Origin of the sequence: Mycobacterium sp. 852013-50091_SCH5140682 (assembly GCF_001665685.1) — a bacterium.
GTDB lineage: Bacteria > Actinomycetota > Actinomycetes > Mycobacteriales > Mycobacteriaceae > Mycobacterium.
Window position 1 is genome coordinate 1 of the sequence record NZ_LZTB01000062.1, and the last position, 55,630, is coordinate 55,630.

Below are 55,630 nucleotides of genomic sequence, written 5' to 3' on the forward strand. Positions count from 1 at the left end.
ATGCGATCGTCGGCAGCGTCAGATGTGTATAAGAGACAGCGGCACCGGTCGTGCCCGTGCCGCCGGCAAGCGATCCGCACCGGTTCGGTCGCGTGGATGACGACGGCACGGTCTGGCTGATCACCGGGTCCGGCGAACGCGTCATCGGGTCCTGGCAGGCAGGCGACAACGAGTCGGCCTTCGCGCATTTCGGCCGCCGCTTCGACGATCTGCACACCGAGGTGGCGCTGCTCGAACACCGGCTGTCCTCCGGCACGGGCGACGCCCGCAAGATCAAAACCGCAGCGGCCTCCCTGGCCGAAACCCTGCCCACCGCAGCGGTTCTCGGCGATATCGATGCGTTGAGCGCCCGGCTGACAGCCATCCTCGACCAAGCTGACTCGGCCGCCGCGACCGAACGCGCGCAGCGGGACGAGCATCGCGCCACGCAGACCGCCCGCAAGGAGGCGCTGGCCGCCGAGGCTGAGGACCTGGCCGCCAACGCCACCCAGTGGAAGGCCGCAGGCGACCGGCTTCGCGAGATTCTCGATGAGTGGCGCTCGATCACCGGGCTGGACCGCAAGGTCGACGACGCGCTGTGGAAGCGCTATTCGGCGGCACGCGAGACGTTCAACCGCAGGCGCGGCTCGCATTTCGCCGAGCTCGACCGCGGCCGGGCCAGCGCCCGGCAAGCCAAGGAAGAACTGTGTGAGAAGGCCGAGCAGTTGGCCGACTCCACCGACTGGGGCGCCACCGGCGCGGCGTTCCGCGACCTGCTCAACCAGTGGAAGGCCGTCGGCCGCGCGGCCAAGGACGTCGACGACGCGTTGTGGCAGCGGTTCAAGGCTGCTCAGGACGTGTTCTTCTCCGCGCGCAACGCCGCCCACGCTGAGCGTGACGCCGAGTTGGAGGCCAACGCCGTGGCCAAGGAAGCGTTGCTGGCCGAGGCCGAGAAGCTCGACACGGCCGACCTGGACGCCGCCCGGGCAGCGCTGCGCACGATCGGCGACAAGTGGGACGCGATCGGCAAGGTGCCCCGCGAACGCAGCGCCGAGCTGGAACGTCGGTTGCGGGTGATCGAGAAGAAGATCCGCGATGCCCCGACCGGTGGCGTCGACCCGGAAGCCCAGGCCCGCGCCGACCAGTTCCGCAGCCGCGTCGAGCAGTTCGAGAAGCAGGCGCAGAAGGCCGAGGCCGCGGGTCGGACCAAGGAAGCCGAGGCGGCCCGTGCCAGTGCCGAGCAGTGGCGCCAGTGGGCCGACGCCGCCGCGGAGTCGCTGGGCAAACGCCGGTAGGCCAGGACGGTCCCCTACCCGGTTACGCCGTCAGGCGTCCGGGTTGTCGGGGTCGGTGGGCTTGGCGTCCTTGATGTCGTCGAGCAGGCCGCGCTGGTGTCGCTTGGCGGCCGCACGGCGACGCTCTTCCTCGGCGGCCAACTGGACCGCTGTCCGCGACCACACCACGCGCGCCCAGTGGAACGTCAGCACGATCACCGCGATCCACGCGATGATCAGCCCGATGCCGGGGCCGGGATGGTGCACGGCGGTCTGCCGTGACCACACCGCCAGCATGCCGGTGGCGCTTGCCACCGCCGAGCCGGCGAGTGCCACCCACGCCAGGGCCCACCGCCGCGTCAGCAGCGCCAGCGTCGAGAAACCCACCGCGAAGACCAGCGCCATCCAGGTGAACACCCGCGACGGCAGGGAGATGCCGTCGGCGACCGCCGTGGCGTCACCGACCAGCACGTCGAAACCCTTGCTCGCCCCGGTGTGGGGCAGCACGAAGGACAGCAGCACGACGAACACGAGGATCGCCACCACCACCGCCCGGCTGCCGGGATCGAATTCCCGGGCCATCTTGCGTTCGACGGCGTCGAGGTCACCCTTGAACTCGTCGAAGTGCTCGTCGGTCAACAGCTGCATCCTCCCGATGGGGGTTGGACAGGCGGAGCGCCGACGCGGGGCAACCCCAGGCCGACGCCGGTGCGCGGCCGCTGCCCGGCCGCGTGGGCATCTCCCGCGCGGGTGCGCCGGTGCTGCGTCACAGGCGCGTCGGCAATCAGATGATGTGGGGCGGCCGCGGTGACCGTCGTGGTCACGATGTCGCCGGGCCGGATCACGTCGCGCGCGATGCCGCCTGGTGTGAAGTGCACCAGCCGGCCGTCCCTGGCCCGGCCCGACATCCGCGCGGTCGCGGCGTCTTTGCGGCCCTCACCGGTGGCGACCAACAGCTCGACGGTGCGCCCCACCTGAGCTTGGTTGTCCTGCAGCGAGATTCGCTCCTGCAGGTCGATCAGGCGCTGATAACGCTCGGTCACAACATCTTTGGGGAGTTGGTCGGCCATGGTGGCGGCCGGGGTGCCGGGGCGGATCGAGTACTGGAACGTGAAAGCGCTTGCGAACCGGGCCCGCTCGACGACGTTGAGGGTGGCCTGGAAGTCTTCCTCGGTTTCGCCTGGGAACCCGACGATGATGTCGGTGGTGATGGCTGCGTGCGGGATCGCGGCGCGCACCTTGTCGATGATGCCGAGATAGCGCTCGGCCCGGTAGGAGCGGCGCATCGCCTTGAGGATGCGGTCCGAACCCGACTGCAACGGCATGTGCAGCGTCGGGCACACGTTCGGTGTCTGGGCCATCGCCTCGATGACGTCGTCGGTGAACTCGGCCGGATGCGGCGAGGTGAACCGCACCCGCTCAAGGCCGTCGATCTTTCCGCAGGCCCGCAGCAGTTTCGAGAACGCGGTGCGATCGCGCGGGACATCGGCCCAGTTGGCCGGGTCCTCGCGCAAGCGCTCGTCCGAAAACGACACGCCGTAGGCGTTGACGTTCTGGCCCAGTAGCGTGATTTCGAGCACACCCTGGTCGACGAGAGACTGCACCTCGGCAAGGATGTCGCCGGGCCTGCGGTCCACCTCTTTGCCCCGCAACGCGGGCACGATGCAGAACGTGCAGGTGTTGTTACACCCCACCGAGATGGAAACCCATGCCGCATAAGCGGATTCGCGGGCTGCAGGCAGGGTCGAAGGGAATTCCTGCAGCGCTTCGACGATCTCGACCTGAGCTTCGCGGTTGTGCCGGGCACGTTCCAGCAGCGTCGGCAGCGAACCGATGTTGTGGGTGCCGAAGACCACATCGACCCACGGCGCCTTCTTCAGGACCGCGTCGCGGTCCTTCTGCGCCAGGCAGCCACCGACCGCGATCTGCATGTTCGGGTCGGACTGCTTGCGCGGTGCCAGGTGGCTCAGGTTTCCGTACAGCTTGTTGTCGGCGTTCTCGCGCACCGCGCACGTGTTGAACACGACGATGTCGGCCTCGGCCTCGTCGGCGGCACGCCGGTAACCCGCCGATTCGAGCAGACCCGACAGTCGCTCCGAATCGTGCACATTCATCTGGCAGCCGTACGTACGGACCTGGTAGGTACGCACGTCCGACTCCCCCTCGTGGGGTGTCTGAGCGCCGCGCGCCACCGTGGAAGTCACGACGAACATGTTACGGGGACGCGGATACGCCCCAAGCTGAGCGTTCCCTGGGTAGGGTCTGCACCCATGGCCACCGCGACCTCGGTCCCGATGATCTCGATCCAGGGCGTCAACAAGCATTTCGGCGCCCTCCACGTCCTCAAGGACATCAACCTCGAAGTGCAGCGCGGACAAGTCGTCGTCGTGCTGGGTCCCTCGGGCTCCGGCAAGTCGACGCTGTGCCGCACGATCAACCGGCTCGAACCCATCGACACCGGAACCATCACCATCGACGGCGACCCGCTGCCCGCCGAGGGCCGCAAGCTGGCCCAACTGCGCGCCGATGTCGGCATGGTGTTCCAGTCGTTCAACTTGTTCGCGCACAAGACGATCCTCGAGAACGTCACGCTCGCACCCATCAAGGTGCGTAAGGCCGACAAGGAGAAGACGCGCAAGGAGGCGATGACGCTGCTGGAACGCGTCGGTGTCGCCAGTCAGGCCGACAAGTATCCGGCCCAGCTCTCCGGCGGCCAGCAGCAGCGCGTGGCGATCGCGCGCTCGCTGGCCATGAACCCGAAGGTGATGTTGTTCGACGAGCCGACGAGCGCGCTCGATCCGGAGATGATCAACGAAGTGCTCGCCGTGATGACGGACCTCGCCGGCGAAGGCATGACCATGGTGGTGGTCACCCACGAGATGGGCTTCGCCCGCCGCGCGTCACACCGGGTGGTGTTCATGGCCGACGGCGCCGTCGTCGAGGACGCCGCACCCGAGGAGTTCTTCACCAATCCGAAGTCCGACCGGGCCAAGGACTTCCTCGGCAAGATCCTCGAACACTGAGGGGCGGCGACCAGATGCCCACTCGCACTCGCCGCGCCCGGCCGCTACGCCTGATCGTCCTCGCGCTGTTGGCCGCCGCGTTGCCGTTCATCGCCTCCGGCTGCGGAAGCGACAGCAACAAGCTCGTCATCGGCACCAAGTTCGACCAGCCCGGCCTGGCGGTCAAGAAACCCGACGGCTCGATGGCCGGGTTCGACGTCGACGTCGCCACCTATGTCGCCGGGGAGCTGGGTTACAAACCCGACCAGATCGAATGGAAAGAGGCGCCGTCCGGTCAGCGGGAGACGCTGATCGAGAACGGCCAGGTCGACTACATCGTCGCCACCTACTCGATCACCGACGCCCGCAAGAAGAAGGTCAGCTTCGCCGGGCCGTATCTGATCACCGGGCAAGGCTTGCTGGTGCGGGCCGACGACACCGACATCACCGGCGTCGAGTCGCTGCAGAACGGCAAAAAGCTGTGCTCGGTGACCGGCTCGACACCCGCTCAGCGCATCAAGGACAAGTATCCCGGCGTGCAGCTGCAGCAGTACGACACCTATTCGGCCTGTGTCGAGGCGCTGCGCACCGGCGCCATCGACGCGCTGAGCACCGACGAAGTGATCCTGGCCGGCTTCGCCACCCAGTTCCCCGGCGCTTTCAAAGTCGTCGGCAAGCCGTTCTCGGTCGAGAAGTACGGCATCGGTCTGCGTAAGGGTGACACCACGCTGCAGACCAAGATCAACAAAGCCATCGTCAAGATGCAGCAGGAAGGGGCCTGGCAGGCCGCGTTCGAGCGCAACCTCGGGCCTGCGGGTATCGCCACCCCCGCCCCGCCGCCACTGGACACCTCAACCGGCACTGAAGCAGGCGAGACCGGTGGCCTGAACCTCGGCAAGTACAGCGGGCAGATGGTGTCGGCGTTCTGGACCACGATCAAGCTGACCGTGTACTCGGCGATCGGGGCGCTGCTGCTGGGCACCCTGCTGGCCGCGATGCGACTGTCGCCCGTGCCGGTGATGCGGTGGCTGGGTGCGGCCTACGTCAACGTGGTGCGCAATACGCCGCTGACGCTGATCCTCATCTTCTGCTCGCTGGGTATCGGGACGACGTTGCACATCACGCTGACCAATCCGAACTCCCCGACGTCCATCGCCGACAGTGGATTCCGGCTGGCCGTGCTCGGCCTGACCGTCTACACCGCGTCGTTCGTGTGCGAGACGCTGCGGTCCGGGGTGAACACCGTGCCCATCGGCCAGGCCGAGGCAGCCCGCTCGCTCGGGCTGAGTTTCGGTCAGAATCTGCGAATCATCTTGTTACCGCAGGCTTTCCGCGCGGTCATCATCCCGCTGGGCTCGGTGCTGATCGCCCTGGTCAAGAACACCACCATCGCCTCGGCGATCGGTGTGGCCGAGGCGGCGTTGCTGATGAAGGAGATGATCGAGAACACTGCGGCCCTGATGGCGGTGGGCAGCATCTTCGCCGCCGGATTCCTGGTGCTCACCCTGCCACTGGGATTGTTGTTCGGCTGGCTCGGGAAACGCTGGGCGGTGGTTCGGTGATGAGCGCTCGCGCGAAGAACGGAGAACACTGATGGCTGAGTCATCGGTTCTCTACGACGCTCCAGGTCCGCGGGCCCGGGCGCGCAATCGCGTGACCGCCGTCTTGACGGTCGCCGTGGTGCTGATCGCCGCGGTCGCGGTGGTGTGGCGGTTCGGGGACGCCGGGCAGCTCACCGCGGAGAAATGGAAGCCGTTCCTGACCGGCGGCCTGTGGACGACGTACGTATTGCCCGGTGTGCAGGGCACGCTGACCGCGGCGGTGTTGTCGATCGTGCTGGCGCTCGTGCTCGGCTGTGTGCTGGGGGTCGGTCGACTGTCGCCGATCGGCCCGCTGCGGTGGCTGTGCGCGGTGGTCGTCGAGTTCTTCCGCGCAGTACCGGTGCTGATCATGATGCTGTTCAGCTACGCCCTGTACGCGATGTACGACGTGTTCCCGTCCAAGCAGCTGGCGCTGGCGGGCGTCGTGACGGGCCTGACGCTCTACAACGGCGCGGTGATCGCCGAGATCGTCCGGGCCGGCGTGCACGCGTTGCCGCGCGGCCAGGCCGAGGCCGCCTCGGCCCTGGGGCTGACGTGGGGCCAGACCATGCGGTCGATCCTGCTCCCCCAGGCCATCACCTCGATGCTGCCGGTGCTGGTGTCACAGATGGTCGTGGTACTGAAGGACACGGCGATCGGCTACCAGATCACGTTCGTGGAAATGGTGCGTCAGGGCACGGTCGTCGGTTCGGCGTACGGCAACTACATTCCCGCCCTGATCGTCATCGCCGTGCTGATGATCACCGTGAACTTCGCGCTCTCGGCATTGGCGACCCGGCTGGAACGCCGGATGCGCCGGTCCACGCGCGGCCCGGCGCCCATGCGTGCCGAGGCCGTCGAGCAGGAAGGCGCACCCGGCGCGGTGGTGTTGCAGGACCAGCGGGATTAGCTCGGGCCCCGCTACACCCGGCGGCGCTCCCGCTCGCTGGCCAACTCGACGCTGACCACATCGAAGGCCATCGACTGGCTGTAGCCGCGACGGGCCAGCATGCCGACCAGGCGACGTGTCACCTTCGCGTCGTCGTCATCGCTCAGCCGTTCACGGCGAAGCTTGTCGCGTACCAGCTGCTCGGCGCGTTGGCGTTCGGCGGCCGGGTCGAGGTCGGCCAGCGCAGCGGAGATGACCTCGCCGTCGACGCCCTTCTTGCGAAGCTCGACGGCCAAGGCGCGCTTACCTTTTCCGGAGTTGGCATGCCGTGTCCGGACCCACTGCTCGGCGAAGTCCTCGTCGTCGACCAACCCGACATCGGCAAGCCGGTCGAGGACTTTGGCGCTCACCTCGTCGGGATAGCCCCGTTTGGCGAGCTGGCCCTCCAGCTCCGCGCGGGTGCGTGCTCGCACGGTGAGCAGACGCAGACACACGTCACGCGCCTGCTCCTCGCGCTTGCCGGGATCCTGCGTCTGCTCTTCGCGGGTGTCGTCAGCCGACTCAGAAGTCGACCGGGGCGGGAAGTGCGTCATCGTTCACGGTCACATCGGCGCCGATACCGAGCTTCTCCTTGATCTTCTTCTCGATCTCGTTGGCGACGTTGACGTTCTCCAGCAAGAACTTTCGAGCATTCTCCTTGCCCTGCCCCAGCTGTTCACCGTCGTAGGTGAACCAGGACCCGGACTTGCGGATGAAACCGTGCTCGACACCCATGTCGATGAGCGAGCCTTCGCGGCTGATGCCGTGACCGTAAAGGATGTCGAACTCGGCCTGCTTGAACGGCGGCGAGACCTTGTTCTTGACGACCTTGACACGGGTGCGGTTACCGACCGCGTCCGTACCGTCCTTGAGGGTCTCGATGCGGCGGACGTCCAGCCGAACCGAGGCGTAGAACTTCAATGCCTTACCGCCCGTGGTGGTTTCGGGTGAACCGAACATCACGCCGATCTTCTCGCGGAGCTGGTTGATGAAGATCGCGGTGGTGCCCGAGTTGTTCAGCGCGCCGGTCATCTTCCGCAACGCCTGGCTCATCAGGCGGGCCTGCAGGCCGACGTGGCTGTCACCCATCTCGCCCTCGATCTCGGCGCGAGGCACCAGGGCAGCGACCGAGTCGATCACCAGGATGTCCAGCGCGCCGGAGCGGACCAGCATGTCGGCGATCTCCAGCGCCTGCTCACCGGTGTCGGGCTGGCTCACCAGCAGCGAGTCGGTGTCCACCCCGAGCTTCTTGGCGTACTCGGGATCCAGTGCGTGCTCGGCGTCGATGAACGCCGCGATACCGCCTGCGGCCTGGGCGTTGGCCACCGCGTGCAGCGCCACCGTGGTCTTACCCGAGGATTCCGGGCCGTAGATCTCGACGACCCTGCCGCGCGGCAGGCCGCCGATGCCCAGCGCCACGTCCAGCGAGATCGATCCGGTGGGGATCACCGAGATCGGCTGGCGCACCTCCTCGCCGAGGCGCATCACCGAACCTTTGCCGAAATTCTTGTCGATCTGCGCCATCGCCAGCTCGAGGGCTTTTTCGCGATCAGGGGCTTGCTGCGCCATGGTGGTGCCTCTCCAAGTAGTCGTGTTGACCGGTGTTCCGATCGGTTGGCCGTGACGCTAGAGCAGGCCACCGACAAGTCAGCTCAGTCGAACTGCAACCCACAGTAGACGAACACCTGTTCGATTCAAGTGGACACGCCGTGGTTACGGCGATTCAGGCATATCGTGAGGAGATCCGGCCCGAACGGGGCAGCGATGCACGAGTTGGCGATAACCCAGAGCGTTGTCGACGCGGTGTGTGAACACGCCGCCGGTCGTCGGGTATGCAGTGTGCGACTCGAAGTCGGAGCGCTGTGCGCAGTCGTCCCGGACTCCATGCTGTTCTGCTTCGATCTGGTGACCAAGGGCACGGTCGCCGACGGCGCCCGACTGGACCTCGACATCCAACCGGGCACGGCACACTGCCGCGGCTGCGGGACCGATTTCGAACTTCCCGACCTGATCCTGCTCTGCCGGTGCGGCAGCGCCGACGTCGAGGTGACCGCCGGGCGGGATCTACGCATCCTCTCGATGGAAGTGAGTTGACATGTGCGCCACCTGCGGTTGCGGCGACGACGGCCACGACGGCCCGACGATCACCATCCCCGGCAACGATCACCACCATCCTCATGAGCACCACCACCCTCACGGCGAGCACACCGAGACCGTCACGCTCGAACAGAAAGTGCTCGCCAAGAACGACCTCGTCGCCGAAGAGAATCGCCGGTGGCTCGCCCGCCGCGGCATCCTGGCCCTCAACGTGACGAGTTCGCCGGGGGCGGGCAAGACCACTCTCCTCGAGCGCACCGTCCGCGAGTACGGGGCCCGTCGACCCATCGCGGTCATCGAAGGAGATCAGGAGACCCTGCTCGACGCCGACCGGATCAGGTCCGCGGGCGCCCGCTCGGTTCAGGTCAACACCGGGGCCGGCTGTCATCTGGACGCGAACATGGTCGGCGGGGCCCTCGACGCGCTCGATCCCGAGCCCGATTCGGTGTTGTTCATCGAGAACGTCGGAAACCTGGTCTGCCCGGCCCTGTTCGACCTTGGCGAACGCAACAAAGTCGTCGTTGTCTCGGTAACCGAGGGGGCCGACAAACCATTGAAATACCCTTACATGTTCGCGGTCGCGGACCTGGTCCTCATCAACAAGATCGACCTCATGCCCTACGTGGATTTCGACATCGACACCTGTTGTAGCAGAGCTCGATCCGTCAATTCCGGGGTTGAAATCCTGCCGGTGTCAGCGACGCGCGGGGACGGCCTCGAGCAGTGGTACTCCTGGATTGACACCTGCGCAAAAACCGTGATGTCAGCGTCGGCCGTTGACAACATGAACTCCCAGGAGTAGACCCAGATTTCAGGCGCCCTGAAGAAGCCGGTGAGCGTCTAGATCAGAGTTTGGGACTCCCAGCCCGGGCCCCAAGGAAGCCGTGACGTATGCCAACAGAGGCGGCGGTCAAAGCGGAAGAGGCACTGATCCATGTGCTGTGGATCAACGCCGGATTGAGTTGTGATGGTGACTCGGTGGCGTTGACTGCCGCCACTCAACCGAGCATCGAAGAAATTGCCCTCGGAGCCCTTCCCGGTCTACCGAAAATCGCCGTCCACTGGCCCTTGATCGACTTCGAATGTGGTCCGGCCGGCGGTGCCGATGATTTCCTCGCGTGGTTCTTCAAAGCCGACAGAGGGGAACTCGATCCGTTCGTCCTCGTTGTCGAGGGCTCCATTCCCAACGAACAGATCAAGAGCGAGGGTTACTGGTGCGGGTTCGGCAACGACCCGGCGACCAACCAGCCGATGACCACCAGCGAATGGCTGGATCGGCTGACCCCCAAGGCCACGGCCGTCGTCGCGGTCGGAACCTGCGCCACCTACGGTGGCATCCATGCGATGGCGGGCAATCCGACCGGCGCCATGGGGGTTCCCGACTATCTCGGCTGGGACTGGAAGAGCAAGGCCGGTATCCCGATCGTCTGCGTGCCGGGTTGCCCGATCCAACCGGACAACCTCGCCGAGACCCTGACCTACCTGCTGTACATGGCCACCGACCAGGCGCCCATGATCCCGTTGGATGACGCGCTCCGACCCACATGGCTGTTCGGCAACACCGTCCACGAAGGCTGTGACCGCGCGGGCTATTACGAGCAAGGCGACTTCGCAACCGAATACGGGTCACCGAAATGCATTGTGAAACTCGGCTGTTGGGGCCCCGTGGTCAAGTGCAACGTGCCCAAGCGCGGTTGGATCAACGGGATCGGCGGTTGCCCCAACGTCGGCGGCATCTGCATCGGGTGCACCATGCCGGGCTTCCCGGACAAGTTCATGCCGTTCATGGACGAACCACCAGGCGGCAAGGTGTCCACGACAGCATCCGGGCTCTACGGATCGGTGATCCGCAGCCTGCGCCACGTCACCGGCCGCACCGTCGACAAGGAGCCCAAGTGGCGCCATCGCGGTACGACGCTGGAGACCGGAGCTACTCGCACCTGGTAGATGCGGGGTCGGGGCAACGTGGCCCCGACCCGTCAATCTCCCGCCGGAACACGGGAACAGTTGGCATTCCTGGCTTTATCTGCCCACTTGAAAGAGAAGTTCGATGACAACCATCATCCCCGAGCCGTCACACATCAAGCGCGAACCCGGCCAACTGGTGGAGATGGCATGGGACCCGATCACGCGCATCGTCGGCAGCCTCGGCATCTACACCAAGATCGACTTCGAGAACCGCGAAGTCGTCGAATGCCACAGCACCTCATCGATATTCCGCGGCTACTCGATCTTCATGAAAGGCAAGGACCCGCGCGACGCACACTTCATCACCAGTCGCATCTGCGGTATCTGCGGCGACAACCACGCGACCTGCTCATGCTATTGCCAGAACATGGCCTACGGGGTCAAGCCACCGCATCTCGGCGAATGGCTGGTGAACCTCGGCGAGGCCGCGGAATACATGTTCGACCACAACATCTTCCAGGAGAACCTGGTGGGCGTGGACTACTGCGAGAAGATGGTGTCCGAGACCAATCCCAGCGTGCTGGCCAAGGCCGAGAACACAGCCGCACCGCATGCCGACGCGCACGGCCACCGCACCATCGCCGACATCATGCGGGCCCTCAACCCGTTCACCGGCGAGTTCTACCGGGAGGCCCTGCAGGTCAGCAGGTGGACGCGAGAGATGTTCTGCCTCATGGAAGGTCGCCACGTCCACCCGTCGACGCTGTATCCCGGCGGTATCGGCACGACCGCGACGGTGCAGCTGATGACCGACTACATGACCCGGCTGATGCGTTACGTCGAGTTCATGAAGAAGGTCGTGCCGATGCACGACGATCTGTTCGATTTCTTCTACGAGGCCCTGCCGGGCTATGACCAGGTCGGTCTGCGCCGCACCCTGCTCGGGTGCTGGGGGTCCTTCCAGGATCCCGAGGTGTGCAATTTCGCCTACAAGGACATGGAGCGTTGGGGCGACGCCATGTTCGTCACACCCGGCGTGGTGGTCGACGGCAAACTCGTCACCCACTCACTGGTGGACATCAACCTCGGCATTCGGATCCTGTTGGGGCACAGCTATTACGACGACTGGTCCGATCAGGAGATGTTCGTCAAGACCGACCCGCTCGGCAACCCGATCGACCGACGCCACCCGTGGAACCAGCACACCAACCCCAAGCCGCAGAAGCGTGACTTCGACGAGGCCTACAGCTGGGTGATGTCGCCGCGCTGGTACGACGGCACCAATCACCTGGCGCTGGACACCGGCGGCGGCCCGCTGGCCCGGCTGTGGTCGACGGCGCTCGCCGGTCTCGTCGACATCGGCTACGTCAAGGCCACCGGCCGCAGCGTCCAGATCAATCTGCCGAAGACCGCGCTGAAGGGTCCCGTCGAGTTCGAATGGAAGATTCCGGACAAGGGCAGCAACACCATCGAACGCAACCGGGCCCGCACCTACTTCCAGGCCTACGCCGCGGCATGCGCGCTGCACTTCGCCGAGCAGGCGTTGGCGGAAATCCGAGCCGGCCGCACCAAGACGTGGGAGAAATTCGATGTGCCCGACGAGGCCATCGGATGCGGCTTCACCGAGGCCGTTCGTGGCGTGCTGAGCCACCACATGGTGATCCGGGATGGCAAGATCGCCAACTACCACCCGTATCCGCCGACACCGTGGAACGCCAATCCGCGTGACAGCTACGGCACTCCGGGGCCATACGAGGATGCGGTGCAGGGTCAACCGATATTCGAGGAGAACGACCGGGAGCATTTCAAGGGCATCGACGTCATGCGCACGGTGCGTAGCTTCGACCCCTGCCTGCCGTGTGGCGTGCACATGTACCTCGGGAACGGAAAGTCCTTGGAGCTCATGCATTCCCCCACCCAGTCAGCCACCGTGGACTGACACATGACGCCCGCCGTAACGCCGGTCCACGACGAACCCGATGACGTAGCGCACTGGCGCTCGGCAGGCGACCGAATACAGAATCTCCTGGACGCCAGCGCCGCCGGCGGGGCTGCGGCACTGGATCGTGCCGAACGGCTCGTACGCGAGGTGACCGATCTGTACGGCGCCGGGCTGCAACGGATCTTGACGATCCTCGCCGCAGATCCGGCCATGGTCGAAGCGGTGGCAGGCGACGATCTGGTGGCCAGTCTGCTGCTCGTCCACGGCCTGCATCCGCATCCGGTCGAGCGGAGGATCGCCGACGCGCTCGACCGGGTCCGCCCCTACCTCGGGTCGCATGGCGGCGATGTCGATCTGCTCGAAGTCGACGGGCCGGTGGTCCGGCTGCGGTTCAGCGGAAGCTGCAAGAGTTGCCCGTCCTCGGCGGCCACTCTCGAATTGGCCATCGAGGACGCGGTCAAAAATGCCGCGCCCGAAGTCTCTTCGATCGAGGTGGTGCCCGACGGCGACGCTCGTCAGCTGATCCCCGCGCAGTCGCTGCTGGCCCGCGTGCACACCAACGGACATCGATCCGCCACCTGGCATCCCGTGCCCGCACTCGACGACCTGATGCCCGCAGAGGTGGGCGGTTTCGCCGTCGCAGGCACATCGGTGCTCGTGTGCCGCATCGACGACGAACTGTTCGGGTACCGCGATCGCTGTCCGGTCTGCACCCGTGGGATGGCGGGGGCGACACTGACCGGCACGGTGTTGACGTGCCCGCATTGCGGTTGCGGTTTCGACGCGGTTCACGCCGGTCGTGCGCAGGATGACGGCAGCGATCAGCACCTCGAGCCCGTCCCGGTGTTGAGGCGCGACGGCGTGCCGTCGATGGCGATCGCGCAGGAAGCCATGACGTGAACAGCCCGTTGGACGTACTGGCCCGGATCCGTGCGGGCCGCGGTGCACCGGAGGAGCCCGGTGAGCAGTGTGAGATGTGCTCGGAGCCCATCCCCGACGAACACCAGCACGTGGTCAATGTCGAAGGCCGCCAACTGATGTGCGTATGCCGCGGCTGCTACCTGCTGTTCACCGACAGTGAGGCACAGCTGCGGTACCGCGCGGTCCCCGACCGCTATCTGGTGTTTCCCGATTGTGCTGTCAGCAGGGCAGATTGGGAAGCCCTGCAGATTCCCGTCGGTCTGGCGTTCTTCTTTCGCAACTCCGCACTCGGCCGGATCGTCGCGTTCTATCCGGGTCCGGCGGGCGCCACCGAATCCGAACTCGATCTGGACGCCTGGAACACGATGCTCGACCTTGACCCCAGGCTGGGCCTGCCTGCCGCCGATACCGAGGCCTTGCTGATCCGCCTGCCCGACGACGACTCCCTGGAACCTGAGTGCTACGTCGTCCCCATCGACTCGTGCTACGAGTTCGTCGGCCGAATACGGTTGCTGTGGCGCGGATTCGACGGTGGGCACGACGTCCGCCGCTACATCGCCGAGTACTTCGGCGCACTCGCGCACCGCAGCCGGGTGGTGCCACCATGACCGGCCCGACGCCGCCGGCGACGGAGCTGACCTTCGCCGTCCTTGAGGTCAGCCCCGAACCCTATGCGGTGACACCGATCCTCACCGCGCGCGTCGGCGTGGCGGCGATCGGTGACGACCCCGTCCATGCGCTGGCGCTGCGTTGTCAGGTGCGCATCGAACCCATGCGGCGCGGCTACCGCGACGACGAGGCCACCGGTCTGCTGGACCTTTTCGGCCCGCGCGAACGCTGGAACACCACCCAGCGCACCTTCTTGTGGCAGCACGCCACCGCCATGGTGCCTGGGTTCACCGGCACCACCCAGGTCGGGCTCGCACTCGAATGCACCTACGACTTCGAGGTGGCTGCCGCGAAGTACCTGCACGCCCTGCGCGGCGGAACCATCCCGTTGCAGTTCCTGTTCAGCGGTACCGTATTCACCCGTGGATCGCGCGGCTTCGCCGTCACCCAGGTGCCATGGGACCGTGAGGACCGGTTCGACATGCCGGTCGCGATATGGCAGAACCTGATCGCGCAACACTTCCCGAACACCGGTTGGCTGCGCCTGAGGCACGACACACTCACGGACCTGGCCGCCTACAAGTCCCGACATGGTCTGCTGTCCTTCGACGAGACCATCACCACGCTGTTGTCCCGGCAGGAAATTTCATGAGCGCCGATTGGGAACAGGTACGGGCGGTCGCCGACGCGGTCCTCTACGAGGGCTATCTGTTGTATCCCTATCGGGCCGACTCGCAGAAGAACCAGTCCCGCTGGCAATTCGGTGTGTTGGGTCCCACTGGCGCGGCCCAGACCGGGATCGGGGAGGACAGCGTGCTGTCGACCCAGCTGCTCGTCCGTCCGCACGACCGCCCGGAGGTTTCGGTCGTTGTTCGGTTCCTCCAACTGCAGCGCCGCACCGCCGAGCGTCGCTGCTCCGGGCAGCGGTTCGAAGCGGTCGACGAACTGGTGACCGCACACGGAGTGTGGCTCACGTGGGATGAGGCGATCGAACACGAAATCCAGTTCGGCCCGTTCGATCTGGCCGAGCTCGGCGCGGCACAGACATGCCATGTGGCGGTTCGACCGGGCGCCGATATCGAATATCTCGAAGGCGGACGGTTGGTGCGGTCGAGACGCGAGCTACGCGGGGAGCTTACCGTCGCGTGCGAGCCCGACGACGGGCTGCTACGGCTGAGCGTGTCCATCACAAACACCGCGGCGCCCGCGTCGAGCAAGGACGACGCCATCGCGGTGTCGTTGATCGGAACCCATCTTGTACTGTCCGTCGCCGACGGCGAATTGGTCTCTCTGCTGGACCCGCCCGCAGACGCGAGCGCCGCAGCATCCAGATGCAAGCATCAGCGCTGCTTTCCCGTCCTGGCCGGCCCACCCGAGGAAAACCGGCTCATGCTGGTGTCACCGATCATCCTCTACGACCATCCCGAGATCGCCGAGCAAAGTGGGGGCGCGCTCTACGACTCGACCGAAATCGACGAGATCCTCACGCTGCGGATCATGACGATGACCGACCAGGAGAAGGCGCAGGCCCGCGCGACCGACCCGCGCGCCGCGAACATCATCGACCGGTGCGAGTCGATGTCGCCCGAGGCGATGCTCAATCTGCATGGCGTGCTGCGCAATCCACATGCTTCCGGCGAACCGGGACTCATCCCGGAACTGCCCGACGGCATCGAGTGGTGGGATCCCCTTGCCGACGGCGCGGTCGACCCTGCCGTCGATGCTGTGCTGGTCAACGGGGTGCGGGTGAGTCGAGGCAGCCGCGTCCGGCTGCACCCGTCGCGCCGCGCCGACGCCCAGGACCTGTTCTTCGTCGACAAGATCGCGCGCGTGACGTCGGTGCACGAGGATGTCGACGGCGAGCACCATCTTGGCGTCGTGCTCGACGACGATCCGGCCGCCGACCTTCACGAATGGTATGGCCGCTACCTGTACTTCTCACCCGATGAAGTCGAACCGTTGGTGCAATGAAAGGAGTCGCAATGGAAGTCGTGGGTTGGATCGCCGTCGTGGTCGTGGCGGCTGTCGTGGCCGCCGCAGCAGTGGTCGGCCTGAGGTCGATTCCCGATGCCCAGCGTTACCTGAAGATGCGTCGCATGTAGCCGGTGACATCACGTCAGGAGTACTGGTAGCCGGTATCGGCAACATCTTCCTCGGAGACGACGGATTCGGGCCCGAGGTGATCAGGCATGTTTCCCGACATGCCGACGACGCGCGAATCCGCATGCGCGACTACGGGATCCGCGGCATGCATCTGGCGTACGACCTGCTCGACGACTGGGATGCCCTGATCCTGGTCGACGCGCTCCCGTGCCAGGGATCACCGGGGACACTGCACGTGTTCGAAGCCGACTTCGCAGGCCTGCCCGGCCCGGCCGGTCTCGATGCCCACGCGATGGACCCGGCGGCGGTGTTCGCCGGTCTCACCGCGCTCGGCGGCGCACCGCCCTACACGGTGGTGATCGGCTGCGAAGTCGAAACAGTCGCCGACGGCATCGGCCTGTCCGACAGTGTGACAGCGGCGATTCCCCATGCGGTCGCGGCGATCGAAGCCGCGACGGCCCGCCTCGCGAACCGGGAGGTCTGATCATGTGTCTGGGAATCCCGGGGCAGGTGGTGGGCATGCTGGAGGGCTACGGCGGTCAGCTCGCCCTCGTGGACGTGGCCGGTGAGCACCGCAAGGTCAACGTCGGCATGCTGGCCGATGCGACCTTGCGCCCCGGCGACTGGGTGATCATCCACATGGGCTTCGCCGTCGACAAGACCGACGCGGCCGGTGCCGACGCGGCCCTGCGCGGACTTGAGCTACTCGGCCGCGGCCGCAGCACCGAGGATCCACCATGAGTGTGCGACAACGACTTCGAGTCGGCGTCCACGGCGTGGTGCAGGGCGTCGGTTTCCGGCCGTACGTGTACACCACCGCGGCGGCGTTGGGCCTGACGGGATGTGTGCGCAACGACAGTTCGGGTGCGGTCATCGAGGTCGAGGGCGAACGCATCGCCCTCGACGAATTCTTGAATCGGCTGCGCGACAATCCCCCTCCGCTGGCCGTCGTCGAGTCGATCGAGACAGCGCGCATCCCGGTGACAGGCGGGACCGGATTCGTCATCGCCGATACCTCGAGGGCCGACGGCGGCCGCACCCTGGCCTCACCCGATGTCGCGATGTGCGCCGAATGTGCGGCCGAACAGCGCGATCCGGCTGATCGCCGCTACCGGCACGCGTTCATCAACTGCACCAACTGCGGCCCCCGCTTCACCATCATCGCATCACTGCCCTATGACCGCGCGGCGACGGCGATGGCTCCTTTCGCCATGTGCGCCGACTGCGCGCGGGAGTACACCGACCCCGCCGACCGGCGGTTCCACGCGCAGCCGGTGTGCTGCCCGCGGTGCGGGCCTACCGTGACCTTCCACGGCGACACCACCGCCACAGCCGAATCCGGGGTGCAGGCTGCCCGGCAACTGCTGTGCGACGGGAAAATCCTCGGCGTCAAGGGAATCGGCGGCTACCATCTGGCCTGCGATGCGAGCGATCACCGAGCGGTCGCCGAACTGCGCCGACGCAAACGCCGCGGTGACAAGCCGTTCGCGGTGATGGTGCCCAACCTTGCCGCAGCACACGACATCGCCGACATCGGCGCTGCCGCAGCGCGGTTGTTGGGCAGCCCGGCGCGTCCGATCGTCCTGCTGCCGCGCCGCCCCGGTGCGGCGGTCGCCGACTCCGTCGCTCCACACAATCCCGACCTCGGGGTGATGCTCGCCTACAGTCCGCTGCACGCCCTGCTGTTCGGGCTACCCGGCGACCGACCGGCGCCCCGCGTGCTCGTGATGACGTCGGCCAATCTCAGTGGCGAACCGATCTGCTACACCGACAACGATGCGCTGCACCGGCTTTCGTTCCTGGCCGACGGCTGGCTCACGCACGACAGGGCGATCCTGGTGCCCTGCGACGACTCCGTGCTCCGCGTGGTCGAGGGCACCGAACTTCCGATCCGCCGCTCACGGGGATACGCGCCACTGCCCGTTGCCCTCCCCGCAGCCGTACCACCCACGCTGGCCGTGGGTGCCGATGTCAAGAACACTCTGGCCGTGGCCGATCAGCGCTACGCCTGGTTGAGCGCACACATCGGCGACATGGACGGGCTGGCCACGCTCACCGCGTTCGGCCAAGCGGTCCGGCACCTCGAGGCGCTCACCAACGTCGCGCCCGAAGTCCTTGTCGCCGACGCTCATCCCGAGTATCGGTCGACTGGCTGGGCGCACCGCCACGCCGACGGCCGACCGGTGCGGACGGTGCAGCACCACCACGCCCATATCGCCGCGGCGATGGCTGAACACGGCCTGGACTGTCCGGTGCTCGGATTCGCGTTCGACGGAACCGGATACGGCCCCGACGGCGCGGTGTGGGGTGGCGAGCTGCTCGAAGCGGACTACAAGGGTTACCAGCGGCTGGCGCACCTGCGATATGTGCCGATGCCCGGCGGCGACATCAGCGTCCGACGGCCCTACCGGATGGCACTGTCGCATCTACGGGCAGCCGGGCTCGACTGGGACACTGACCTGCCGCCGGTGCGGGCATGTCCGTCCGACGAGTTGCGCGTACTCGAACATCAGTTGCGCAGGGACGCCGGGTGCACCCCGACCTCCAGCATGGGCCGGCTCTTTGACGCCGTCGCCGCCTTGATCGGGGTGCGTCAGGTGGTGGACTACGAGGCGCAGGCCGCCATCGAGCTGGAGGGGTTGTCGCGCACCGCCGAAGCCGGCAGAGGCCGCTGTGCCGCCGGTACCACCCATTACACGTTCACCCTCGACACCGACCGGCATCCGCTGGTGTTCGATCCCGGGCCGGTGCTCGCGGCCGTGATCGAGGATCTCCGCGGCGACGTACCGGTCGCGGTGATCGGGGCCCGATTCCATCGGGCGGTGGCCGATCTGATCGTCGCACTGGCCGAAATCCGCGCGGTGCCGGGCCAGCCCGTGGTGCTCTCAGGCGGGGTGTTCCAAAATGCGCTGCTGCTGCGCCAGACGCTGACCGCGCTGCACACCAAAGGATTCCAGGTGTTCACCCACCGCCAGGTGCCGCCGAACGACGGCGGCATCGCGCTGGGCCAGCTCCTGGTCGGAAATGCCGGGTGAGCCATGACGGTCATCGGATTGCACACCCTGCCCGCGGGATCGGCGCTCTTCGCACGCTACGCCTACCCGCCCAACGAGCTGGGGTACTGCGGGCCGGGCGACTCCGGTGTGCTGCTGCGCGGTGACGATGCGGCCCGGGTGGCAAGCCATGCCAGGGAATTCGACGGGGCCTGGCCATATCTGAGCACCATCGCACGCGCCACGGGATCGGACCCGCTGGACGTCGACGTGGTCCGCGGATATTGGGTGGGCGGCGCTCCGCTGAGGCGCGTCGACCCCGCCGTCCTGCTCAAGACGCTGCGGGCGGCATTTACGGGGCAGGTGACCGGCCTGCTCGATGATGTCGAATGCACGCCGGCTGTCTTGGCACACCACAGCTTTCATGTCTTCGTCGTCTATCCGTGGGTGCGCTTCCTCGATCGGGAACCCGCACCGGCACTGAAGGTGTTGCAGAGTTGCCGGATCCGATGGGGCACCGTCACGGCCGTCGACGGCGAACATGCCGTCATCGATTCCTGTCCCCTCGTCCTCGACGACCGCGCATTGCGGTTGGGCGTGCGGCGCCCCGAGCGGGTGCGCTGGAGCCGCGACGGCGCGTCGTTCGTCACCGCACCGACACCCGGCACCGTTGTGTCAGCCCACTGGGACTGGGTGTGCGACACCCTCACCGGCGCCGAGTGGAAGGCACTGCGCGAGGCCACCACGACAACGCTCGACATGGTGAACGCCGCCCGAAGAAGAACAGGAGGTCTCCCATGACCGTCACCGCACAACCGTTCGTCGACACCCAGTTGTCGGCTGACCTCGCCGCGGCCGCACTGGACGTCGCGCGCAAGTTCCACGACGGCGCCACACTGTGGGTCATTGCGCCGCAATGGGAGCCGCACGCGCATCACGTCGCCGTCGAATTCGTCCACCCGGTCATCATGGGCAAACGCGCCCTGCCGTCCGTGGCGCTGGTCGAGCCGGATCCCGTCGCGCAGGCCAGGGTGGCCAGTCAACCCGGTGATCTGCTGCTGGCCGTCGCATCGGCGGACGAGCCCGCGGTCATCGATGCCATGCGCCGGGCACCCGCCTGGGGCGTCACGACGGTGTGGATCGGATCGGGCCCACGTCCTGCGGCCGGGGCCGCCCATCACATCCTGTGGGTCGACTCCGACGACCCGATGGTGCCCGCGACCGGCCGGTTCGTCTTGCTGTACCACCTGCTCTGGGAGCTCACCCACGTGTGCTTCGAGCATCCTGGACTGCTCAAACCCGCCGACGCCGAGCGCACCGAAGAGGTCTGCGTGACCTGCAGCGATGAGGGCCAGCTCGCGGAAGTCATTCTGGCTCCCGAGGATTCGAGCGGGCAAGCACTCATCCGCACCCGCGACGGAGAACAGTGGGTCGACGTCGCACTGCTCGGCGACGTGTCACCCAACGACCTGATCCTCGTGCATGCAGGCACCGGGATCGCCCGGCTGGAAACGGAGTCGGCCTCATGACCACGAACCAATCCGACAGCACCGGATTCCTCTATCCGTTCATCGAGTCCGAAGAGACCGACGCGCGGTCCCTGCTCGACGACCTGGCGTCCTCGGCGCGTGGGAAAGCGGCGGAAAGCGCTCGGCTACAACAGGAATCACTACGCGAATACGATCCCGGACTGGTCAAGGCCGGCCAGGCCATGGCCGACCGGTTCGCTCGCGGTGGCAGGCTCTACACGCTGGGCAACGGGGGCAGCTCCACCGATGCGGCCACCCTGGCCACCCTGTTCAGCCGCCCGGCGCGGGGCCGACCAGTGGCGGCCTGGTCGTTGGCTGCCGACGAAGCCGTCGTCACGGCTCTGGGCAATGACGTGGGATTTGAGCTCATCTTCAAACGCCAGATCATCGCCCATGCCCGCGACCGCGATGTCGCCATCGCGCTGTCGACGTCCGGCAACTCCGAGGACCTCATGACGGCGATCACCGAGGCCAAGCGGCGGGGACTGCTCACCATCGGGTTCGCCGGTCACGACGGTGGGCGCATGGGCACGGCCGAAGACCTGGACTTCTGTTTCACCGTGCACAGCCAGAGCATTCATCGCATCCAGGAAAGCCACGCCATGCTGGGGTACCGGCTCTGGTCGGTCGCCCAGGAGCGCATGGCCCGCCTGCGGGAGCACGCATCATGACCGCCACCACGGCGGCGCAACGCGAGGACCGAGCGCTCGAACGGATCGACAAGTTCCGGCAGCGGCGCCCGCGGCTGCTCGACGAGGTCGTGACCCTGGCCCACGGTGCGGGCGGCAAATCGTCTGCGGCACTGGTCGATGCCGTGTTCGTGGAAGCCTTCCGCAACCCTGAACTGGAGCAGCTCGGCGACGCCGCGGTGGTGACCACGCCGGCCGGGGATCGGCTGGCGTTCTCGACCGATTCGTATGTCGTTGCGCCGCATCGTTTCCCCGGCGGGTCCATAGGCCACGTCGCAGTGCACGGGACGATCAACGACCTCGCCGTCTCGGGTGCCCGGCCGTGCTGGATGTCCGCAGGATTCGTGATCGAGGAGGGTTTCCCGATCAGTGAACTGCGCGAGATCGTGGCAGACATGGCCGAAGCCGCCGCGCATGCCGGAGTGCTGATCGTCACCGGCGACACCAAGGTGGTCGGAAAAGACGCGGCCGACGGCGTGTACATCTGCACCGCAGGCGTCGGCGTGATTCCCGAAGGCCGGCACCTGGCCCGCGAACTCGTGCAACCGGGCGACAAGGTGGTGTTGTCGGGCACCATCGGCGATCACGGCATGGCGGTGATGCTGGCCCGCGGCGACCTGGCCATCGACGCCGACATCGCGTCGGATACCGCGCCCGTGCACGAACTTGTCGAGGCCCTGTTGGCTGCCGCGCCGTCCACGCGGTGGATGCGGGACGCGACCCGTGGCGGTGTCGGAACCGTGTGCAACGAACTCGCCAAAGATCGGCCGTTCGCGGTGGTCCTCGACGAGCCCAAGCTGCCGATGGAACCCCAGGTGCTCGGTGCCTGCGATCTGCTCGGCATCGACCCGCTCTACGTCGCCAACGAGGGCAAGTTCCTCGCTGTCGTCGCACCCGAGGAGGCCGACGCCGCCGTCGCGGCCCTGCGCACCCATCCACAGGGCACGCGTGCCGCCGTCGTGGGCGAGATCATCCCCGAGCCGCACGGGATCGTGGCGCTCCGAACATCATTCGGCGGTACCCGCATCGTCGACATGCTCGTCGGCGACCCACTGCCACGTATCTGCTGAGAGGAAAACTGCAATGTGTCTCGGAATCCCCGGCCAGGTGGTCGATTTCGTCGACGCCGAGGCCTACCTGGCCAAGGTCGACGTCAACGGCGTACGGCGCATCATCAGTGTCCGACTGCTCGCCGAAGACAATCTGCAGGTCGGCGACTGGGTGCTGGTCCACGTCGGGTTCGCGATGGCCAAGATCGACGAACGCGAAGCCGCCCTGACCCTGGATCAAGTCCAGAAGATGGGCGAGAACTATCAGCAGGAGATCGCCGCGTTCAACGACTCCGAAATCGCTTGAGAGGCTTGACATGAAGTTCGTCGACGAATTCCGCGATCCGGCCGCCGCGCGGGCCCTGGTCAAATCGATCACCGAACTCGCCGGTGACGACGAGTTCAAATTCATGGAGGTGTGCGGCGGCCACACCCACACCATCTACAGGCACGGCATCGAACACCTCCTGCCGAGTTCGATCGAGTTGGTACACGGGCCGGGCTGCCCGGTCTGTGTGATCCCGATGGGCCGGGTGGACGACGCGATGTGGCTGGCCGAACAGCCCGGCATCATCTTCACCACGTTCGGCGACATGATGCGCGTGCCCGGCTCACGCGGGAACCTGATCGAAGCCAAAGCCCGCGGGGCCGACGTGCGATTCGTCTACTCGCCGCTGGACGCGCTGAAGGTCGCCCGCGACAATCCCGACCGGCATGTCGTGTTCTTCGCGGTCGGGTTCGAGACCACCGCACCGTCGACGGCTGTCACGCTCGTCCGAGCACGCACGCTGGGGGTGCACAACTTCAGCGTGTTCTGCAACCACGTCACGATCGTGCCGCCCATCAAGGCCATCCTCGAATCCCCCGACCTGCGACTGTCGGGATTCCTCGGTCCGGGTCACGTTTCCACCGTGGTCGGGCTGCGGCCGTACCGCTTCGTCCCCGCCGTCTACGGCAAGCCCATGGTGGTCGCGGGGTTCGAGCCGCTCGACATTTTGGCCTCGGTGCACATGCTCCTGCAGCAGATCCGCGAGGGCCGTTGCGAGGTGGAGAACCAGTACACGCGCGTGGTGCGCCCCGAGGGAAACGTCCAGGCCCTGAAGCTGATGGCGGAGACGTTCGAGCTGCGCCCCCACTTCGAATGGCGCGGCCTCGGATTCATCTCCCAGAGCGCACTGAAGATCCACCGCGACTATGCCGAGTACGACGCCGAGCTGGTGTTCGACATGCCCGGGGTGCGCGTGGCAGACCCGAAGGCCTGCCAGTGCGGGGAGGTGCTCAAGGGTGTCATCAAGCCGTGGGAGTGCAAGGTGTTCGGGACGGCCTGCACGCCCGAGACACCGATTGGAACGTGCATGGTGTCACCGGAGGGCGCGTGCGCGGCGTACTACAACTTCGGCCGGCTGCACCGCGAGACCGCGCAGCTGCTGATCCAGCGGTGACTCAGCGACGCCAGTTCGGAAAGTTGTCGAGATCCCGCAGCGTCATGACAAAACCGACCGCGCCGACGGCGATGGCCAGGAAGTAGCCGACCGCAGCATGCCAGCCACCCAACGTCGACGCGACCAGCCAGCACAACAGAACCGCGGCGATGACCAGCAACACACCGTAAAGCGGTGTTCGTTGAGGGTGCTCACCTAGTCGCATAACTCCGGTATACGCGCTTGCGTGAGCTACGTCACACTCCGTTACCACTCGTCGCGTGGGACGTCGAAATCGGCGCACAGGGCCCGCCACACATCGCGCGGCTCCACGCCTGCCTCAATCGCCTGCGCGGCGGTGCGCCCCATGCTGCTCAGCACGTGGTCGACGAGCATGGACCGCCCTCGCATCGAGCCGAACCGGCCGTCGACCAGCTCGTGGAATTCCGTCAAGCGCACGAGCCCAACCTACCGAGCGGGCGCCAACGCGTCATGGCACACCCGTACCGGATCTGCCACTCCGTCCACCGATGCCCCGGCCCGCTCAGCAGCCTGGCGATACTTCGCGGAGCCGAGCACCTCACCGACGGCGGCCGTCAACGCGTCGGCCGTCAGCGGGCGCACCAGCTGCGCACTGCCTTGGCGCACAAGACGATTGGCGATCTCCCACTGATCGCCACCGCCGGGGACCACCACCATCGGCACGCCGGCCAGCAGGGTCTTGGACACCATGCCGTGGCCGCCCCCGCAGATCACCAGGTCGGCGCGGGTGAGCAGGTCGTCCTGGCGCCCCAGCCCGACCACCGCCCACGGCGGGACCTCGACGTCGGCCCCGCCGAGCCGAGACACCACCAGCCGAGCTCCCTCGGGCAGCGTCTCTGCGGGCCGCAACGAGGCCAGCGCCAGCTCGGCCATCCCCTGGGTACCGGTGGTCGCGGTCGACGGCGCGACGACCACGACCGGGCCCGTACCCTCGGGCACCGCCAGCACCGCGTCCGTCGGCTCGAAATGCAGCGGCCCCACCACAACGGCCTCCGCCGGCCAATCGGGACGAGGAACCTCGAGCGCGGGCAGGGTCGCGATCAACCGGCGCAGCGGCCCGGGATCGGTCGGAGGCAGGCCGATGCCTGCCCTGGCCTCGGCGCGCTGCGCCAGACCGGACCGCACGGACCGCGCCGTCAGGGCACGCAACACGGAGTCGCGCAGGCGGCCGCGCAAGCCGACGCCGGGTGCCAAGCCACTGCCCACCGGCGGCAGCCCCTTCGACGGCACGTACAGCGGATGCGGGTTCAGCTCCACCCACGGCACCCCCAGCAGTTCGGCGGCCAGCCCGCCGCACGCCGTGATCACGTCGGAGACCACCAGGTCAGGGTGCATTTTCCGCAGCTGCGGGACATTGAGCACCGCCATCCGGGCCGCCCGCTGATGGATCTTCGCCCCGGCGTCGGCGTCGTTGTCGCCCTCGGTGGGATCCAGGCCTGCCAGTTCGACCGCGTCGACTCCGGCGGCGCGGGCGGTGTCCAGCCATTCCACGCCGGTCAGCAGGGTCGGCGTATCCCCCGCCGCCAGGAATTTCAGACACAGCGCCAAGGCCGGAAAGGCATGCCCCGGATCGGGCCCGGCAACCACCGCTACGCGCATTGGGATTACCCTGCCACAGCCCAGGAGAACTAGGCTTCGGCCATGGCTGACCAATCAACTACCGCGGTGCAGAGTCCCGCCGGCACGGTCGAGATCTTCCTCAATGCGCTCCAGGACCAGGACTTCGAAACCGCCGAGAACGCACTGGCGCAGAACCTGGTGTATCAGAACGTCGGGTTGCCGACCATCTATGGGCGTAACCGCACCGTGAAGCTGTTCCGGTCCATGCAGGGCCGCGTCGGCTTCGAAGTGAAGATCCATCGGATCGCCGCCGACGGCGCCTCGGTACTTACCGAACGCACCGATGCCCTGATCGTCGGACCGCTGCGGCTGCAGTTCTGGGTGTGTGGTGTGTTCGAGGTGCACGATGGCCGAATCACGTTGTGGCGGGACTACTTCGACTTCCTCGACATGACCAAGGCGACAGTCCGCGGCCTCGTCGGGATCGTCATCCCCTCGCTGCGCGCGTCGTTATAGCGGCTGACCGATGATGAACGAGCGCGCCCGCACCAAGCCGAACGCGATTCAGTTCCTGCGCTATTGCTGCGGTCGCCGACTGCCGGATTCGATGCTCGACTGGGTGCGCGAGGACCTGACCGGCAAGGGCGCCACCCGCCGGATGATGCTGCGGGTGCTGGTTCCGGCGGTGCTTATCCTGGCCCCGTTCTGGTTGATCGACACGACGCTGTACGTGCATCTGAGCATGACGGTGCCGATTCTGATCCCGTTCGTCTACTTCTCGCACGCACTGAACAAGATCTGGCGACGGCACATGCTGCGGGTGCACGGCCTCGACCCCAACCTGGTCGACAAGATCGCGCGCGAGAAGAACGCCCATATCCATCAGGCCTACATCGAGAAGTACGGTCCACGGTCGGGCCCGCCCAGCGGCAGCGCCGTCTGAACCGTCAGGCCTGGCGCAGCCTGCCGAGTTCGTCGAAGGCCTGCGCCCAGCCCATCAGCCGGTCGGTGGCATTGGTCAATTCGCTGCGGTAGCGCTGCTGCGACAGCGGGGCCGCCGACATCGGCCCGCTGTTCGCCGCGGACACCAGTTGCGCTGCGGCGGTGACCATTTCGTTGTACTGACGGACACCCTGGCCGAGCTGCGCGGTGAACGCGTTGATGCTGGGCACCAGGTACTGCCGCGACTGCGGCGCGTTGCTGATCGCCCGCTCCATGGACACCACCTCGGTGGCGGTGGCGGCCATGGTGCGCGCGGTCTGGTTGGCCACCGCCGTCAGCTCGCGGAGTTCGTCGGCCGGCAGCATGTGGCCGCGTTCCATGACCCCGAGCAGCGAGAACATGCCGCGCTCGGAGGCCACCAGCGCCGACATCGGCTGCCGTGCGGCCGAACCCCACGGCGGAAGCGGACGGCCCGCGACGGGACGTTCGGCCGGTAGGGGTTCGGACCGCAGCCAGCGGTAGCGCAGCCACAGCAGCGTCGCGGGAAACGCGGCGCCCGCGGCGATGGCACCGGTGATGATCAGGACCCAGACCGGGGTGCTCCACGACGCGAGCACGGCCGTCACCAGCACCCAGAATCCGCAGGCAAGCGTGAAGAACACCCCGAGGCGCGCGGCCCACCGCCGCTTGCGCAGCAGCTTTGCGCGCGGATCGGCAGCGGCACTGAGCTTTTCGGCCAGGGCTCCGGACAGGTCGGCGGCGGTGTCGACACCCCGCTGCAGCACTGACCGCCAGGCTTCTCCGCGACTGGTCTTGGTAGCCATGATCACATCACCGAAACACTATTGGCCGAGCGGGTTTTCGGGCGTCTGGGCCGGGTTGGTGGCCGGGGCGGCCGGCGTCGCGGCGCTGCCGCCTGCGGGCAGGGTGTCGCCGCGCATCGACGCGCGGATCTGCTCCAGCCGCGAGTGCCCGGCCATCTGCACACTGGCCTGCTGCACCTCGAGCATGCGGCCCTGCACCGAGTTCTGGGCGAGCTCCGCCGAGCCGATGGCATTGGCGTAGCGCCGCTCGATCTTGTCGCGGACCTCGTCGAGGCTGGGGGTGTTGCCCGGCGCGGCGAGGTCGGTCATCGACCGCAGCGAGGAACTGACCTGTTCCTGCATCTTGGCCTGCTCAAGCTGCGACAGCAGCTTGGTGCGTTCGGCGATCTTCTGCTGCAGCATCATCGCGTTCTGCTCGACGGCCTTCTTCGCCTGACCGGCGGCCTGCAGAGCCTGGTCGTGCAGGGTCTTGAGGTCTTCGACGCCCTGCTCGGCGGTCACCAGCTGCGCGGCGAACGCCTCGGCGGCGTTGTTGTACTCGGTGGCCTTGGCAACGTCGCCTGAGGCGTTTGCCTGGTCGGCGAGAGTCAGGGCCTGGCGGACATTGACCTGGAGCTTCTCGATATCGGCCAGCTGGCGGTTGAGTCGCATCTCCAGCTGACGCTGGTTGCCGATCACCTGGGCGGCCTGCTGGGTCAGTGCCTGGTGCTGACGCTGTGCGTCCTCGATGGCCTGCTGGATCTGCACCTTGGGGTCGGCGTACTCATCGACCTTGGAGCTGAACAGCGCCATCAGGTACTTCCATGCCTTGGTGAACGGATTGGCCATGGGAACGTTTCCGCCTTCGCTGATGTTTGGGCCCGGTTGATCGGGCCTGTGGTCGCCTAGTCGGTCAAGTTGTCGTGCTCAAGTGCCAACTTATCGGGTTCGGGCAGGCCGCCACAGCCCCCGATGGGCGTTTCGCCGGGTCTGGGCCTGCCTCAGGCGACGGCCATGGAGACCGGCTGCGGGATGACCACCTTGGTCGCAACGTCGATGTGGGCCACGTTGGCCTGCTCGCGGCGCGCCATCCGCTCTCCGGCGTCGGTCAGCACGCGCGAGAGCCGCACGTCCAGGGCGTCGCAGATGGAGCTGAGCAGTTCGCTGGAAGCCTCTTTGCGGCCACGTTCCACCTCCGACAGATACCCGAGGCTCACCCTGGCGGCATCGGACACCTCACGCAGGGTCCGCCCCTGCTCGGTGCGGGCGGTGCGCAGCACATCACCGATCACTTCACGCAGCAATTCCGTCATCGCGCCCTCCTTCGGGTACCTACTCGACGGTTATTACTTGCCAAACGCTGTGACCCACCGTGAGGTTCCCGACGGCAAGAAACTCATTGTTGCTCAACCAGACGACGCAACCGGGCGATCGCCTCGTTGACCGCGGCCACCCGGATATCCCAGCGTGAACCCGACAGCGCCAGCTCGACCACCTCGGTGTCGACAGGGCCTGCCAATCCCAGAAACACCGTTCCCGGCGGATGGCCGCCGTGCGGCTCGGGCCCGGCCACGCCGGTGAGGCTCACGCCCCAGGTGGCAGCACAGCGCTGTCGCGCACCGACCGCCAGCGCCCGGGCCGTTGGCGCCGCGACCGGTCCGACCGCGTCGAGCACCTGGGGCGCCACGCCGGCCAGCCAGATCTTGGTGTCCTCGGTGTAGGTGACCAGCCCACCGTGCAGCACGGCGCTGGCACCGGGCACGCCTGCCAGCGTGGCCGCCAGCAGACCTCCGGTCAGCGACTCTGCGGTCGCCACGCTCTGACCGTTCACCGTCAGATCGGCGACCAGCGCCTTCGCGTCGTCAGTTACCAGCGGATCGTCCACGTGAATTCCTGATCGCCGAAACCACATAATCGGCGCCGGTGACGATGGTCAGCACGACGGCCGCCCACATGATCACCCACGCCACAGTCAGCCAGATCCCCGGCCAGTTGTGCAGCGGCAGCACGAACAACCCGATCGCGACCGCCTGCACCAGCGTCTTGAGTTTGCCGCCACGGCTGGCCGGGATGACACCGTGACGCAGCACCATGAAGCGCAGGATGGTGATTCCGATCTCCCGCAGGAGAATTACGCCCGTGATCCACCAGGGCAGGTCCCCCAGCATCGACAGGCCGATCAACGCCGATCCGATGAGCGCCTTGTCGGCGATCGGGTCGGCCAGTGCGCCGAACTCCGAGACCACGCCGTAGCTGCGGGCCAGGGCGCCGTCGAACCGGTCAGTGATCACCGCGACCGCGAACACCGCGAAAGCGATTATCCGCCAGAACGTTTCATGGCCGTCGCCGACGAACAGCAACACCAGGAACACCGGAACCAGCACCATCCGGATTCCGGTGAGAATGTTGGGCAAGCTGGCGATGAAGGCATGCGGCACCAACGGATCAGTAGAAGGTTGGCCCGGCACCGCAACAGAATATCGGTTGTCGAAACCGATACTCTTCCAGCTGTGAACGAAGGCAGCGCGCCACCGGCGACCAGGCCCTTGGTGCGCCGGGCCCGCACCTCCGATGTCCCCCGCATCAAAGAGCTGGTGGACATCTACGCAGGCAAGATCCTCTTGGAAAAGAACCTGGTGACGTTGTACGAGGCGGTCCAGGAATTCTGGGTGGTCGAACTCGACGGCGACCTGGTCGGCTGCGGCGCCCTGCACGTGTTGTGGGCAGACCTCGGCGAAGTGCGCACGGTCGCGGTCCATCCGAAGGTCCGGGGCACCGGAGTGGGCCACATTCTGCTCGAGCAGCTCCTCCGGGCCGCCCGCGAGCTTCACCTGAGCCGCATCTTCGTCTTGACCTTCGAGATCGACTTCTTCGGCAGCCACGGCTTCAAGGAGATCGACGGCACCCCGGTGACCGCCGAGGTCTACGAGGAGATGTGCCGCTCGTACGACACCGGCGTTGCCGAGTTCTTGGACCTCTCCTACGTCAAGCCGAACACGCTGGGCAATACCCGGATGCTGCTGACGCTCTGAGTGATTTGTGGCGTCTTACCCGCGGCACGGGTAAGACGCCACAAATCGCGGGCTCAGAACTCGTCGGCGTCGTCCTCGGTGTCGGCACCGTTGGCATCGGCACCACCGCGGATCAGGGCCAGCGTGCCTGCCAACTCGTCGGGCTTGACGAGGACCTCGCGGGCCTTGGAACCCTCGGACGGCCCGACGATCTGGCGGGTCTCCATGAGGTCCATCAGCCGGCCCGCCTTGGCGAAGCCGACGCGCAGCTTGCGTTGCAGCATCGAGGTGGACCCGAACTGCGACGACACCACCAGCTCGACCGCTTGCAAGAAGACGTCCAGGTCGTCGCCGATGTCGGGGTCGACGTCCTTGCGCTCGCCCGCCTTGACCGCGGTGACGCCGTCGACGAACTCGGGCTCGGCTTGCGCCTTGGTGGCCTCGACGACGGCGTGGATCTCCTCGTCGGTGATGAACGCGCCCTGCATGCGCAACGGCTTGTTGGCACCCATCGGCAGGAACAGGCCGTCGCCCATACCGATGAGCTTCTCGGCGCCGGGCTGGTCGAGGATGACGCGGCTGTCGGTCAGCGATGACGTCGCGAAGGCCAGCCGGGACGGCACGTTGGTCTTGATCAGCCCGGTGACGACGTCCACTGACGGCCGCTGGGTGGCCAACACGAGGTGGATCCCCGCGGCACGGGCCTTCTGCGTGATACGCACGATGGCGTCCTCGACGTCGCGCGGCGCGGTCATCATCAGGTCGGCGAGCTCGTCGACGATCGCGAGGATGTACGGGTACGGCTTGTAGACCCGCTCGCTGCCCAGCGGCGTGCTGATCTCCCCGGTGCGCACCTTCTCGTTGAACACGTCGATGTGCCGCACCCGCGACGCCTTCATGTCCTGGTAGCGCTGTTCCATCTCCTCGACCAGCCAGGCCAGTGCCGCGGCAGCCTTCTTGGGTTCGGTGATGATCGGCGTGATCAGATGCGGAATGCCTTCGTAGGGCGTGAGTTCCACCATCTTCGGGTCGATCAGGATCATCCTGACCTCGTCTGGGGTGGCCCGCGCCAGCAGCGAGACCAGCATCGAGTTGACGAAGCTGGACTTACCGGAGCCGGTCGAGCCTGCCACCAGCAGGTGCGGCATCTTGGCCAGGTTGGCCGAGACGAAGTCGCCTTCGATGTCCTTGCCAAGGCCGATCACCAACGGGTGGTGGTCACGTCGCGTCGACGGTGCGGTGAGTACGTCGGAGAGCCGCACCATCTCGCGGTCGGTGTTGGGCACCTCGATGCCGACGGCCGATTTGCCCGGGATGGGGGCGAGCATGCGGACGCTCTCGGTGGCCACCGCATAGGCGATATTGCGGTGCAGCGCAGTGATTTTCTCGACCTTGACGCCCGGCCCGAGTTCCACCTCGTAGCGGGTGACGGTCGGACCGCGGGTGCAGCCGGTGACGGCCGCGTCGACCTTGAACTGTTCGAGCACCGACGAAATGGCGTCGGTCATCTGGTCGTTGGCCGCCGTGCGCAGCTTCGGCGGGTCGCCGGCGATGAGCAGATCGATGGATGGCAGCGTGTACGGGCCCTCGACCACCCGGTCGACCACGATGGTGTCGTCGGCTTTCTTGGCCGGCTTGGGCTCGGCGATCTTCTTGCGGCGGGGTTTGACCGCCGGCTCGGGAACCGTTGGCGCTTCGGCCTCTTCGGCCAGCGGGTAGTTCTCCATCGGCGTGCCGGTCAGCGCCTTGGGCGCCTCGATGGCGACAGTGGGCCAGTTCTTGGCCTGATCGGGCGTGTACGCCGGATCGTCGTAGTAGCCGTCGGAGAAGTCGTCGTTTTCGGAGTCGGCGTACTCGTCGGCGTAGTCGTCCTCGTCGTCGTAGTACTCGTCGTCATCGAACGCCCGGGTCCGGAACATCGCGCGCAATGTCGCGGGCACTTCGCGGATGGTCGTGCCGGTGATCAGCAGCACTCCGAACAGCACGCCGATGAAGAGCAACGGCGCGGCGATCCATGCTGTCAGGCCGTCGGAGAGCGGTCCCCCGATGGCGAATCCGACGAATCCGGCCGCCAACCGGCGTCCGGCGGGATCCTCGGGCGAACCCGCCCACAGGTGCCACAGTCCCAGTGCGGGCAGCGTGACCATCGAGACGCCGAGGATCATCCGCGGGCGGGAATCCGGGTCGGGTTCGGTTCGCATCAGCACCACGGCGACGACGCCCAGCACGATCGGAACGAGCACGACGGGCTCGCCGACGACGGTGCGCAGTGCGGTGTCTATCCAGGCGCCGACGGGGCGGGCCGCGTCGAACCAGGAACTGGCCGCGACCACCACGGCGATGCCAAGGAGCGCCAGCGCGAGACCGTCGCGGCGGTGTCCCGGTTCGATCTCGCGGGCCCGGCCAACCGAGCGAGCTGTCGAACCGGCGCCCTTGGCCAGCATCAGCCATCCGGCGCGCGCGCCGCGGCCGAGCTTCTGCCCGGCGACGGCCACCGGTGAACCCTGGGACCGGCGGGCCGGCTTGCGCCTGGGTGGCGCAGGGCGGGCGGGCGCCTGTCGCCCGGAGCGTGAGCTGGGCTTTGACCTGCTCGAACGGGCTCCAGATCGCGCAGCGGTCTTGTTAGCCATGTCCGTCAGCCTAGTCGCACTGGCCTCATATTCACCATCTGCCACACAGGTCACAGAAACGTTGCATTTCGGCCATATCGGCGGCCTACCGTCCTGCCATGAGTCTTTCGACCTCGGGTCCCGCCCAGACCAGAATCCTGTGCATCGGTTACGCGGTCATCGCAGCCGTCGCCCTGGCCGCCACCTGGAGCCAGAACGTCGCCTACTTCCACAGCCCGACCGGCCTGTTGACCTTCTGGAGCGACACCAAGGTCAACCCAGCCTCGCGGTCCATCACCGTCGATATCGTGCTGTTCTTCCTGGCCGCCGCGATATTCATGGTCGGCGAGGCGCGCAAGCACGCCATCCCCTATGTGTGGGCCTACCTGCTGGGCGGCGTCCTCATCGCGATCAGCGTCACCTTCCCGCTGTTCCTGATTGCGCGTCAGCTACGGGTGGGCCCGTCCGACACCACGCGACTCGGCGCCGTCGACGCGACGATATTGGCCGTGTTGAGTGTGCTCAGTATCGCCTTCGTAATCTGGGTAGATGTGGCATGAGTACGCTGGACAGCTGTCCGGCCATCCTGACCCGAGGAGTATGCACCCATGCCCGTTGTCGTCGTCGCCACCATGAAGGCCAAGCCCGAGTCCGTCGACGCGGTGCGAGACGCCTGCAAGCAGGCTATCGAGGCGGTACACGACGAGCCGGGATGTGAGCTGTACTCGCTGCACGAGGCCGACGGCACCTTCGTTTTCGTCGAGCAGTGGGCCGACGCCGACGCACTGAAGGCGCACAGCACTGCCCCCGCGATCGGAACCTTGTTCGGCGCGATCGGTGAACTGCTCGACGGCGCACCCGACATCAAGATGCTTCAGCCCGTCGTCGCCGGTGATCCAGCCAAGGGTCAGCTGCGGCCGTAATGAGGGCGGACGGTCCCCTGGCCGGAAAGGTCGCGTTCATCACCGGTGCCGCGCGCGGCCAGGGCCGGGCCGAAGCGGTGCGGCTGGCCGCGGACGGCGCCGACATCATCGCCGTCGACCTGTGCGATCAAATCGCATCGGTCCCCTACCCCTTGGCCACACCGGATGATCTGGCCGCGACCGTCGAACTCGTCGAGAAGACCGGCGCGCGCAGACGTGAACCTGACCGGTGTGCACAACACCGTCGAGGTGGCGTTCCCGACGATGGTGGAACAGGGCGACGGCGGTTCGATCGTGCTGATCAGCTCGGCGGCGGGGCTGATGGGTGTGGGCGGCGGCGACCGCGGTTCGATCGGCTACACCGCAGCCAAGCACGGCGTCGTGGGCTTGATGCGGGCGTACGCCAACTACCTTGCCCCGCACAGCATTCGGGTCAACTCCATCCATCCCACCGGCGTGGACACCCCGATGATCAACAATGAGTTCACCCGCCGATGGCTCAAGCACGTCGCCGAGGAGCTGCACGCACCAACGGATTTCGGTAACGCCCTGCCGGTTCAGGTGGTGCAGGTCGAGGACGTCGCCAACGCGGTGGCCTGGCTCGTGTCAGACCAGGCCCGTTATGTCACAGGCGTGACACTCCCGGTGGACGCAGGTATCGTCAACAAGCGATGAGCCGCGCAGATCCGGTAGCTCAAACCGCCTTCGGCCCAATGGTGTTGGCCGCCACAGAGCAGTACGAGGGCCCACGCAGGCTGGTCGACGACGATCTCGCGGAGTCATTTCTGCCGACAACCTTGCGCGCCATGACCCGGCTGATGCGCTGGCGCATCCCGCGCGAATGGTCCATCCGCGCCGCGGAACGGTCCCAGCCCGGCCTGTGGGCGAACCTGTCCTGCCGCAAGCGATTCATCGACGAGTCACTCGACGCCGCGCTGCCCGACATCGACGCCGTGGTGATCCTCGGCGCAGGTATGGACACCCGGGCCTATCGGCTGGCGCGACACAGTGCGATCCCGGTCTTCGAGGTCGACCTTCCGGTGAACATCGACCGTAAACGCGCCGTCGTGCGCCGGGCGCTCGGCGCGGTTCCGGATTCGGTGCGGCTGGTACCGGTCGATTTCGAGCACGACGACCTCGCCGCCGAACTCGCTCGGCACGGTCACCGCACATCAGACCGCACGTTTTTCGTGTGGGAGGGCGTGACGCAGTACCTCACCGAAGGCGGCGTGCGGGCGACGTTCGACTACCTCGCCACGGCCGCACCGGGCAGCCGGTTGGTGTTCACCTATGTCCGTGCCGACTTCATCGACGGCACCCACCGCTACGGCGCCGAGTCGCTGTATCGCAGATTCTGCGTCCGTCGCAAGATCTGGCGGTTCGGGCTGAATCCCGACGACATCGCGCCGTTCATCGAGCCATACGGTTGGCAACTGATGGAGCAGGCGGGCCCGGAGTATCTGATCGAGCACTATGTCAACCCGGCCGGCCGCGAACTCGGTGCGTCCCAAGTGGAGTGGACGGCATACGCGGTGCGACGGTAACCGGCCGCGCTGAGGCCGCCTGGGCCGGCCCCTCACCACCGAAGGAGATATCGAATGAACACCGCCGCGGCCGTGGCAGTCGCCGTCACCTACTGCTGGATCGGCATGGTGCTGGCAATCTCGTTCCTGGAGGCCCCGCTGAAGTTCCGCGCGCCGGGCGTCACGCTGCAGATCGGCCTGGGCATCGGTCGACTAGTGTTCCGCGCCCTCAATGCCACCGAAACAGCCTTTGCGGCAATCGTCGTCGTCACACTCGCGATCAGTCGGCCGTCGGCTGCGATCACCGCTGCGTTCGTCATCGCCATCGCCGCGCTGGCCGTGCAATTGCTGGCCGTGCGGCCCAAGCTGACGCAGCGTTCCGATGCCGTGTTGGCGGCCAACCCGGGTCAGACGCCGATCGGGCGGTCACGCGTGCACTACGTCTACGTCGCGCTCGAGGCCGTCAAGGTCGTCGGCCTGCTTATCGGCGGGATCCTGCTGCTAGCAGGCTAGATCTCGATCACGGTCGGCACGATCATCGGCTGGCGACGATAGGTCTCGCCCACCCACTTGCCGACCGTGCGCCGCACCGCCTGCGCGATCCTCGTCGGATCGGTGATGTTCTCCGCGGCAAGGCTTTCCAGTTCGCGCTCGACCTTCTGCGCCACCGATTCCAGCGCCTTGGGGTCCTCGGAGAAGCCGCGCGAATGCAGATGAGCCGGCCCCGCGGGACGCCCGGTGCCACGGTGCACGACAACGGTCACCGCGATGAAACCCGATGAGAGAATGAGCCTTTCGCCGAGCGTGGCATCGCCGACATCGCCGGTGATCAATCCGTCGACGAACATCTTGCCGACCGTCACGGCTCCGGATATCGATGCCCGGCCCGCGACCAGGTCCACGCTGACGCCGTTCTCGGCGATCACGATGTTCTCCGGCGGCACCCCGGTGCGCGCGGCCAGCGCTGCGTTGGCCCGCAGATGTCGCCAGGTGCCGTGCACCGGCATGACGTTGCGCGGCCGCACACCGTTGTAGAGAAACAGCAATTCACCCGAATAGGCGTGCCCGGAAACGTGAACGCGCGCTTGGGCATTCGTCACCACTCTGGCCCCGATCTTGGCCAGCGCGTCGATCACGCCGTAGACGGCCTCCTCGTTGCCAGGAATCAGCGACGACGACAGGATGATCAGGTCGCCTGCGGTCAACGTGATGCTGCGGTGCTCGCCGCGCGACATCCGCGACAACGCCGCCATCGGCTCGCCCTGGGTCCCGGTGGTGATCAGCACCACCTTGTGCGCAGGCATCATCTCGGCTGCGGCGATATCGAGGATGTCGGAGTCCTCGACCCGCAGATAGCCGAGTTCGCGCGCAATCCCCATGTTGCGCACCATCGATCGCCCGACGAACGACACCTTGCGGTCCAGAGCCACCGCGGCGTCGATGATCTGTTGCACGCGGTCGACGTTCGACGCGAAGCACGCCACGATCACGCGGCCCTCGGCACCGCGGATCAGCCGGTGCAGCGTCGGGCCCACCTCGCTCTCCGACGGGCTGACACCCGGATGCTCGGAATTCGTGGAATCACACAGGAACAGGTCGACACCGGAGTCACCGAGGCGCGACATGCCCGGCAGGTCGGTCGGACGACCATCGAGGGGCATCTGATCGAGTTTGATGTCACCGGTGTGCAGCACCGTGCCCGCGCCGGTGTGGATGGCGACCGCCAGGCACCCGGGAATCGAATGGTTGACGGCGAAGTACTCACATTCGAACACACCGTGCCTACTGCTCTGCCGCTCGGCGACCTCGACGAACACGGGTTTGATCCGGTGCTCGCGGCACTTCTCGCGCACCAGGGCGATGGTGAACTTCGAGCCCACCACCGGAATGTCGGGCCGCAGTTTGAGCAGGAACGGGATGGCGCCGATGTGGTCTTCGTGCGCATGGGTGATGACGAGCGCCTCGACATCGTCGAGGCGATGCTCGATGTGCCTCAGGTCGGGCAGGATCAGGTCGACACCCGGCTCGTCATGACCCGGGAACAACACGCCGCAGTCGACGATGAGCAGCCGGCCAAGGTGCTCGAAAACCGTCATGTTGCGGCCGATTTCGCTGATACCGCCCAGCGCGGTCACTCGCAGCCCTCCAGGGGCCAGCGGCTCGGGCGGTGCGAGATCGGTGCTCAACGGCCCGCCCTACCTGAGCACCGCTGCGGCGCGCATATCGGCGGCCAGCGCCTCGATCTCGTCCGGCGTGGCCGGGATCTGCGGCAGCCGCGGTTCACCACAGTCGATGCCCTGCAACCGCAAACCCGCCTTCGACATCGTCACGCCTCCCAGCCGGGACTGCGCGGCGGCCAGCGGACCCAGTGAGACATTGATCTTGCGGGCGGTGGCGACGTCACCGGAATTGAACGCGGACAACATATGCCGCAACTGTCCGGCAGCCAGATGCCCCCAGACGCTGACGAAGCCGACTGCACCCATCGCCAGCCACGGGAGGTTGAGCGAGTCGTCGCCCGAGTAGTACGCCAGGCCCGTCTCGGCGATGATCTGCGCCCCGCCGGCCAGGTCACCCTTGGCGTCCTTGACGCCGACGATGTTCGGGTGTTCGGCGAGCTTGCGGATGGTGTCCCACTCGATCGGAATCGACGACCGCGGTGGAATGTCGTAGAGCAGGATCGGCACATCGGTGGCATCGGCGACCGCGGTGAAGTGTGCGAGCAGCCCTGCCTGAGACGGCCGCGAGTAATACGGCGTGACGACGAGCAGTCCGTGCGCGCCCGCCTCGGCGCTGGCCTTGGCCAGTCGTACGGTGTGCGCGGTGTCATAGCTGCCGGCCCCCGCGATGATGCGGGCCCGGTCGCCCACCGCGTCGAGCACGGCACGCAACAGCGCCAGCTTCTCGTCGTCGGTGGTCGTCGGCGACTCGCCGGTGGTGCCCGACAGCACCAGACCGTCGCAACCGGCGTCGACCAGGTGCGTGGCCAGCTTGGTTGCGATATCGAAGTCGACCGAGCCGTCGGGCTTGAACGGCGTCACCATTGCGGTCAGCAAGGTGCCCATCTGGGCGGTAACGTCAATTCCGCTGGTGCTCACGCGCCAAGATTACCCGCTCGCTTTCACGCTTCTGTCGCAAGCGGGGAGGTTGCCACCTCCGTGCCGTCCGCGAGCATCGAGATCTCGAAATCGGCGAACACCGCGGGCGCCACATCGACGAGTTCGCGCAGGCAGGCGATGGCCAGTCGGCGGATCTCCACATCGGCGTGCTCGCTGGCCCGCATCGCGATGAAATGCCGCCAGGCCCGGTAGTTGCCGGTGACCACGATGCGGGTTTCGGTGGCGTTGGGCAGCACCGCGCGCGCGGCCTGCCTGGCCTGCTTGCGACGCAGGACCGCATTGGGCTGGTCGGCGAACTTGGCCTCCAGCCGGTTCAGCAGCTCGGTGTAGGCGGCCCGGCTGGCGTCGGCGGCCGCGGTGAAGATGTCCATCAGCTCCGGGTCGTCCTCCAGCCCGGGCGGGATCACCACCTCCGCGTCGTGTTCGGGCACGTATCGCTGCGAGAGTTGCGAGTAGGAGAAGTGCCGGTGGCGGACCAATTCGTGGGTGCACGACCGGGAGATGCCCGTGATGTAGAAGGACACCGACGCGTGCTCCAGCACCGAAAAGTGACCGACGTCGATGATGTGCCCGATGTAGGCCTCGTTGGTAGCGGTCTTCGGGTTGGGTTTCGACCAGCTCTGATAGCAGGCCCGGCCGGCGAACTCGGTGAGCGCCTGCCCGCCCTCGGCTTCGGTCTGCCACGGCACGTCTGGGGGTGCCAGGAACTCGGTCTTGGCGATCAGTTGCACGCGCAGCGGGGCGGTTTCGGCCACGCGATCACCCTACTGTCGCCACCTTGCCGCGCTCGTGAGTCCGCGATTCGGGCGTTGCCTCCCCAAGATGTTAGTGACTAACATGTTACTGACTAACACCAAGGAGGGGTCATGGATCCAGAGGTCGTGGTGGTGGGCGCGGGCCCGACCGGGTTGGCGCTGGCGTGCGGCCTGCGGTCGGCCGGTGTGAGTGTCCGGGTGCTCGACAAGGCCGACGGCCCCGCGGTCACGTCGCGGGCGCTCGGCCTGCAGCCGCGCGGCGTCGAGGTGCTCGACCGGCTGGGTGCTCTCGGCGATCTACCGCAGCGCGGGCTGCCCGTGCGGCGGGTCGACGTCAACGTCGACGGACGGCCACTGGCGAGCTTCCCGGTAGGGCAGCCGACGCGGCTGCACGGTCCCGCTGCCCTGCTGATCTCGCAGGCCGATATCGAGGGCAATCTCCGGGAGCGACTGTCGGAGCTCGGCGGATCGGTCGAATGGGGCACGCCGGTCACCGACGTGAGGGCAGCTGCGGATGGCGTGACAGTGACGGCGGGTGGCGAGCAGATCAGCACTGGTTGGGTGGTCGGCGCCGACGGCGCACACAGCGCGATCCGGAAAGCGATGGGCATCGGCTTCCCCGGCGTACCGCTCATCGAGCGGTTCCTTCTGGCCGATGTTCACGCCGAGCTCGGCTACAGCCGCGAAGGCGCCACCTCGTGGCTGCGCGGCAGGAAACTGCTCGCGGCGTTTCCGCTGCCCGGCGCCGATCTGTGGCGTGTGATGGCCCCCGCGCCGGAAGACCTGCCGCAGAACCCCGGCCCGGACGAGATCGTCGGCTATCTCGGCAGCAGGCTTGCCGAGGACACCGGCGGCAGCATCAGCTCGGTTGTGTGGACCTCGGTGTTCCGCATCCAGCGCCGCCTCGTCGACACCTATCGGCACGGCCGCGTGCTGCTGGCCGGAGACGCCGCCCACATTCACAGCCCGCTCGGCGGGCAGGGCATGAACACCGGCGTCGGCGATGCCGAGAACCTGACCTTCAAGCTCGCGATTCCCATGCTGAACAATCCGTGGATGCAGCGTCGCATCACGGACAAGGCCTCCCAGCTCCAGGTGTCCTACCGCTGCGGCTCGCTCGTCCAACGCTGGCTTCCCGGGCTGCAGCCCGGTGACCGCGTGTCCGATCGCGATCTGCTGCGCACCGACGGTGCGGCGACGCGGTTGTATGAGGCCCTTGGACCGCAGTGGGCGGTGATCGGGTCAGACGCTCTGGCCGCCGTCGCGCGCGACCGCCTCGGCGACGTGGTGGCGCTACGGGGGTCGGGCGACTCGATGCTTGTGCGCCCCGACAGCCATCTCGCGTGGAAGGGCTCGACGCCCGAGAGCCTGCACAGCTGGCTGGACACCGCCCTGGGGCGCCCGGCGCTGGAACGCTCGGCATGAGTGTCGATTGGCGGACGCGCAAAAAGGCTGCCACCCGGCAGTCCATCCAAGAACACGCGCTGCGGCTCTTCGTCGAAAAGGGTTATGACGCAACCACGGTCGAGGAGATCGCGGCCGCCTCCGGGGTGTCCCACATGACTTTCTTCCGCTACTTCCCCCGCAAGGAGGAGGTCGTCGAGTACGACGAGTACGACCCGATGATCGAGCAGCTCATCGCCGAGCAGCCGGCGCAGCTGCCGCCCATCACGGCGATCCATCACGCGCTGCGCGCAGGCTTGGAGAATGTCCTGGCCACCGACCACGACGCGCTGCTGATCCGCACGCGGCTCATCCTGGACAATCCGGCGCTGCGCGCTCGAAATGTCATCGCGCAGGACGAGACCCGTGAGCTGTTCGCCCGGGCCCTGGCTCGCCGCGCGGGCCTGCCCGAACCCGATTTGTCCTGCGTCGTGCAGGCCTCCGCAGCTCTCGCCGCGGTGGCACCCGCATTGACGGCCTGGGCCCACGACGAGGATCGCGATCTGATCGGCTTGGTCGACGGGGCGTTTGCCGCGGTGGCGGCAGGCGTGTGACACCTTCCTACAATTGGCGGATGCCTGGAGCCGAGTTCGCCGAGCAAGACCGCCGATCGTGCTGATCGGTGTCGCGGCAGCATTGCTGGCCTGCGTGGGTTATGGGACTGCGTCTGTCCTGCAGTCTTATGCCGCGAACGGCTCAGGGTCAGGCCATGCGGCCACCCCGGAGGGCGGACCCACTCTGCGCTCGACGATCACGGCCATGCTCGCGCCGATCTTCATCGCGGGGATGGCTCTTGATCTGCTGGGTTTCGTGGGCAGCCTGGTCTCGGCCCGGCTGATCCCACTGTTCTTGTCTCAAACCATCATCAGCGCCAATCTGGTGGTCACCGCGATCCTCAGTATCTTTGTGCTGCACGTGAGGCTGCACCGACGTGACTGGACCGCCATCACCATTGTGCTTGTGGCCCTGTGCATCTTGGGCGCAACCGCCGGCCGGCTGGGCGAAGGCGATCCCGGTGTCGCCATGCACTGGGGCGTGCTCGTGGTGTCCGCTGTCATCCTCGCGGCGGGCGCAGTCCTGGTCCGGTCGCTCGGCCGTAAAGCGGCGGTGCCCGCGGGTCTGATCGCCGGGGTGCTGTATGGCGCAATGGCCGTCGCGGTGCGCGTGGTCCACGGCCTGGAGCCGTTCCAGCTCCGGGTGCTGCTGATCGACCCCGCGTTGTGGGCGGTGATCGTCGCCGGCCTCGGCGGCTTCTACCTGTTCACCGTGGCGCTGCAGGTCGGTTCGGTCAACGGTGTCGCCGCCGCACTCGTGGTGGGCGAGACCGTGGTCCCGGGCATCGTGGGTGTGGTCCTGCTCGGCGACTCTGCACGCCCTGGCTACGGCTGGCTCGTCGCGCTGGCCTTCGCGGCAGCCATCATCGGCGCCGTCGCGGTCGCCGTTTTCGGTGCGGCGGAGTATGAGCGGGCGACGGCGTCATGACCGCAACACTTTGCGCGGATCGTCAAAACTTTTGACGACTTCCCAGGTGAGTTGTCTGGGCCGGGCAGCGAAAGCCATGTCCAGGACACGCTGACCTATTCATCAGTCGATCACGAACGAGCCGATCGGTGGACACCCAGTTCATCCCGAAGCCGTCCGATCGGCGGACAGACTCCGGGTTGTCGATGCGCGAGGCTTGACGCCATCGAGCACTGGCATCGACCGAGAGGAACCAAATGAGCTATCACGTCATGGATCTGGTGTGCGAGCGCGCCAATGAGCGCGACTGGGAACTGATCTTCGACAGTGGCCCGAATGGCGACTGGCGCACCATCGTATGGGAACAACGGCGCTCGGAGGGAGCCGGAGAACCACTCGAGCTGGAGATCACGTTCAACGTCGACGGCCGGATCGTCCAGACGGAGAAGCGGCAGGACGGCAAGTGGCACCAGCGCACCACTCCTGCCGACGAGTTCGCATCGACGGCGGTTCACCTCGAGGCGCTGAGCATGATCTGAGTCGTCCAATTCAACGAAACGGTTGCTGATCCACGCGAGCAGCAACCTTTTCGTCGATCTCGGATGAGGTTCGTCATGACCCTTGTCACATTACGTTACGTATCGTAACTTTAATCACGTGTCCGCACCCGAGACCACAGGCCCAGGTCGGCCACGTGATCCGCGAACCCAGCACGACATCATGAGCGCCACCCGTCGACTGCTGGCGCGCGACGGCTATGACCAGCTCTCGATCGAGGCGGTCGCCCGCGAGGCCGGTGTCAGCCGGCCCACCATCTATCGACGCTGGCCGTCGAAGGCCCACCTGGCCTTCGACGCCGCGTTCGGCCAGCCGCCAGACGGCGAATTACTTTCGGTGTCCGGCGATTTCGAGACCGATCTGCGGGCCTTCACCTACGCGGTGCTCACGTTCTGGGGCGATCCCGTGGTCGAAGCTGCCGCGCTGGGCATCCTCACCGAACGACGCCGCGACCCCGAGCTGCACATCCGCACCCAGCAGCTGCTCGACGAACGGACCCGTGGCGCGTTCCGCGCGCTACTCGAAAGCGGCGTGACGCAGGGCCGGATCCGCCCCGATGTCGACGTCGACATGGTCTACCAGACCTTGATCGGCACGGCGTTCTATACCGCTCACATGGAACCGGACAACGACGCCCAGAAAACCTCAGATCGACTGTGTTCCTTGCTCATCCAAGGGGCAGGACATACCCCACCACCAAAGAAGGGCACCGCATGACCGACCGGAAAGAACTGTCCGAGGCGTTCAACGCCCTGCTCGACGAGGTGCGCGGCATCGAGCAGAAACTGCTCGCCGCCGACCCTCCGCTGAGCGAGGCCGACCTGCTCGACGGGTACCGCCTGCCGTTCAGCCTGCTGCGGGTCGGCGTCGACGCCTACGTGTGGGGTGACCGCGACAAGCCCATCCTCGTCGACGTCATCAGCCCGTATCTCAAATGGGGCGGCGACAATTCGGACGCCTACTACCAACTCGCCCCGCTGGATCCGGCCCGCACCTACCGGGTCACCGGCAACCGCGGCGACGCGGTGTATCTGTCGATGACCGTCTACGGCGGGCCAGGTGAAGGCCGCTACAGCGATCGGATCGTGGGCACCATGAACGATCGTGGCCTGGAGTTCGACGCGAACGGCAACTTCGAGTTCATCATGAGCCCCGATCCGCACCCGGGCGCATGGCTCAAACTCGACCCGGACACCGAATTCGCCTTGACGCGCGACTATCTCAACGATCCGAGCACCGGGCGCCGACCGGTGTGGCGGATCGAGTCGCTCGACCCGCCTGCCCGGCGCACGGACAGCGCCGCTGAACTGGCCCGCCGCTTCCGCTACGCCAAAAACTGGCTGCACGAACAGGTTTCCTTCCTGCCGACCAAGGTCGAACCCGCCAACCAACTGCACCCACCGTTCCCGGTGCCGCAGAACGCGTACGGCTGGTCGGCCGCCGACGCGGCATACTCGATGGGCGCCTACGAGCTCGAGCCGGATCAGGCGCTGATCATCGAGGGCACGTCACCGGACTGCGTGTTCTGGAACCTCTGTCTGTGGAATCCGTTCCTGCACACCTACGACTACACCCACGAGCGAGTCACCATCAACGGCGCGCACGTCGACTATGAACTCGACGGCTCCTGGCGGATCGTCATCAGTGAGAAAGACCCGGGCCACCCGAACTGGGTCTCCACGGCCGGCCGGGCCAAGGGCCTGATCTGGCTGAGGTGGTTCCTGCCCGAGGAGACGCCGGCTCACCCGCAGTGCCGCATCGTCGATGTGGCCGAGGTGGCCGCGCTGTGACCACGGGCGTACAGCGTCCGGCGCCGATCCGCTTCGACGACCTGACCCATCCGGTGTATCCGCCTGCAGCCCAACCCATCCGCGACGGGCTGGCCGCCTACGGCGAGAATCTCGACCTGAACCCGGCAACTCTGCTCGCCACCGCAACAGAGCGGTCCGGGATGAGCGATTTCGGTGACCCAGCGTTCCGGGAACGTCTCGACGTGCTCTGTACGGCGCTGCGCGACGAAGCAGACCTGTCCGACGCCGGCGTGGCGATCACGTTCGAGCAGTTGGTGGGCAACCTGGTCAACCGGTTACGGTTGGAAGCCCTGATCGCCGAGCACCCCGAGATCGAGAGCATCGAGATCCAGCGGCCGATCGTCATCTGCGGCCTCCCCCGCACCGGCACCACCCATCTGCACAATCTGCTCGCGGCGGACCCGGCTCTTCGGCATCTGCCGTACTGGGAGAGCCTCGAGCCGGTGCCCGCCGCCGGTGAAGAGGCGCCGGGACCGCGGCGGGATCGCTGCGCTGCCGGCCTGGAGTTGATCAACTCTTCGATGCCGGAGTTTCGCCGCATGCACGACATGACCGTCGAGCACGCCCACGAGGAGATCCAGCTGCTGGCCAATGACATCTCGGGCATGCTCTGGGAAACCATGTACTACGTACCGAGTTTCGCCGCCCACTACAAGGCGCACGATCAGGCGGCGTCGTACCGCTACGTCAAGCGCAGCCTGCAGGCCATGCAGTGGTTGCGGGGCGGAACCCGGTGGGTGCTCAAGTCACCGCAGCACCTGGAACAGTTCCCGACCCTGGCCGCGACTTTTCCCGACGCGACTTTCATTGTGACGCACCGCGACCCGGTTGAGGTGACGCTATCGATGATGACGATGATCTGCTATGCGACGCGCATGGCGGTCGAGCGGCCGGATGTGGGCAAGTTGACCGGATACTGGCTGGACCGCATCGACGATCTGCTGACCGGCTGTATTCGCGATCGCGACAAGCTTCCTGCCGGGCAAGCCATCGACGTGCGATTCGACGACTTCATGTCCGACGAGCAAGGCACGCTACGCGACATCTATCGCGTCGCCGACCAACCGTTCGACGACGACGTCCGTGCCGCGATGACCGACTTCCTCACCGAACACCCCCGCGGGCGCTATGGCGGTGTCATCTACGACCCCGCAGACCTGCACCTCGACACCGCGGCCGTCGCCGAGAGATTCCGCAACTACCGCGCCCGTTTTCTCACCACCCCGGAGGACTGATGAATCACACTGCACCACAGCCCATCTCGGCGGACGCCTGGGTGGCCACCGCGCTCGGTGAGCCCACCGAGGTGTTGGAGCGGCAGACGGTGGAGGTGCGGGCCCCGGGCCCCAACGAGGTCCGGGTCGCGGTCCGGGCATTCTGCCTGAACTTCAACGACATCGACATCATCAAGGGCCGCTACACCACGCTGCCCCTGCAGCCGCCCTTCGTGCCCGGTATGGAAGCCGTCGGCATCGTCGAAAGCGCGGGCCTGGGCGCCGAGCACCTGGTCGGCCGACGAGTGGTGGGGATTCCGGTGATGGCCTTCGGCGGCTACGCGTCCTACGCCATCGTCGACGCGGCGACCGTGCTCGATCTGCCGGAGTGGGTCAGCGACGTCGACGGCGCCGCTCTGCATTACCCGTTTCACCTGGGCTGGTTCGCACTGCGCGAACGCGGCCGCCTGCAGCCGGGTGAGACGCTGCTGGTGCACGCCGCCGCGGGCGGCACCGGCTCGGGCGCGCTGGTACTCGGAAAGGCGTTGGGTGCCAGAGTGATCGCCACTGCGGGCAGCGACAAGATGCTGGAGTTCTGCCGCAAGCTGGGCGCCGACCATGCCGTCAACTATCGCAACAGCGGCTGGGTGGACGAGGTCATGGATCTCACCTACGGCCGCGGCGTGGACGTCGCGTTCGACGCCGTGGGCGGCAGCGTCACGACAGATACGTTCCGCTGCATGGGCTTCAACGGGCGGCACCTGATGGCCGGGTTCGCCGAGGACATCGCCCTGGAGGACGGGGACTACATCTCGCCGCGCCCGATCGCCTACGGCAATTTCGACGTGTGCGGGGTGTGCCTGGTCTACGTGACCGATCCGCTGGCCGTCCGCCGCACGCTCGGGTTCAACTGGCCGGCCCGCTCCGAGGGCCTCGACGCCCACGTCAAGATTCTCGAGCTGATGCGTACCGGCCAGCTACAGACCGTGGTGGGCGACAACGTGGCCTGGGATCAACTGCCGCAAGCACTTCGGCGGATGGCCGCGCGGGAGACCACCGGGCGCTTGGTGGTGAGCACCGGCGCGCACGATTAGTCGCTGAGCACCCCGGCTCGGCGCATCGCAGCGGAGATCAGTTCGAAGTCGATGGCGACGTGGGCGCGGGCGAGCGCGTCCGCGTCGTCGCCGCGACCGTCGGCGATCGCATCGATCAACTGTTCATGCTCGGCCAAAGCCCGCGTCTCCATCTGACGCATGGTCACGGGCTCGCCCCAAAGGTGCGCGGGCGCACCGATGCTCACCGACGCTTCAAGGTCCAGCAGCACCTGCTTGAGGACGTCGTTGTGGGCAGCATCGATGATCGCCAGGTGCAATGCGCTGTCGGCCTGTTGGGCTGATAATCCGCTCTCGGCGCACCGATATGCCTCGAGCCGTTCGCGCAGCACCACGACGTCGCGGTCCGACCGAGATTCGGCCGCGGCCCGGCAGATGGCCCCGTGCAGCCGGCAGATCGCGTCGCAACGATCCCGGAGCTCGTCAAGACGCATGGTCAGCGTCCGGCACACCGACTCGGTCGACGATTCCGGCCACTGCTGCAGTACGTAAGACCCGCCGCCGCGGCCTCGTCGGGTTTCGACCAAGCCACGGTCCACAAGCCTGGCCAACGCCGCGCGCACTGTCATGCGCCCGACCTTGAGGGCGGCGGCCAACTCTCGCTCTGCAGGCAGTCGCGCACCGGGCAGGTACTCACCGAGCGCGATCGCGGTGACGAGCCGATCGGTGATCTCATCGATCCGCGAGGGCGATTCGAGCTCGCTCTCCAGCAAACCAGGCACCCCGGCTCCGGCTGGCTGCGTCATCGCGTCTCCCCTCTCCCGCACCGCCCCCACAGTATCGGCAGCAATTGTTAAAACCCCATTAATGGTCTTGCAGCGAGACCATTAATGGCCCATGCTGGCCTCCATGCCATGTACCACCCGCACCGTCCCGTTCCGCGGACACGAGACCTGGGTCCAGGTCACGACGCCTGAAACCCCCCGCCCCGACGCCCTGCCCTTGTTCGTCCTGCACGGCGGACCGGGCATGGCACACAACTACGTCGCCAACCTCGCCGCACTGGCCGACGAGAGCGGGCGCACCGTCATCCACTACGACCAACTCGGTTGCGGCAACAGCACCCACCTCCCCGACGCCCCCACCGATTTCTGGACGCCGGATCTGTTCGTCGACGAGTTCCACGCAGTACGGACAGCTTTGGGCATCGACCGCTATCACGTGTTGGGACAGTCGTGGGGCGGCATGCTGGGCGCCGAGATCGCGGTGCGAGAACCGGGCGGCCTGGCCTCGCTGTCCATCTGCAATTCGCCCGCGTCGATGCAGCTGTGGCTCGACGGCGCGGCCGAACTCCGGGCGCAACTCCCGCCCGACATGCTCGCTGCCATGCGCCGTCATGAAGCCGACGGAACCGTCGAGGACCCGACGTATCTGGCAGCCGCACAAGAGTTCTACCGACGGCACGTGTGCCGGGTGACGCCCATGCCCAAGGACTTCGCCGACAGCGAGGCCCAGATGTTGGCCGACCCCACGGTGTACTACACCATGAACGGCCCCAACGAATTTCACGTGATCGGCACCTTGCGCGACTGGAGCATCATCGATCGGCTGCCCGCGATCACCGCACCGGTGCTCGTAGTGGCCGGCGAATTCGACGAAGCGACCCCGGCCACCTGGCAGCCCTACGTGGACAACATCGCCGATGTCCGGGCACATGTGTTCCCCGACAGCAGCCACTGCACGCACCTGGAAAAACCCGAAGAGTTCCGCGCCGTCATCGCAGACTTCCTGCACCAGTACGATCTGGCCACCGCCGCCCGGGTCTGACACCCACTCCCCACACGACAGGACTTCTATGGCAACTGACACCGACGCGGCCAACACCAGCCACCTCACCACCGGTGAGGGTCAACGCACTCTCGAATCATTCGGCTACAAGCAGGAACTCAACCGCTCGGTGTCGACGGTCGATCTGATCGTCTACGGGCTGGTGTTCATGGTTCCCATCGCGCCGTGGACGATCTTCGGCACCGTCTACAACAGCGCCTCGGGCATGGTGCCGCTGGTCTACCTGATCGGCCTGATCGCCATGGTGTTCACCGCGCTCGCGTATTCGCAGATGGCCAAGTCGTTTCCACTGGCCGGGTCGGTCTTCGCTTATGTGGGCCGCGGCATCCACCCCGGGCTGGGATTCTTCGCAGGCTGGGCGATCCTGCTGGATTACCTCCTGATCCCCACTCTCCTGTATGTCTTCGCCGCCGAGTCGATGGTCGGCCTGTTCCCCGGGACGCCGCGCTGGGTCTGGGCGATCGTGTTCGTAGTCGTCAACACGGTTATCAATCTGCTCGGCGTGGGATCCCTCAAGATCGTCAACCGAATGTTCCTGGCCGTCGAGCTGGTGTTCGTCGTGCTGTTCGTGATCATCGCGGTGCGCGCCATCAACGGCCAGACCCTGCCCGATATCGGTTGGAGCACCACCCCGATCTGGAATCCCGACGTTGTCAGCGCGCCGCTGATCGCCGCCGCACTGTCGATCGCCGTCCTGAGCTTCCTTGGTTTCGACGGCATTTCGACATTGGCCGAGGAGTCCACGGGTAAGAAGAACCCTGCCGGCCGGGCGATGATCGTCGCGCTTTTCGTGGTGGCGTTCCTGTTCATCATCCAGACCTGGCTGGCCAGCCTGCTGGCAGGTGGTCGTGCGTCGTTCGGTGACGACGAGGTGGGCAATGCGTTCTTCCTCCTGGTAAAGGCCGCCTCCAGCACTGGCTGGATGAATGCGTTCTTCGTGGTGAACGTGCTGGCAGTCGGGTTCGCCAACGCGATGGCCGCCCAGGCCGCCACCAGCCGCCTGCTGTTCTCGATGAGCCGCGACCGGCAACTGCCGGCATTCTTGTCGACCATCAGTTCACGCAAGGTGCCGATCGCGGCGATCCTCGTGGTCAGCGCGCTCAGCCTGGTGCTGGTCCTGTTCTTCGTCGGCCAGATCGGCTTGATCTCGTCCCTGGTGAACTTCGGCGCGCTATTCGGGTTCTGTCTGCTGCACATCTCGGTGGCTTGGTACTACCTGGTGCGCAAGAAGTCGAAGAACTATCTGCTGCACCTGGTAGTGCCGGCTGTCGGATTCCTGATCATCGGCTACGTGTTGATCAATGCCGACGCGCTGGCGAAGATCGGCGGCATCGTGTGGCTGATCATCGGTGGAATCATATTCGCCACCAACATGATTCGCGGACGCGGCGTACCCGATCTCGCCGAGTAGCTAGCGCGCCAGCACCTGCATACCGGATGCCACGCCGAGCGCCGCGGACAATCCCCTGATCGACATCTCTCGATTATCGGTGCAGGCTCCGGCCCAGTTCAGCGGCAAGATCCCCGTTTCGCCCGACTGTCACGTCGTTCACGCCGAGCCACGCGGCCATCGTCCGCAACTCCCCCGCCAACGCGGGCGCCACCCGAGAACGGTCCTGGCCGTCTTCGGTGAACGCGCCGACGACATGCAGGGCACCGTCGGTCCGTTTGAGGTCGACCCGGCCCACCAATTGCCCATCGAGCAGGAAAGGCCATACGTAGTAACCGAATTGACGCTTGGGCGCCGGGGTGTAGATCTCGATGCGGTAGTGGAAGTCGAACAGCCGCTCGACGCGGGGCCGGAAGAAGATCAGCGGATCGAACGGACACAGCAGCGCGGTGCCCCGATCCCGCCGCGGCACGGACTGTCCCGACCGCAGGAAGGCCGGCACGCCGTCCACATCGACGGGCTCCAACTCGCCGTCGGCGACCAGCTTGGCGATGGCCGGTTTCACCTGTTTTGCACCAAGCCGGAAGTAATCCCGGATATCAGCCTCGGTGCCGACTCCGAGCGCGGTCGCCGCACGCAGCGTCAGCTCGCGAAGTGCCTCGTCGTCACCGACCTCACGGGACACCACCTCGGGTGGCAGCACGTTCTCGGTGAGGTCGTAGTGCCGGGCGAATCCCACACGCGTCGCCGTCGTGAACACCCCTGAGGCGAACAGGGCCTCGGCCACCCACTTGGTGTCACTGCGCCCCCACCATGGTCCTTTGCGTCCACGTGGCTCGGCTTCCAGGTGGGCTTCGATCTGCCCCGCCGTCGACGGACCCAACTCGGAGACCGCCGCGACGATGTCCTCGGCGAGTTTGGGGTTCTTCCGGACGATCTCGGTACCCCACCGGCCGTGGGTGTACTCGCGCATCCGCCAGCGCAGCAGCGGCCAGTCCTCGACCGCCATCAACGCTGCCTCGTGCGCCCAGTACTCCACCAGCAGCCGTGGTGCGCGCGCGGTATGCGACCAGGCGGCCCGGTCGAGTAGATCGCGGTCGTAGGGCCCGAGCCGGCTGAACACCGGCGCGTAGTGGGCCCGGACCGCGACCGACACCGAGTCCAACTGCAGTACCTGGATCCGGGAGATCAAGCGACGCAGGTGCGCACGCGCGACAGCACCGCGGGGTTTCGGTTCATGAAAACCCTGCGCCGCGACGGCGATGCGGCGAGCCTGCGCCGTAGTGAGGGAGGCCACCCCGCCATCGTTCCTCAAGCCACCGACAAGTCGGCTGCCCACGTTGGAGATACTGGTCGACGTGGTGTTCGACTGGGATGCGTTCGAGACCGAATTGACCCGGGCAGCCACCGCGGCAGTACGCGCACTGGTCGCCTCGGCGGCACCGGAACAGCCGTACGCCGTGGCGTTCAGCGAGTTCTACGCGGAGCTGACGGGGGTGATCTACCTGCCCAATCTCGCAGTCGCCACCGAGGAATCGGTTCCGGAACCGGACTGCCGATTCAGTCCACCGGACTGGAAGTACCAGGACTACGAGTGGGGCGAGACCGATGCCCGGTGGGGCGAGCGGCTCAGCACGGCGGTGTCGGGCCTGCCCCGCGCACGGTGGGAGCAGCAGTGGGACCGGTTCGCCCAGGCGATGCTGCATATTGCGGCGAGCGTGCGTACCGAGCTGGTGGCCGACGGGACGCTGCCGCACAACGTCGTGGTCTACCTCGACGACGAGGACGCCGATCTGCTGGTGCGCTCGCTCACGGCCGACGAGCTGAGGCGGCATTTTCCCGAGTACGTCGCCTGCGCGGAAGCCGAACGGGCCGTGCTGGCCATGCCGACGGAGCAACGCGTAACTCTGCTTGCCGCGGCGGCGGGGCTGACACCGCGGCGCGGTCGGGACGAGCTCGGGCAACTGTTGGGCCGGGAATGCGCCCTGAGCCTGCTGCAGGAGTCCGGTACCGCCGCGTTACCGGTCGCCATCGCGGCGCTCGGACACCACGAGACTGCTTGGACGGGTGCCAAACTCCTCGCTGATCTGAATATCGCGACGCCTGAGGTCATGGCCGCACTGTGGGCCGCGCTCCCACTGCGTGACAACGCCCACGACTGGGTGGCCACGGCGCTCGGACGCCTTGGTGCGGGCCTGCAAGTCCTGGCGCGACGCGACGTGCCTGCCGACAGTAGGGCGGCGGCGGTGGCCGCGCCATATCGCTCGTTTCGCGACCATGCAGGCAGTCACCCGCCGCTGGACTACGCGCTGCTGGCGGCCGGGCTCTCTGATCCGGCAGTCGCCGAGATCGTGGCCGAGGAGCTGCAGCTGGGACGGGGGTACTGCACGCTCGACGCTGCCGACCTTCCCGGTGTGAGACCCGGCCTCGACCATCCTGAGCCGGTGATCCGGCGGCACGCTGTCGTCACCGTCGGTGAGCTGATCGGTCCACTGGGTCCGGGTGACCTCGATGCCCGCGATATCGACGCGCTGCGGGCCCGGATGTCCGAGCTGGCCACCAGCGATCCCGATGCGGACGTGCGGCGGCTGGCCGGTTACGTCGTCGAGGGCCGCTGATCGCGGCGGTAGCTGCAATACCGGTAGCGCAGGCCCGACGCGCTGGTCAGCCATTCGCCGGTGCTCTGCCGCCACGCATCGTCGAGCGAAGGCGCCAGCGCATCGCCGTCGGCGGGCGCCAAGTCGACGTCGACCTCGGTGACCTCACAGCGGTCGGCGAACGGCAGCGTCATCGCATAGATCTGAGCGCCGCCGATCACCCAGCCCTCGATATGCTCCGGCAACTCCGTCACCACGTCGGCTCCTTCGGCGACGTATCCCGCATCGCGGGTGATCACGACATTGCGCCTGCCGGGCAGCGGGCGCACCTTCGCCGGCAGCGATTCCCAGGTCAGCCGACCCATCACCACGGCCTGGCCTAAGGTCAGCTCTTTGAAGCGGGCCTGGTCTTCAGGCAGCCGCCACGGGATCCCGTTGTCGCGGCCGATGACGCCCGATGTCGACTGCGCCCAGATCAGTCCGAGACCGCCCATCACGGCGCGGTCCTGCAAGCAGACCTCATACCGCGACGGGGGCTTTGATGGCCGGGTGCGGGTCGTAGTTCAGGATCGCGACATCTTCGTAGGTGTAGTCGAAGATCGAATCACGCGGCGCCAGAACAAGTTCCGGGTACGGCCGGGGATCGCGACTCAGCTGCAGCGTGACCTGTTCGACGTGGTTGTCGTAGATGTGGCAGTCCCCGCCGGTCCACACGAACTCACCGACATCGAGACCGGCCTGCGCCGCCATCATGTGCGTCAGCAGGGCATAACTGGCGATGTTGAACGGCACCCCGAGGAAGAGGTCCGCGCTGCGCTGGTACAGCTGGCACGACAACTTGCCGTCGGCGACGTAGAACTGAAAAAATGCGTGGCAGGGCGGCAGCGCCATCTGCGGAATCTCGCCGACGTTCCATGCCGAGACGATGTTGCGCCGGGAGTCCGGATCACGCTTGAGCAGCTCCAAGGAGTTGCTGATCTGATCGATGTGCTCGCCCGACGGCGTGGGCCAGGACCGCCACTGCACGCCGTAGACCGGGCCCAAATCCCCTGTCGCGGAAGCCCATTCATCCCAGATGGTGACCCCGTGATCCTGTAGCCACCGCACGTTCGAGTCACCGCGCAGAAACCACAGCAACTCGTAGACCACGGATTTGGTGTGCACCTTCTTGGTGGTGATCAGCGGGAAACCCCGGGCGAGGTCGTAGCGCATCTGGTGGCCGAACAGGCTGCGGGTTCCGGTGCCGGTGCGGTCGGACTTCGGCGTTCCGGTCTGCAGCACCAGCCGCAGCAGATCCTCGTACGGCGTCGCGATAGGCACACCCTCAGCTTACGGGCAGCGGATAGGGGTAGAACGGAAGCCATGCCGACGATCAAGGACACCGTCACCACGCCCGACGGCACCTGTGCCGTGACCCTCGCGACCCCGGACGGCCACGGTCCGTGGCCCGGCGTGGTCATGTACCCCGACGCCGGCGGCGCGCGGGCGACGTTCGACGACATGGCCGCGAAGCTGGCCGGCTACGGCTTCGCCGTGTTGGTGCCGGACGTGTACTACCGCGACCCGGGTTGGAAGCCGTTCGAGATGGCGACCGTGTTCGGGGACGAGGGCGAACGCAACAGGCTGTTCGCGATGATGCGGAAAGTGACCCCGGACGTCATGGCTGCCGACGCGACGGCGTTCTTCGACTATCTGGCGAGCAGGCCCGAGGTGACCGACGCGAAATTCGGCACCACCGGGTATTGCATGGGTGGGCGCACGTCCCTCGTCGTCGCAGGCCGGGTGCCGGATCGGGTCGCGGCGGCCATGTCATTCCACGGCGGCGGGTTGGCCAGCGACGACCCGGGCAGCCCGCATCTGCTGGCCGACAAGATCCAGGCAGCGGTCTACGTCGGCGGCGCCGAGAACGATTCGTCGTTCACCGCCGAGCAGGCGGAAACCCTGGACAAAGCGCTGTCGGCCGCAGGCGTCGAGCACATCATCGAAACCTACCCAGCCGCACATGGATTCGCCGTACCCGATAACGCCCCCTACGACAAAGCCGCCGACGAACAGCACTGGGAAGCCATGGAGAGCTTCTTCGGCTCGCGCCTCGGCTGACCCGCCGCGTCGCGTCCTCACCCCGTAAGCGACGATTGAGGCGTGTACGACCAGACCAGCATCAGTGAACCGGATCCCAACGCCGCCCCCGGCTTCCGCATCGACCCGGTACTCGCCCGCAGCTGGCTGCTGGTCAACGGCGCGCAGTACGAGCGCTTCGCACCGGCTGCGCGCTCTCGCGCCGACATCGTCGTGCTCGACATCGAGGACGCGGTCGCGCCGAAAGACAAGGACGCCGCCCGCGACAACGTAATCCGCTGGCTCGGCGACGACAACACCGACTGGGTGCGGATCAACGGGTTCGGCACCCGGTGGTGGGCCGACGACCTGGAGATGCTGTCCGGGACCTCGGTCGGCGGGATCATGCTCGCCATGGTGGAGTCCGTCGACCACATCACCGAAACCGCCAAGCGGCTTCCGAACGTGCCGATCGTCGCGCTCGTGGAGACCGCACGCGGACTGGAACGCATCACCGAGATCGCCGCGACCAAGGGCACGTTCCGGCTTGCCTTCGGCATCGGCGATTTCCGCCGCGACACCGGATTCGGCGACAACCCGGCGACGCTGGCGTACGCGCGGTCCCGCTTCACCATCGCGGCCAAGGCTGCTCACCTGCCGAGCGCGATCGACGGGCCCACGGTGGGTTCCAGCGCGTTGCGATTGTCGGAGGCCACCGCGGTGTCGGCTGAGTTCGGGATGACCGGCAAGATCTGCCTGACCCCGGACCAGTGCCCGACAGTCAACGAGGGCCTGTCCCCGTCACAGGACGAGATCAGTTGGGCAAGAGAGTTTTTTGCCGAGTTTCAGCGTGACGGCGGGGAGATCCGCAACGGCTCAGACCTGCC

At 66.7% G+C, this 55,630-nt stretch carries 62 protein-coding genes and 2 pseudogenes (1 of these 64 cut by a window edge); 44 read left to right on the top strand and 20 right to left on the bottom strand.

The window, feature by feature from the left end:
* The first annotated feature begins 56 nt into the window (after positions 1-56).
* The gene (locus tag A5784_RS18760) at positions 57-1,274 is read left to right on the top strand and encodes a DUF349 domain-containing protein (RefSeq protein WP_064946467.1); all 1,218 of its coding nucleotides are present in this window, start codon (positions 57-59) and stop codon (positions 1,272-1,274) included.
* Between the two features lie 30 nt (positions 1,275-1,304).
* On the opposite strand, the gene A5784_RS18765 is transcribed toward A5784_RS18760, so the two are convergent.
* Positions 1,305-1,901 (bottom strand): Rv2732c family membrane protein, encoded by a 597-nt coding sequence (locus A5784_RS18765; RefSeq protein WP_064946411.1) that lies wholly within the window; start codon positions 1,899-1,901, stop codon positions 1,305-1,307.
* Positions 1,889-3,466, bottom strand: coding sequence for a tRNA (N6-isopentenyl adenosine(37)-C2)-methylthiotransferase MiaB (gene miaB, locus A5784_RS18770; RefSeq protein ID WP_064946412.1), 1,578 nt, complete (start codon positions 3,464-3,466; stop codon positions 1,889-1,891). The genes A5784_RS18765 and miaB overlap by 13 nt, the downstream gene beginning before the upstream one ends.
* An 81-nt stretch (positions 3,467-3,547) precedes the next feature.
* On the opposite strand from miaB, the gene A5784_RS18775 reads away from it, so the two are divergent.
* The 4 genes and pseudogenes from A5784_RS18775 (at position 3,548) to A5784_RS18785 (ending at position 6,745) form a co-directional block, all read left to right on the top strand.
* Complete coding sequence (locus A5784_RS18775) at positions 3,548-4,276, top strand: amino acid ABC transporter ATP-binding protein (protein ID WP_197514797.1); 729 nt, start codon at positions 3,548-3,550, stop codon at positions 4,274-4,276.
* Positions 4,277-4,290: 14 nt separating this feature from the next.
* Positions 4,291-5,103: pseudogene (locus A5784_RS39240) on the top strand (glutamate ABC transporter substrate-binding protein); the annotation flags it as partial.
* A 63-nt stretch (positions 5,104-5,166) separates the two neighbouring features.
* Entirely contained in the window at positions 5,167-5,817 is a 651-nt protein-coding gene (locus tag A5784_RS39245; protein ID WP_232006133.1) for an amino acid ABC transporter permease, read from the top strand.
* 31 nt (positions 5,818-5,848) lie between these two features.
* Positions 5,849-6,745, top strand: coding sequence for an amino acid ABC transporter permease (locus tag A5784_RS18785; protein WP_064946415.1), 897 nt, complete (start codon positions 5,849-5,851; stop codon positions 6,743-6,745).
* A gap of 11 nt (positions 6,746-6,756) precedes the next feature.
* Here A5784_RS18785 and recX read toward each other — a convergent pair whose 3' ends face one another.
* Positions 6,757-7,317: a recombination regulator RecX gene (gene recX, locus A5784_RS18790; protein WP_064946416.1), complete on the bottom strand. Its 561-nt coding sequence runs from the start codon at positions 7,315-7,317 to the stop codon at positions 6,757-6,759.
* Positions 7,286-8,332 (bottom strand): recombinase RecA, encoded by a 1,047-nt coding sequence (recA, locus tag A5784_RS18795; RefSeq protein WP_064946417.1) that lies wholly within the window; start codon positions 8,330-8,332, stop codon positions 7,286-7,288. Before recA ends, recX begins: the two co-directional genes overlap by 32 nt.
* A 195-nt stretch (positions 8,333-8,527) precedes the next feature.
* Between recA and A5784_RS18800 the strand changes: the two genes are divergently transcribed.
* From A5784_RS18800 to hypD, 18 genes are all read left to right on the top strand, one after another.
* Positions 8,528-8,857 (top strand): hydrogenase maturation nickel metallochaperone HypA/HybF, encoded by a 330-nt coding sequence (locus tag A5784_RS18800; protein ID WP_064946418.1) that lies wholly within the window; start codon positions 8,528-8,530, stop codon positions 8,855-8,857.
* A gap of 1 nt (position 8,858) precedes the next feature.
* Positions 8,859-9,662, top strand: a complete 804-nt coding sequence (gene hypB / locus A5784_RS18805; RefSeq protein ID WP_064946419.1) for a hydrogenase nickel incorporation protein HypB — start codon at positions 8,859-8,861, stop codon at positions 9,660-9,662.
* An 89-nt stretch (positions 9,663-9,751) separates the two neighbouring features.
* A complete protein-coding gene (locus A5784_RS18810; RefSeq protein ID WP_064946420.1) occupies positions 9,752-10,807 on the top strand; it encodes an NADH-quinone oxidoreductase subunit B family protein in 1,056 nt (351 codons plus the stop codon).
* Positions 10,808-10,910: 103 nt separating this feature from the next.
* Complete coding sequence (locus A5784_RS18815; RefSeq protein ID WP_064946421.1) at positions 10,911-12,707, top strand: nickel-dependent hydrogenase large subunit; 1,797 nt, start codon at positions 10,911-10,913, stop codon at positions 12,705-12,707.
* A gap of 3 nt (positions 12,708-12,710) precedes the next feature.
* On the top strand, positions 12,711-13,610 hold the full coding sequence (locus tag A5784_RS18820; RefSeq protein ID WP_064946422.1) for a NifU family protein: 900 nt from the start codon (positions 12,711-12,713) through the stop codon (positions 13,608-13,610).
* Positions 13,607-14,239, top strand: coding sequence for a DUF5947 family protein (locus tag A5784_RS18825; RefSeq protein ID WP_064946423.1), 633 nt, complete (start codon positions 13,607-13,609; stop codon positions 14,237-14,239). The genes A5784_RS18820 and A5784_RS18825 overlap by 4 nt, the downstream gene beginning before the upstream one ends.
* Positions 14,236-14,892 (top strand): DUF6084 family protein, encoded by a 657-nt coding sequence (locus tag A5784_RS18830; RefSeq protein ID WP_064946424.1) that lies wholly within the window; start codon positions 14,236-14,238, stop codon positions 14,890-14,892. Before A5784_RS18825 ends, A5784_RS18830 begins: the two co-directional genes overlap by 4 nt.
* The gene (locus A5784_RS18835) at positions 14,889-16,211 is read left to right on the top strand and encodes a hypothetical protein (RefSeq protein ID WP_064946425.1); all 1,323 of its coding nucleotides are present in this window, start codon (positions 14,889-14,891) and stop codon (positions 16,209-16,211) included. The genes A5784_RS18830 and A5784_RS18835 overlap by 4 nt, the downstream gene beginning before the upstream one ends.
* Before the next feature lie 11 nt (positions 16,212-16,222).
* Positions 16,223-16,342 (top strand): DUF6893 family small protein, encoded by a 120-nt coding sequence (locus A5784_RS39960; protein WP_156750649.1) that lies wholly within the window; start codon positions 16,223-16,225, stop codon positions 16,340-16,342.
* Between the two features lie 8 nt (positions 16,343-16,350).
* Positions 16,351-16,827, top strand: coding sequence for a hydrogenase maturation protease (locus tag A5784_RS18840; RefSeq protein WP_082944932.1), 477 nt, complete (start codon positions 16,351-16,353; stop codon positions 16,825-16,827).
* A 2-nt stretch (positions 16,828-16,829) separates the two neighbouring features.
* On the top strand, positions 16,830-17,084 hold the full coding sequence (locus A5784_RS18845) for a HypC/HybG/HupF family hydrogenase formation chaperone (protein ID WP_064946426.1): 255 nt from the start codon (positions 16,830-16,832) through the stop codon (positions 17,082-17,084).
* Positions 17,081-19,378, top strand: a complete 2,298-nt coding sequence (gene hypF / locus A5784_RS18850; protein ID WP_064946427.1) for a carbamoyltransferase HypF — start codon at positions 17,081-17,083, stop codon at positions 19,376-19,378. Before A5784_RS18845 ends, hypF begins: the two co-directional genes overlap by 4 nt.
* Before the next feature lie 3 nt (positions 19,379-19,381).
* Entirely contained in the window at positions 19,382-20,137 is a 756-nt protein-coding gene (locus tag A5784_RS18855) for a DUF6390 family protein (RefSeq protein WP_156750650.1), read from the top strand.
* Complete coding sequence (locus A5784_RS18860; protein WP_064946428.1) at positions 20,134-20,865, top strand: phosphoheptose isomerase family protein; 732 nt, start codon at positions 20,134-20,136, stop codon at positions 20,863-20,865. The genes A5784_RS18855 and A5784_RS18860 overlap by 4 nt, the downstream gene beginning before the upstream one ends.
* Positions 20,862-21,536 (top strand): D-sedoheptulose-7-phosphate isomerase, encoded by a 675-nt coding sequence (locus A5784_RS18865; protein WP_064946429.1) that lies wholly within the window; start codon positions 20,862-20,864, stop codon positions 21,534-21,536. Before A5784_RS18860 ends, A5784_RS18865 begins: the two co-directional genes overlap by 4 nt.
* A complete protein-coding gene (gene hypE / locus A5784_RS18870; RefSeq protein ID WP_064946430.1) occupies positions 21,533-22,624 on the top strand; it encodes a hydrogenase expression/formation protein HypE in 1,092 nt (363 codons plus the stop codon). The genes A5784_RS18865 and hypE overlap by 4 nt, the downstream gene beginning before the upstream one ends.
* Positions 22,625-22,637: 13 nt before the next feature.
* Positions 22,638-22,910: a HypC/HybG/HupF family hydrogenase formation chaperone gene (locus A5784_RS18875; RefSeq protein ID WP_064946431.1), complete on the top strand. Its 273-nt coding sequence runs from the start codon at positions 22,638-22,640 to the stop codon at positions 22,908-22,910.
* Positions 22,911-22,920: 10 nt separating this feature from the next.
* Entirely contained in the window at positions 22,921-24,045 is a 1,125-nt protein-coding gene (gene hypD / locus A5784_RS18880) for a hydrogenase formation protein HypD (protein WP_064946432.1), read from the top strand.
* Between the two features lies 1 nt (position 24,046).
* On the opposite strand, the gene A5784_RS18885 is transcribed toward hypD, so the two are convergent.
* From A5784_RS18885 to A5784_RS18895, 3 genes are read right to left on the bottom strand one after another with little or no spacing between them, the layout of a single operon-like run.
* A complete protein-coding gene (locus A5784_RS18885; RefSeq protein ID WP_062831094.1) occupies positions 24,047-24,250 on the bottom strand; it encodes a hypothetical protein in 204 nt (67 codons plus the stop codon).
* Positions 24,251-24,291: 41 nt separating this feature from the next.
* On the bottom strand, positions 24,292-24,483 hold the full coding sequence (locus tag A5784_RS18890) for a DUF3046 domain-containing protein (RefSeq protein WP_029370112.1): 192 nt from the start codon (positions 24,481-24,483) through the stop codon (positions 24,292-24,294).
* A 9-nt stretch (positions 24,484-24,492) separates the two neighbouring features.
* Positions 24,493-25,665 (bottom strand): glycosyltransferase, encoded by a 1,173-nt coding sequence (locus A5784_RS18895; protein WP_064946433.1) that lies wholly within the window; start codon positions 25,663-25,665, stop codon positions 24,493-24,495.
* Between the two features lie 42 nt (positions 25,666-25,707).
* Between A5784_RS18895 and A5784_RS18900 the strand changes: the two genes are divergently transcribed.
* Positions 25,708-26,142, top strand: a complete 435-nt coding sequence (locus tag A5784_RS18900; RefSeq protein WP_064946434.1) for a limonene-1,2-epoxide hydrolase family protein — start codon at positions 25,708-25,710, stop codon at positions 26,140-26,142.
* Between the two features lie 10 nt (positions 26,143-26,152).
* Positions 26,153-26,569: a DUF5313 domain-containing protein gene (locus A5784_RS18905; RefSeq protein WP_064946435.1), complete on the top strand. Its 417-nt coding sequence runs from the start codon at positions 26,153-26,155 to the stop codon at positions 26,567-26,569.
* A gap of 4 nt (positions 26,570-26,573) precedes the next feature.
* Here A5784_RS18905 and pspM read toward each other — a convergent pair whose 3' ends face one another.
* The 5 genes from pspM to pgsA all read right to left on the bottom strand — a co-directional run bounded on the left by pspM (position 26,574) and on the right by pgsA (position 29,839).
* Positions 26,574-27,392, bottom strand: a complete 819-nt coding sequence (gene pspM / locus A5784_RS18910; protein WP_064946470.1) for a phage shock envelope stress response protein PspM — start codon at positions 27,390-27,392, stop codon at positions 26,574-26,576.
* 18 nt (positions 27,393-27,410) lie between these two features.
* On the bottom strand, positions 27,411-28,220 hold the full coding sequence (gene pspA, locus A5784_RS18915; protein ID WP_064946436.1) for a phage shock protein PspA: 810 nt from the start codon (positions 28,218-28,220) through the stop codon (positions 27,411-27,413).
* Between the two features lie 152 nt (positions 28,221-28,372).
* Positions 28,373-28,684: a transcriptional regulator ClgR gene (clgR, locus tag A5784_RS18920; RefSeq protein ID WP_064946437.1), complete on the bottom strand. Its 312-nt coding sequence runs from the start codon at positions 28,682-28,684 to the stop codon at positions 28,373-28,375.
* An 83-nt stretch (positions 28,685-28,767) separates the two neighbouring features.
* Complete coding sequence (locus A5784_RS18925; RefSeq protein ID WP_064946438.1) at positions 28,768-29,256, bottom strand: CinA family protein; 489 nt, start codon at positions 29,254-29,256, stop codon at positions 28,768-28,770.
* A complete protein-coding gene (gene pgsA, locus A5784_RS18930; RefSeq protein WP_156750651.1) occupies positions 29,234-29,839 on the bottom strand; it encodes a CDP-diacylglycerol--glycerol-3-phosphate 3-phosphatidyltransferase in 606 nt (201 codons plus the stop codon). Before pgsA ends, A5784_RS18925 begins: the two co-directional genes overlap by 23 nt.
* A gap of 81 nt (positions 29,840-29,920) precedes the next feature.
* On the opposite strand from pgsA, the gene A5784_RS18935 reads away from it, so the two are divergent.
* On the top strand, positions 29,921-30,403 hold the full coding sequence (locus tag A5784_RS18935) for an amino-acid N-acetyltransferase (protein WP_156750653.1): 483 nt from the start codon (positions 29,921-29,923) through the stop codon (positions 30,401-30,403).
* A gap of 53 nt (positions 30,404-30,456) precedes the next feature.
* Here the strand turns inward: A5784_RS18935 and A5784_RS18940 are convergent, their stop codons facing one another.
* A complete protein-coding gene (locus A5784_RS18940) occupies positions 30,457-33,012 on the bottom strand; it encodes a DNA translocase FtsK (RefSeq protein ID WP_197514795.1) in 2,556 nt (851 codons plus the stop codon).
* A gap of 98 nt (positions 33,013-33,110) precedes the next feature.
* Here A5784_RS18940 and A5784_RS18945 point away from each other — a divergent pair, with 98 nt between their 5' ends.
* From A5784_RS18945 to A5784_RS18965, 5 genes and pseudogenes are all read left to right on the top strand, one after another.
* Entirely contained in the window at positions 33,111-33,551 is a 441-nt protein-coding gene (locus A5784_RS18945) for a DUF2834 domain-containing protein (protein WP_064946442.1), read from the top strand.
* A gap of 48 nt (positions 33,552-33,599) precedes the next feature.
* The gene (locus A5784_RS18950; protein ID WP_064946443.1) at positions 33,600-33,914 is read left to right on the top strand and encodes a putative quinol monooxygenase; all 315 of its coding nucleotides are present in this window, start codon (positions 33,600-33,602) and stop codon (positions 33,912-33,914) included.
* Positions 33,914-34,589 (top strand): annotated as a pseudogene (locus A5784_RS18955) (mycofactocin-coupled SDR family oxidoreductase). The gene A5784_RS18950 and the pseudogene A5784_RS18955 overlap by 1 nt, the downstream one beginning before the upstream one ends.
* Positions 34,586-35,458 (top strand): SAM-dependent methyltransferase, encoded by an 873-nt coding sequence (locus A5784_RS18960; protein ID WP_082944930.1) that lies wholly within the window; start codon positions 34,586-34,588, stop codon positions 35,456-35,458. Before A5784_RS18955 ends, A5784_RS18960 begins: the two are co-directional and overlap by 4 nt.
* 54 nt (positions 35,459-35,512) lie before the next feature.
* The gene (locus tag A5784_RS18965; protein ID WP_064946445.1) at positions 35,513-35,950 is read left to right on the top strand and encodes a hypothetical protein; all 438 of its coding nucleotides are present in this window, start codon (positions 35,513-35,515) and stop codon (positions 35,948-35,950) included.
* Here A5784_RS18965 and A5784_RS18970 read toward each other — a convergent pair.
* The 3 genes from A5784_RS18970 to thyX are packed head-to-tail and all read right to left on the bottom strand — an operon-like array spanning position 35,947 to position 39,311.
* Positions 35,947-37,623, bottom strand: a complete 1,677-nt coding sequence (locus A5784_RS18970) for a ribonuclease J (RefSeq protein ID WP_064946446.1) — start codon at positions 37,621-37,623, stop codon at positions 35,947-35,949. The two genes, A5784_RS18965 and A5784_RS18970, sit on opposite strands and share 4 nt — an antisense overlap.
* A gap of 9 nt (positions 37,624-37,632) precedes the next feature.
* Complete coding sequence (gene dapA, locus A5784_RS18975) at positions 37,633-38,535, bottom strand: 4-hydroxy-tetrahydrodipicolinate synthase (RefSeq protein WP_064946447.1); 903 nt, start codon at positions 38,533-38,535, stop codon at positions 37,633-37,635.
* Between the two features lie 23 nt (positions 38,536-38,558).
* Positions 38,559-39,311, bottom strand: a complete 753-nt coding sequence (thyX, locus tag A5784_RS18980; RefSeq protein ID WP_064946448.1) for an FAD-dependent thymidylate synthase — start codon at positions 39,309-39,311, stop codon at positions 38,559-38,561.
* A 111-nt stretch (positions 39,312-39,422) separates the two neighbouring features.
* On the opposite strand from thyX, the gene A5784_RS18985 reads away from it, so the two are divergent.
* From A5784_RS18985 to A5784_RS19020, 8 genes are all read left to right on the top strand, one after another.
* Positions 39,423-40,736, top strand: a complete 1,314-nt coding sequence (locus tag A5784_RS18985; RefSeq protein ID WP_064946449.1) for an FAD-dependent monooxygenase — start codon at positions 39,423-39,425, stop codon at positions 40,734-40,736.
* Complete coding sequence (locus A5784_RS18990; RefSeq protein ID WP_064946450.1) at positions 40,733-41,308, top strand: acyl-CoA-like ligand-binding transcription factor; 576 nt, start codon at positions 40,733-40,735, stop codon at positions 41,306-41,308. The genes A5784_RS18985 and A5784_RS18990 overlap by 4 nt, the downstream gene beginning before the upstream one ends.
* Before the next feature lie 58 nt (positions 41,309-41,366).
* A complete protein-coding gene (locus A5784_RS18995; protein WP_064946451.1) occupies positions 41,367-42,236 on the top strand; it encodes a DMT family transporter in 870 nt (289 codons plus the stop codon).
* 236 nt (positions 42,237-42,472) lie between these two features.
* A complete protein-coding gene (locus tag A5784_RS19000) occupies positions 42,473-42,754 on the top strand; it encodes a hypothetical protein (protein ID WP_064946452.1) in 282 nt (93 codons plus the stop codon).
* Positions 42,755-42,935: 181 nt separating this feature from the next.
* The gene (locus A5784_RS19005; RefSeq protein ID WP_064946453.1) at positions 42,936-43,490 is read left to right on the top strand and encodes a TetR/AcrR family transcriptional regulator; all 555 of its coding nucleotides are present in this window, start codon (positions 42,936-42,938) and stop codon (positions 43,488-43,490) included.
* On the top strand, positions 43,487-44,563 hold the full coding sequence (locus A5784_RS19010; RefSeq protein ID WP_064946454.1) for a DUF1214 domain-containing protein: 1,077 nt from the start codon (positions 43,487-43,489) through the stop codon (positions 44,561-44,563). The genes A5784_RS19005 and A5784_RS19010 overlap by 4 nt, the downstream gene beginning before the upstream one ends.
* Positions 44,560-45,819: a sulfotransferase family protein gene (locus A5784_RS19015; RefSeq protein WP_064946455.1), complete on the top strand. Its 1,260-nt coding sequence runs from the start codon at positions 44,560-44,562 to the stop codon at positions 45,817-45,819. Before A5784_RS19010 ends, A5784_RS19015 begins: the two co-directional genes overlap by 4 nt.
* Complete coding sequence (locus tag A5784_RS19020) at positions 45,819-46,892, top strand: zinc-binding dehydrogenase (RefSeq protein ID WP_064946456.1); 1,074 nt, start codon at positions 45,819-45,821, stop codon at positions 46,890-46,892. The genes A5784_RS19015 and A5784_RS19020 overlap by 1 nt, the downstream gene beginning before the upstream one ends.
* On the opposite strand, the gene A5784_RS19025 is transcribed toward A5784_RS19020, so the two are convergent.
* Entirely contained in the window at positions 46,889-47,656 is a 768-nt protein-coding gene (locus tag A5784_RS19025) for a FadR/GntR family transcriptional regulator (RefSeq protein ID WP_064946457.1), read from the bottom strand. The genes A5784_RS19020 and A5784_RS19025 overlap by 4 nt on opposite strands.
* Positions 47,657-47,759: 103 nt before the next feature.
* On the opposite strand from A5784_RS19025, the gene A5784_RS19030 reads away from it, so the two are divergent.
* Together A5784_RS19030 and A5784_RS19035 are read left to right on the top strand one after the other, a co-directional pair.
* A complete protein-coding gene (locus tag A5784_RS19030) occupies positions 47,760-48,677 on the top strand; it encodes a proline iminopeptidase-family hydrolase (RefSeq protein WP_232006132.1) in 918 nt (305 codons plus the stop codon).
* Positions 48,678-48,705: 28 nt separating this feature from the next.
* Positions 48,706-50,109: an APC family permease gene (locus tag A5784_RS19035; RefSeq protein WP_064946459.1), complete on the top strand. Its 1,404-nt coding sequence runs from the start codon at positions 48,706-48,708 to the stop codon at positions 50,107-50,109.
* Between the two features lie 73 nt (positions 50,110-50,182).
* Here the strand turns inward: A5784_RS19035 and A5784_RS19040 are convergent, their stop codons facing one another.
* A complete protein-coding gene (locus tag A5784_RS19040; protein ID WP_064946471.1) occupies positions 50,183-51,385 on the bottom strand; it encodes a winged helix-turn-helix domain-containing protein in 1,203 nt (400 codons plus the stop codon).
* On the opposite strand from A5784_RS19040, the gene A5784_RS19045 reads away from it, so the two are divergent.
* A complete protein-coding gene (locus A5784_RS19045) occupies positions 51,372-52,706 on the top strand; it encodes a DUF4303 domain-containing protein (protein WP_197514796.1) in 1,335 nt (444 codons plus the stop codon). The genes A5784_RS19040 and A5784_RS19045 overlap by 14 nt on opposite strands.
* Here A5784_RS19045 and A5784_RS19050 read toward each other — a convergent pair.
* Complete coding sequence (locus A5784_RS19050) at positions 52,685-53,179, bottom strand: dihydrofolate reductase (protein ID WP_064946472.1); 495 nt, start codon at positions 53,177-53,179, stop codon at positions 52,685-52,687. The genes A5784_RS19045 and A5784_RS19050 overlap by 22 nt on opposite strands.
* 25 nt (positions 53,180-53,204) lie before the next feature.
* Positions 53,205-54,005, bottom strand: coding sequence for a thymidylate synthase (locus A5784_RS19055; RefSeq protein WP_064946461.1), 801 nt, complete (start codon positions 54,003-54,005; stop codon positions 53,205-53,207).
* A 42-nt stretch (positions 54,006-54,047) separates the two neighbouring features.
* Between A5784_RS19055 and A5784_RS19060 the strand changes: the two genes are divergently transcribed.
* Together A5784_RS19060 and A5784_RS19065 are read left to right on the top strand one after the other, a co-directional pair.
* Positions 54,048-54,785: a dienelactone hydrolase family protein gene (locus A5784_RS19060; RefSeq protein ID WP_064946462.1), complete on the top strand. Its 738-nt coding sequence runs from the start codon at positions 54,048-54,050 to the stop codon at positions 54,783-54,785.
* Positions 54,786-54,827: 42 nt separating this feature from the next.
* Positions 54,828-55,630, top strand: the 5' portion of a protein-coding gene (locus A5784_RS19065; protein ID WP_064946463.1) for an HpcH/HpaI aldolase/citrate lyase family protein. 118 nt of this gene lie beyond the right edge of the window; the window shows 803 of its 921 coding nt (coding positions 1-803); the start codon lies at positions 54,828-54,830; its stop codon lies beyond the right edge, outside the window.

Bases quoted from the DNA above. Each gene is read 5' to 3' on its own strand.
- A5784_RS18820 (WP_064946422.1), top strand. From the start codon at position 12,711: ATGACGCCCGCCGTAACGCCGGTCCACGACGAACCCGATGACGTAGCG.
- A5784_RS19030 (WP_232006132.1), top strand. From the start codon at position 47,760: ATGCCATGTACCACCCGCACCGTCCCGTTCCGCGGACACGAGACCTGG.
- pspM (WP_064946470.1), bottom strand. From the start codon at position 27,392: ATGGCTACCAAGACCAGTCGCGGAGAAGCCTGGCGGTCAGTGCTGCAG.
- A5784_RS18895 (WP_064946433.1), bottom strand. From the start codon at position 25,665: ATGCGCGTAGCGGTGGTTGCCGGGCCCGATCCGGGGCATGCCTTTCCG.
- A5784_RS18965 (WP_064946445.1), top strand. From the start codon at position 35,513: ATGAACACCGCCGCGGCCGTGGCAGTCGCCGTCACCTACTGCTGGATC.
- A5784_RS18905 (WP_064946435.1), top strand. From the start codon at position 26,153: ATGATGAACGAGCGCGCCCGCACCAAGCCGAACGCGATTCAGTTCCTG.
- A5784_RS18835 (WP_064946425.1), top strand. From the start codon at position 14,889: ATGAGCGCCGATTGGGAACAGGTACGGGCGGTCGCCGACGCGGTCCTC.
- recX (WP_064946416.1), bottom strand. From the start codon at position 7,317: ATGACGCACTTCCCGCCCCGGTCGACTTCTGAGTCGGCTGACGACACC.
- A5784_RS19060 (WP_064946462.1), top strand. From the start codon at position 54,048: ATGCCGACGATCAAGGACACCGTCACCACGCCCGACGGCACCTGTGCC.
- A5784_RS18855 (WP_156750650.1), top strand. From the start codon at position 19,382: ATGACGGTCATCGGATTGCACACCCTGCCCGCGGGATCGGCGCTCTTC.
- A5784_RS18865 (WP_064946429.1), top strand. From the start codon at position 20,862: ATGACCACGAACCAATCCGACAGCACCGGATTCCTCTATCCGTTCATC.
- A5784_RS18860 (WP_064946428.1), top strand. From the start codon at position 20,134: ATGACCGTCACCGCACAACCGTTCGTCGACACCCAGTTGTCGGCTGAC.
- A5784_RS19035 (WP_064946459.1), top strand. From the start codon at position 48,706: ATGGCAACTGACACCGACGCGGCCAACACCAGCCACCTCACCACCGGT.
- A5784_RS39960 (WP_156750649.1), top strand. From the start codon at position 16,223: ATGGAAGTCGTGGGTTGGATCGCCGTCGTGGTCGTGGCGGCTGTCGTG.
- A5784_RS18800 (WP_064946418.1), top strand. From the start codon at position 8,528: ATGCACGAGTTGGCGATAACCCAGAGCGTTGTCGACGCGGTGTGTGAA.
- A5784_RS19050 (WP_064946472.1), bottom strand. From the start codon at position 53,179: ATGGGCGGTCTCGGACTGATCTGGGCGCAGTCGACATCGGGCGTCATC.
- hypB (WP_064946419.1), top strand. From the start codon at position 8,859: ATGTGCGCCACCTGCGGTTGCGGCGACGACGGCCACGACGGCCCGACG.
- A5784_RS18815 (WP_064946421.1), top strand. From the start codon at position 10,911: ATGACAACCATCATCCCCGAGCCGTCACACATCAAGCGCGAACCCGGC.
- A5784_RS19005 (WP_064946453.1), top strand. From the start codon at position 42,936: ATGAGCGCCACCCGTCGACTGCTGGCGCGCGACGGCTATGACCAGCTC.
- A5784_RS18960 (WP_082944930.1), top strand. From the start codon at position 34,586: ATGAGCCGCGCAGATCCGGTAGCTCAAACCGCCTTCGGCCCAATGGTG.
- A5784_RS19010 (WP_064946454.1), top strand. From the start codon at position 43,487: ATGACCGACCGGAAAGAACTGTCCGAGGCGTTCAACGCCCTGCTCGAC.
- hypF (WP_064946427.1), top strand. From the start codon at position 17,081: ATGAGTGTGCGACAACGACTTCGAGTCGGCGTCCACGGCGTGGTGCAG.
- recA (WP_064946417.1), bottom strand. From the start codon at position 8,332: ATGGCGCAGCAAGCCCCTGATCGCGAAAAAGCCCTCGAGCTGGCGATG.
- A5784_RS18900 (WP_064946434.1), top strand. From the start codon at position 25,708: ATGGCTGACCAATCAACTACCGCGGTGCAGAGTCCCGCCGGCACGGTC.
- A5784_RS18985 (WP_064946449.1), top strand. From the start codon at position 39,423: ATGGATCCAGAGGTCGTGGTGGTGGGCGCGGGCCCGACCGGGTTGGCG.
- A5784_RS18875 (WP_064946431.1), top strand. From the start codon at position 22,638: ATGTGTCTCGGAATCCCCGGCCAGGTGGTCGATTTCGTCGACGCCGAG.
- A5784_RS18940 (WP_197514795.1), bottom strand. From the start codon at position 33,012: ATGGCTAACAAGACCGCTGCGCGATCTGGAGCCCGTTCGAGCAGGTCA.
- A5784_RS19000 (WP_064946452.1), top strand. From the start codon at position 42,473: ATGAGCTATCACGTCATGGATCTGGTGTGCGAGCGCGCCAATGAGCGC.
- A5784_RS19020 (WP_064946456.1), top strand. From the start codon at position 45,819: ATGAATCACACTGCACCACAGCCCATCTCGGCGGACGCCTGGGTGGCC.
- A5784_RS18830 (WP_064946424.1), top strand. From the start codon at position 14,236: ATGACCGGCCCGACGCCGCCGGCGACGGAGCTGACCTTCGCCGTCCTT.
- pspA (WP_064946436.1), bottom strand. From the start codon at position 28,220: ATGGCCAATCCGTTCACCAAGGCATGGAAGTACCTGATGGCGCTGTTC.
- hypE (WP_064946430.1), top strand. From the start codon at position 21,533: ATGACCGCCACCACGGCGGCGCAACGCGAGGACCGAGCGCTCGAACGG.
- A5784_RS18765 (WP_064946411.1), bottom strand. From the start codon at position 1,901: ATGCAGCTGTTGACCGACGAGCACTTCGACGAGTTCAAGGGTGACCTC.
- A5784_RS18945 (WP_064946442.1), top strand. From the start codon at position 33,111: ATGAGTCTTTCGACCTCGGGTCCCGCCCAGACCAGAATCCTGTGCATC.
- A5784_RS18785 (WP_064946415.1), top strand. From the start codon at position 5,849: ATGGCTGAGTCATCGGTTCTCTACGACGCTCCAGGTCCGCGGGCCCGG.
- A5784_RS18950 (WP_064946443.1), top strand. From the start codon at position 33,600: ATGCCCGTTGTCGTCGTCGCCACCATGAAGGCCAAGCCCGAGTCCGTC.
- A5784_RS18990 (WP_064946450.1), top strand. From the start codon at position 40,733: ATGAGTGTCGATTGGCGGACGCGCAAAAAGGCTGCCACCCGGCAGTCC.
- A5784_RS18810 (WP_064946420.1), top strand. From the start codon at position 9,752: ATGCCAACAGAGGCGGCGGTCAAAGCGGAAGAGGCACTGATCCATGTG.
- hypD (WP_064946432.1), top strand. From the start codon at position 22,921: ATGAAGTTCGTCGACGAATTCCGCGATCCGGCCGCCGCGCGGGCCCTG.
- clgR (WP_064946437.1), bottom strand. From the start codon at position 28,684: ATGACGGAATTGCTGCGTGAAGTGATCGGTGATGTGCTGCGCACCGCC.
- A5784_RS18775 (WP_197514797.1), top strand. From the start codon at position 3,548: ATGATCTCGATCCAGGGCGTCAACAAGCATTTCGGCGCCCTCCACGTC.
- A5784_RS19025 (WP_064946457.1), bottom strand. From the start codon at position 47,656: ATGACGCAGCCAGCCGGAGCCGGGGTGCCTGGTTTGCTGGAGAGCGAG.
- miaB (WP_064946412.1), bottom strand. From the start codon at position 3,466: ATGTTCGTCGTGACTTCCACGGTGGCGCGCGGCGCTCAGACACCCCAC.
- A5784_RS18845 (WP_064946426.1), top strand. From the start codon at position 16,830: ATGTGTCTGGGAATCCCGGGGCAGGTGGTGGGCATGCTGGAGGGCTAC.
- A5784_RS18885 (WP_062831094.1), bottom strand. From the start codon at position 24,250: ATGCGACTAGGTGAGCACCCTCAACGAACACCGCTTTACGGTGTGTTG.
- A5784_RS39245 (WP_232006133.1), top strand. From the start codon at position 5,167: ATGGTGTCGGCGTTCTGGACCACGATCAAGCTGACCGTGTACTCGGCG.